The following is a 53673-nucleotide window of genomic DNA, read 5'->3' on the forward strand; positions in this document are numbered from 1 at the left end:
AAATAATTGAGAAGAAAAGGAATACGACAATGATCATTCTCGGCCTCATCCTCCTGGTCTTGGGTTGGCTGCTCGGAATCGGGCTGCTCACCACGGCGGGCATCATCGTGCTGATCATCGGGCTCGTGCTGCTGGTGGCCGGTTCGGTGGGCCGTCCGGTGGGTGGCCGCCGCTGGTACTACTAGGGATTCCGCATGAAGTTCGAAGATCGCCTCGCGCATCAAGTGCAAGCGACCAGGGGCAGCGTGAAGAAATTCGTCGGCCGTGCGACCGGCAACTCCCGGCTGGAGGCCGAGGGGCGGCGGGAGCAGGCCCGCGGCAATCTGAAACGCGCCGCGGACAAGGTGCGGGACGCGTTCAAGCGCTGACCGCGCACCGCTCGACCGGTGCCGGGCGAAGGCCGATGGCCTCCGCCCGGCATTGTCGTGTTCTCGCGAAGGAAAAGTTCGAATTCTCGCGTGCGCGTCAGACTCCGGCGATTCCGGCGAGTTGTCCGATGCCGTAGGTGACGGCCATCGCCAGCGCGCCGCCGAGCACCACCCGGACCACCGCCCGGCCACGGGCACTTCCCCCCAACCGGGCGCTGACCGACCCGGTGAGCGCGAGCGCGGCGAGCACGGCCGCGAACGTCACCGGAATACGCGCGTCGACCGGTGGCAGCAGGATGGCCAGCAACGGCAGCAGCGCGCCGAGGGTGAAGGCCACCGCCGAGGAGAACGCCGCCAGCCAGGGGTTGGTCAGCTCGGCGGGATTCAGGCCCAGTTCGGCCTCCGCGTGCGCGGTGAAGGCGTCGTGCGCGGTGAGTTCCTCGGCGACCTTGCGCGCCGTTTCGGGCGTCAGCCCTTTTGCCTGGTAGATCCCGGTGAGCTCGATCAGCTCGTAGTCCGGCTCGTCGCGCAGCTCCCTGCGCTCTTTCGCCAGCAGAGCCCGCTCGGAATCGCGCTGAGTGCTGACCGAGACGTATTCGCCCACCGCCATGGAGATCGCGCCAGCCGTCAGACCCGCGATGCCCGCGGTGAACAAGGCCGGTGTATCGGTGGTGGCCGCCGCGACGCCGACGACCAGACCCGCGGTGGACACGATGCCGTCGTTCGCGCCGAGCACACCGGCGCGCAGCCAGTTGAGTTTGGACGCGAAGCCGTTGCCGTGCGGTTCGTGCGGATGTGCGCCGGAGGCGTCGGTCGTGCGATCCATGAAACGCACCCTAATCACCACCGTGTGACGCGGGCGGGAATCGCGACAGCTCGAACGGTTAAGCGCGGGGTTGGCGGGGGACCGCCAACGGATGCGGCGGCATCGTGCGGTGGATGATCTGGAGAATCAGCAGGAACAGCACCGAGAGTCCGGCGGTGGTGAAATCCCCGACCAGAACCGCCAGTACGGCGAACGCGCCGAACACCGGAAACTCCAGCACGGCGCACCAGCGCAGGATCCGCAGCCGCCTGGCGTTGGCGGCCAGCCGTTGCACACCGTCGTCGATGATGGTCAGCGCCGTCTCGTAGCGCACCATGCCGTCGCCGACCTGGACGAACATGTGCACGGCCTGGTCGCGGCTGAGCTCGCCGAGCCAAGCCCGGTCGATCAGCCGCTTGCCCTCCTCGGCGACCTCCTTGATAACCGCGTCCATGCGGCCCCCTTCCCAGTCGTCCGGAGAGTCTAGCGGCCGAATCGCGCCTTCCCAGTGACGATTCAAGCGGGCGGGAAGACGTAGACGCGCTCCGGCACGATCCGCACGATCACCCGCCGCGCCTCCGGTTCCGGTGGCGGCGTCGCGCCGCCCATGTACTTGGCGTACATCGCGGTGAGCAGGGTCTTGTCCGGGTCGTCGGTGAGCTCCACCCGGCCGCGCACCTCCGCGTAGCGGCCGTCGGCGCGGCTGAGCACCAGCAGGCTCACCCGCGGATCGCGCCGCATGTTGCGGGTCTTCAGGCGTCCTTCGATCGTGCTGAACAGCAGGGTGTCGCCGTCGTGGTCGACGAAGATCACCGAGGACTGCGGACGGCCGTCCGCGTTCGCGGTGGCCAGTACGGCGGCGTGCGGGCCGTCGATCAGGGTGCGCACGATGTCGTCGAGTTGCATCGGAAGTCTCCTCGGTCGGTGCGGAATCACGGTGATTCCCGTAATGCTGACTTCCGCCGCGATCGGAAGGAACCGCCCAGAGCGATTCTTTTTCGGGTCCCGTCCGGTCCATATCTGCGACGGCTCACGCGTAGTGAACCGGGAAAGGACTCGCGGATGACCTCGACCAGTGCGCTACCGGACGCCGAATTCACTCGCAGTACTCAGCCGTATCGCCGGGAACTGCTCGCGCACTGCTATCGCATGCTCGGCTCGATCCACGACGCCGAAGACGTGGTGCAGGAGACCTATTTGCGGGCTTGGCGTTCGTTCGGCGCCTTCGAGGGCCGCTCCTCGGTGCGGACCTGGCTCTACCGGATCGCCACGAACGCGTGCCTGACCGCGCTCGAGCACCACGGTCGGCGCGTGCTGCCGTCCGGTCTCGGCGCTGCGGGCACGGACCCGTCGGCGCGGCCCGTGGCCGCGGCGGGCGTACGGTGGCTCGAGCCGCTGCCGGACACCCTGGTGACGCCGGACTCGGCGGACCCGGCGGGTGTCGCGGTGGCTCGCGACAGCCTGCGCCTGGCGCTGATCGCATGCCTGCAACACCTGAACGGCAGGCAGCGTGCGGTGCTGTTGCTGCGCGACGTGCTCGGTATGCCCGCGGCAGAAGTCGCCGGAGTGCTCGACACCAGCACCGCGGCGGTGAAGAGCACACTGCAGCGCGCGCGAGCCCGGTTGACGGAGGTATCGGCGGCGGCCGAGCAGGCGGTGCCGCCGAGCGAGCCGGGGCAGCGCGCGCTGCTCGAGGAGTATCTGACGGCCTTCCGACGCGCCGACCCGGCCGCCATCGAACGACTGCTGCACCGGGACGCCGTGCTGGAGATGCCGCCGTCGGCCACCTGGTTCTCGGGTAAGCGGACGTGCGTCGCCTACCTGGCCGAGCACGTCCTCGGCGCTCCCGGCGCGTGGTTGCTGTTCCCGGCCGCGGCGAACGGGCAGCTCGCCGCGGTCGCCTATCACCGGCAATCGGATTGCGTCTACCGCGCTTTCGGCGTCGCGGTGCTCACCACGACCACGGACTCGATCATCCGGATCACCGCGTTCGGCGACCCGGATCTGGTCACCGCGTTCGGATTCGCCCCGGTCCTCGGGTGAACGAAGGTCGCGATACTCGCACGTGCGCGGTACTTCTTGCCGGGAGTCGGATCGGTCGTGGAGAGCTATCGGCCGCGCTGGATCTCCGGCCGGTCGTCTCGAATTCCGATCCAGGCGTAATCCCGCGCCCTGGTGATCGCGACGAGCTTCTGCCGTTCGGCGAGTTCGGCTCGTTCGCGTCCCGCGCCGGTGCGTGAGTCCGCGCCCGCGGGCCAGGTCGGATGGAAGACCGCCGCGAAATCGAGCCCCTTGGCGCGATGCACCGTGCCGACCTTGACCGCCGCCCGCGGTGTTCCGTCGTAGTCCTCCAGGGGCAGTGTCGCGATGCCGACGGCCTCCAGCGCCCCGGCGAGCCGCCCGGCCTCGTGCCGCGTCCGGGTGAGTACTGCGATATCCGACAACGGCTTTCCGCATCCGCGAATACCGTCGACCAGCGCGGCCTCCAGGTACTGATCCGGTCCACGCCAGATCCGCACCACGCCGTCGGGCAGGGTGACGTCGGCATCGCGCAGCGGCACGCCGGGCGCGTCGTCGAAATCGCCGAGCTCGTTCACCGCATCGATGCCCGCGGCGTTCTCCCAGACGCGGCGGCGGTTGCGGTAGTTCACCCGCAGGATCTCGCCGCGGCCGCGCAGATCGATGCCCGCCTCGGCCATGCGCCAGCCTCCGGCGTACACCTGCTGCTGGCCGTCGCCGAGCAGCAGCAGCGGACTCGACCCGTTGCCGCCCGCGATGGCGTGGGCCAGCCGCAGCCCGGCCAGCGTGATGTCCTGCACCTCGTCGACGACGACCGCGTCATAGGGTTCCGGGAGCGGTTCGTTGCGGATCTCGGCCAGCGCGATGGCGATGACGTCGCTGTAGTCGGAGATGCCCCGCTCGCGCATCTCGCTGACGTACGGCACGTACAGCTTGTGCCACACGTCGGCGCGCCGGTCGTCGCCGAGACGAACACCGTTGCGCCCGTATCGGTCCGCGCGCTGGTAGACGTCCAGGTCGTCGATCTCGCGCCCCTTGATCACCCGGTCGATCTCCTCCCGCCAATAGCTCGCGCGCGGCTCGATGTCCTCGAAGTCGGCCCTCGCCCGTTCCCAGACGCGGCTGAACACGCGGTCGGCTCCGTGTGGGTCGAGTTTCGGCGCGGCGATCCGCTGTGCGAGGAAATCCAGGGCCCAGGCGTGCAGACCGGCGAACTGGACGCGGCTCTCGGTTCCCGGGGCGAGCCTGCGGAAGTAGGTCTCCTGGCAGTTCGCGAGCGTCTTCACGAACGTCGTGTACAGCTGACGGCCGGTGGATCGCCGCGCCTGCCTGGCCATTCGGTGCAGCGCCACGACGGTCTTCCCGGTGCCCGCAGGGCCGGTCAGCCGCGCGGGGCCGGTGTAGTTGCGCGCGACCAGGATCTCCTGTTCGGGATCCAGGAAGGTCATCCAGTGCTGGAACGGCCTCTGCAACGCCGTATTCCGCTGCGGCGCGAGCACCTCCGACCGATCGAGCAGAGCGGGATCCGCTGCGCCCTGCGCCGCTTCCTCGAACTCCAGCAAGTCGTATTCGCGGGCCGACTGGTGGGCGACGGTGTTCGCGATGGCCTGTACCCGGGTGGGTCGCAAGTGCCGCTGCCGTGCGCGGATCACCCGATCGAGCTCGCCCGGCCCGGCCACGGCGAACCGGCCGTCCACGCGCACCCCGATTCCGGCGGGTACGAGCAGGACGAGCTGCACGTCATGGGGGACCAGCTTCTCGCGCCCGAACTGCAATCGGCCGAATCGCGCCTCGACGTCGCGGTGGATCTCGTCGAGTTCGGCCGGGACGCCCTCGGCGAAGCGCAACGCGAAAAGTCCTGTCCCGCAGAACAGCAACGCATGGGCGTGCGTGGCGGGCAGGTCCACGGGGTCGCGATGGACGAGCAGGTATCGGCCCGGTTCGGCCAGCGCCTCGGCGAGAAATGTGCGCTGGTGCGATGTCAGGCCGGGAATGCGGGTCAGCGTGTCCGTGACACGCGAAAGCCAGGCGTTCATGGAGTCCCCCTTCCGGTGCACACCTACCCCGTCTTCGACGGTAAAGACACCGCGTCGAGGAGGGAATGCGCCGAGGGCTTTCCGGGACAACCGTTATCGAAACAGGCGGATCGGACACCGGACCGTTGTCGGCCTGTCACCCGAAAGTGTTGTGCTGCTGTGTTCTTCCGTCGGATTCCACGCGGCGCAGGGTGGTCGGCGTTGTGCCCCACCATCTTCGGGCACATCGGGTGAAGGTCGCTTGTTCCGACAGCCCGATCAGCGAGGCGACCTGACTCATCGGCATATCCGTCGTGGTCAGATAACGCCGGGCCGCGTCCCGGCGGACCTCGTCCAGGATCGCGGCGAACGAGGTGTGTTCGGCGGCGAGGCGTCGTTGCAAGGTGCGCGGGTGCACGGTGAGCAGCCGTGCCACCGCGCCTATCTCGGGCGCGGATGTACCCAGGAGCTGCTGTACGGCGGCGCGCACCTGCGGGGCGAGCGCCGCCGCCGCGTCACCGGACTGCTCCGCGAGGAAGGCCATCGCCAGCCGGTGCAGATTCTCGTCACCGCCGGTGAGCGGCGTGCCCGCCAGGCTGCGCGGCATACGTAGCGCCGCGAAGGGCCGCTCGACCCGCACCGGGGCGCTGAAGAATTCTTCGTAACCGGCGAGCGCGGCCTCGGGCCGATAGGGCAACTCGACCGAGCGCAACCCGTATCGGTCGCCCACCAAGCGCTGAATGGTGCGATGCACGAACGCCAAGCCCAGGTCGGTGCCCTGGACGGGGGTGGGAAGTCCCGGCCGCACGCTGTAGCGCAGCGCGATCACGCCGCGATCCCCGTAGGGGTCCGGTTCCAGCGTCAGGCTCAGCGACCGCGCGTGCAGGAACAGGTACCGCGCCGTGCACTCGAGCACGTCGGCCAGCGACGGCGAATTCCGGATGGCCAGCGCCAGCGGGCCGAGCATGTCCAGATCCTGCCGCTGGGAGATCCGCAGACCCAGATCGGGGCAGCGCAGCTGGTGCGCGGCCAGTTCCAGGACGGCCGCGACGCGCTCGTCCGGCACGAGCAGATCGTCGGCGTCCAAGGCGGCCACCGGCAGCCCGCACGCCGTGGCCAGCGCCTCCGCGTCGCCACCGAGTTCGGCCACGGTCGCGCGGAAACCGCGCAGCCCTGCGGATCGAATCACCGACATGTCGTCGAGGATCAAATAGTTGTCGCGCAAAGTCAAGATAGCGACCCCGTGAGGCTCGCACACTGGACACATGACGCAGACCGACACAGCACCGGAACACCTCGATGTCGTGATCGTCGGCGCGGGACTATCCGGTATCGGCGCTGCCTACCGCTTGCAGACCGAGTGCCGTGGCAAGACCTACGCCGTCCTCGAGGCCCGCGACACGCTGGGCGGCACCTGGGACCTGTTCCGCTACCCGGGCATCCGCTCGGACTCCGACATGTTCACCCTCGGCTACCCGTTCAAGCCGTGGCGGGACGCCAAGTCGATCGCGGACGGTCCGTCGATCCTGCGCTACATCACCGAGACCGCGACCGAGAACGGCATCGACCGGCACATCCGCTTCCGCACCAAGGTCCTCGCGGCCGATTGGGACAGCGGCGCCGCGCGCTGGACGCTGACGCTCGAGCAGCGCGACGCGACCGGCTCCACCGAGACGCGCATGCTGACCTGCGGCTTCCTCTACGCCTGCGCCGGGTACTACAACTACGACCAGCCGCACGCACCGGAATTCCCCGGCATCGCGTCGTTCGCCGGCGAGGTGGTGCACCCGCAGTTCTGGCCCGAGGACTTCGACTATCGCGGCAAGCGCGTCGTCGTGATCGGCAGCGGCGCGACCGCGGTCACCCTGGTCCCGGCGATGGCGGAGCAGGCGGAGCTGGTGACGATGCTGCAACGCTCGCCGACCTGGATCAGCGCCGTCCCGGGGCGGGACAAAGTGGCCGACAAGATCCGCGAGCTGCTACCGCCGCGGCCCGCGCATCGGCTGATCCGAACCAAGAACATCCTGTTCGGCATCGGCTTCTACCAGTACTGCCGTCGCAGGCCGGAGGCGGCGCGCAAGCTGCTCACCGGCCTCACCACGCGCATCCTGAAGGACGAACAGGCCGTCGCCGAGCACTTCACGCCCAGCTACAACCCCTGGGACCAGCGTCTGTGCGCGGTCCCGGACGCGGACTTCTTCAAAGCCATGAAGAAGGGCAAGGCCGAGGTCGTCACCGATCACATCGACAGCTTCGTGCCGGAGGGCATCCGGCTGAAGTCCGGTCGGGTGCTGGAGGCGGACGTCGTGATCACCGCGACCGGGCTGCGACTGCTCGCCTTCGGCGGCATCGCGCCCAGTGTCGACGGCGTGCGGGTCGACTTGTCCGAGCAGTTCGTCTGGCAGGGAGCCATGCTCACCGGCGTCCCCAACTTCGCCGTGTGCATCGGGTACACCAACGCGTCGTGGACGTTGCGCGCCGACCTCACCTCTCGGCTGGTCTGCAAGGTGCTCAACCACATGGACCGCAAGGGTTACGCCTCCGTGGTGCCAGAGCCACGGGGCACGCTCGAGGAGCACCCGCTGCTGGATCTGGCCTCCGGTTACGTCCAGCGCTCCATCGGCGACTTTCCCCGGCAAGGCGGCCGTCATCCGTGGAAGGTGCGCCAGAACTACCTGCTCGACTCGGCGACCACGCTGCGCACCGACTTGGACAAGACGCTCACCGCGACGCCGAAATCGGCCGTCCGGCGGCCGGTGCCCGTCGCCTGATCCGTCACGGAGGAGTGGGGTCAGCGCGCCCGGAGTACGACGATGCCCGGTGTCGACCGCACGTACTCCGCGAAGGGCGAGTCCACCACCTTGTCATTGCCCGCGAGCGAGGACGCGTTCCGGAAGACCGGACCGGCGTCGGTCATGACGAAGATGCCGACGTGGGTGACGTCCAGGCCCGGTTGGTCGGCATAGGCGCCGATGTAGTCGCCGGTGCGCAGCCCGCTCACGACGTCCTGGCCGACCGCGGCGCTGGGAATGTAGGTGATCGCGCGATCGACCACCGGCAGCCCCGGAAGATAGGTGCCGCCGTCGGCTTTCGCGTTGAGGTGTTCGGTGACGGTCACCGCAGCGGCGCTCAACGTCGCCGTGATGTCGGTGGCCGCGACGTCGGGGACGTTCGACCAGTCGGTGAAGAAGTGCTTGCGCTGCTGGAAGTCCACGCGGCCGCCCGCGTAGCGCGTGCGGATCAGGTTCGTCGTGAACTGCTCGCGGTCGGTGGAGCGGGTGAGCGCCTCGACGTAATCGAGGAAGGTGAAGCAGTCCACCCGGCGCAAGTCGATGACCAGCTGTTCGGGCTGGGTCGCCGATCCGACGAGCATGTTCGCGCCGTAGGGCGTGCCGAGGAACCGGCGCGACAGCAGCTCGATCAGTTCCGCCTTGCTCGCCGCCGCGGGCGCCTGAGCGCGCAGCGACAGCAATTCGTCGAGCTTTCTCGCGGTGACGTCGTCGAGGCGCACGGCCTCCGGAGCGCCGAGCGCCACGGTCGGTGTGGACACCGCGGCGCAGACAAGGGCCACGAGGACGAGCAGTACACGAGCGATGGTGCGCAAGACGCCTCCAGCGGAGTGGGCCGGCCGATCCGTACACGACAGCGACACCAACGGTAGGTGATGAGGGTCGGCAAGACCTAGCGCCGTCCAAACACCCCTTCTGGTGGACTGAACGCCGGGTCACGAGGTGGTGGCCCCACGTCCCCACCGAAAGGGTTATCCGACATGACGAGAATCGTTCGAGCCACCTTCGCTCTGGGCGGTCTGCTCGCCGCGGGCGCGCTGCTGGTTCCGGCGACCGCCTCCGCGCAGCCGCAGCCGGGCGGACTGCTGGAGACGACGTGCAGCTTCGCCCAGATCGATGCCGCCGTCCATGCCCAGTTCCCCGACGCCGCCGCCCGGCTCGACGCGCACCCGGACCGGAAGGCGAAACTCCAGGAACTCCTGAGTCTCCCGGTCGAGCAGCGCAAGCAGCGCGCCAAGGAATTCCTGGACAAGCACCCGGAGGCCAAGGCCAGGTTCGAGGAGCGCCGCAACTCGCCGGAGGCGCAGCAGCACCGCGAGAAGCTGCGCGTCATCGCCGACACCTGCCACAACTACTGAGCACGCTGCGGGCGAGGTGTCGGACTCGCCCGCACCTCGCTACGCCCGCGCGCGGGGGAGGTCGACGGTGACCGCCAGACCGCCCTCCGGGCGGGCCGTCGCGTGAACGACGCCGCCGTGGGCCTGTGCGACCGAGCGCACGATCGACAAGCCGAGCCCGGCGCCGCGGGTATCGGAATCGGCCGAGCGTTCGGCGGTGGCGAGTCTGCGGAACGGTTCGAAGAGACTGTCGACTTCGAACGCGGGCACCGGGGGACCGCTGTTCGCCACGGTGAGCACCGCGCGCTGGCCTGCCGTCCTGGTCCGGATGCTCACCCAGCCGTTCTCGGGCAGGTTGTAGCGCACGGCGTTGTCGAGCAGATTGTGGACGAGGCGTTCCAGCAAGAGCGGATCTCCCTGCACGGGCGCGGTTTCGAGATCGGCGGTGATCTCGGCCCCTGGCCGTTCGGCTCTGGTCCCGACCGCGTCGGCGGCGAGGTCGGCGAGGTCGGCGCTGCGGTGTTCGGTCAGCCGCTGTTCGCTGGTGGCCAGCACCAGGAGGCCGTCGATGAGCCGTTCGTGACGGCGGTTGACCTCGAGGAGCGTGGCGCCGAGCCTGCGGGTGGACTCGGGAACCTCGGGGTCTTCCAACGCCACCTCGATCAGGGTCCGGTTGATGGTCAGCGGTGTGCGCAGTTCGTGGGAGGCGTTCGCCACGAATCGGCGCTGTCCGTCGAAGGCCCGGTCCAGGCGCTCCAGCATCGCGTCGAAGGTGTCGGCCAGATCCTTGATCTCGTCCTGCGGACCGTCGAGGGCGATGCGCTCGTGCAGGTTGGTGTCGGCCACGCGCCGCGCGGTCGCGGTGATCCGCTGCAAGGGATGCAGGGCGCGTCCGGCCAGCAACCAGCCGAACCCACCTGCGGCGATCCCCACCGCGCCCAGAGATACCAGCGACCACACCAGCATGGCGCGCAAGGTGTCCCGCCGATTCCGCTGGGCTTGCTCGCCGAGCGCCTTGAACAGTTCCGCGGACACCGGAGCACGGTTGCGCTCCGCCCGCTCGAGGAGATACTCCCGCACCACTTGCTGCGCACCGCCGCCGGGCCGTCGCTCCAGCGACTGATTCAGGTAGAAGTACATCAACGCGATCAGTACCGCGCCGGCCAGGAAGAACGCCGTCGCGTACAGCAGCGTGAGCCGCAGCCGGATCGTGCGCCCGCTCATCGGATCCGGTATCCGACGCCGGGCTCGGTCTCGATCAGCCGCGGGTCGCCCAGCTTCCGCCGCACGTTCATGATCGTGTACCGCACCACGCCGGTGAACGGGTCGATGTGCTCGTCCCATGCCTTCTCCAGCAGCTGCTCGGCCGAGACGACGCCGCCGTCCGCGCGCAGCAGTTCGGCCAGCACCGCGAACTCCTTGCGCGACAGGGTGACCGGTTCACCGTTCCTGGTGACGGCGAACCGGTGCTGGTCGAGCCGGATACCGGACCGCTCCAGCACCGGGGGAGCGGCGCTGCGTGCCCGCCGCCCGAGCGCCTGGATCCGGGCGACCAGCTCGGCGAAGGCGAACGGCTTGGTCAGATAGTCGTCGGCGCCAAGCCCCAGACCGGCTACCCGCTCCGCCACCGCGCTCGCGGCCGTCAGCATCAGGATCCGGGCCGAGCCGCCGGACTCGATCAGCGTGCCGCACACCTCGTCGCCGGAGACGCCGGGCAGATCCCGGTCGAGTACCACCACGTCATAGTCGTGCACGCCGGTACGTTCCAGCGCCGCGGTGCCGTCGTACACCACGTCGACCGCCATGGCATGCCTGCGCAACCCGTCGGCGATCGCGTCGGCCAGCAATCTCTCGTCCTCGACAACAAGCACCCGCACCCCGCCATCGTGCCCTCTACCGCTGTTGGGTGGACGTTAGTCCGGCCCCGGCGGGCAGATCTGGGTAGGCTCGCGGACGAACCGGCGCACCCGACTCCCAGGAGAGGCAAGCCATGGCAGGCGACTGGAACACCCAGATCATCGAGGAATTTCGCGCCAACCAAGGCAAGGTCGGCGGCCCCTTCGCCGGTCGCGAATTGCTGTTGCTGACCAGCACCGGCGCGAAGTCGGGTCGCCCGCGCACCAATCCGCTCGCGTTCGTTCGCGACGGCGACGACATCGTGGTGATCGCTTCCAAAGCGGGCGCTCCGACCAATCCCGACTGGTTCCACAACGTGCGGGCGAACCCGGAGGTCACGCTCGAGATCGGCACCGAGACCCTGGCGGCGACCGCGACTCCGGTCACCGAAGGCGCGGAGCGCGACCGTCTCTACGCCGCGATGGTCGAGGTGATGCCCGGCTTCGCCGAATACCAGGAGAAGACCGACCGGGTGATTCCCGTCGTCAAGCTGACGCCGCACTGAGCGGAGCTGGGGCGGCGCCGTTCCCGGTCGTGGCCGAACGGAAGCGTCAGCCTGCCGTGATTCCGGTGATCAGCGTTTGATCCGTGCCGGTACGGGTCGTGATGAACTGCGTGAAGGTGTTCGCCTCCTCGCCGGGGAACTGCTGCGTCAAGCGGACTTCCCACCGTGCCTGGCCGTCGGGTCCGTCCCCGGCCCGGGAAATCTGCACGCAGTATCGGGTGCCCGCAGGCACCTGGTTGATGCCGCGCTGGATCTGATCGGCGGGCGATACCGCCGCGTCGGGGGCGACCACCGCGCGAGCCCGGTACCCGGATCGTTCGGCGTAGTAGGCGTACTCGAAGGCGAAGATGGCGTCGGGGCCGTTGCCGGTGCCGCCCGGATCGGTGCCGGAGACGACGTCGGCGGTGCGTTTCTGCTCGCATCCCGGCGTGGCGATGGCCCACGGCGGCCTGACCCGTGAGGTGGACGTCGAGGTGGTCGGCGCGGGTCCGGCCGCGCGCGGCGGTGATGTCGCCGCCGCTGTGCGCGAATTCGCCTCGGAGCCATAGATCATGGCCAGGCCGATCGAGACGGTGGCGATCACGATGGCGAGCACGATCAAGACCGTCAGCGAGCGGTTGCCGCGTTGCTGTTCGGTGCGCCGCGGGTGGCGCACCGGGGTGCCGGGATGAATGCCGGATCGGTTGACGATGGCGGGCGCCGTGACGTGGCCGTCCTCGGGCTCGGCCCGCACCGGCTCGGTGGGTGCGCCGCGCTGCTGCGGGGCAACGGGTTGCGGCGGTCGCACCGCGGCGGGCGCGGGTTCGAGCCATTGCTCCCACTCGCCGAGGCGCGGCCGGGTGTCTTGCCGCTCCGGCGGGCGCGGTGGCTCCGGCGCCTCGTACTGCGGCTCACGACGACGAACCTGCTTGCGCCGGCCGGGTGAACGACGTCGTTTGGACGGCTTGCCTGCCGGAATGCGCAGCATCGGCAGACCCGTGTCGAACGGATTGGCCTGGCTCGCGCCCTGACTGGGATGCTCCCGGTCAGGGGGCGTCATCGTCGAATTCGCCCAGCACCGGTACGACCGCTGCCACGGCGGACGGGATGGTCACGCCGAGTTGTCCGTCGCGCGGCTTGTGCTCCTGGTCTTCGCCGCCCGGCGGCGGAGCGGGCGGTACCACCATGCCGCCGGTCGGGCCGGGATGAGCGGGATGGTCCGGGCTGCTCGCGGGCGCGGGTGGCGCGGAGTCGACGGCGGGCGGCGCGACCGCGGGCGCGGGCCTGCTCTCCGGTTTCGGCGCATCCGCTCGCGCGGCGGGCGACGAATTGCCGGGCGGGATCAGCGAACCCGGGCCGCTGGTCGACGACTTGTGCTCCGGCGATCCACCGAAGTCGAACAACTTCGAGGAATTCTTCGAGTCGTCGCCGGTCGTGCCGGAGTTGGTGGTGGAGCCCGGGTTGATCAGCTCCGGGATCGCCTTGTCCGCGGCCGCGGCGACGGTGTCGATGCCGTGGATGCCGACTTCGGCGATCTTGTCGATGATGTGCGTGCCGATGTCGACGCCCGCGTTGATGGCCGTGGTGCCGAGGTCCACCCCCGCGGAGATGAGCTGCTGCTGCAATTGCAGTTGCGCGACCATGGCCGGGTCCATGGGCTGTGTGGTGGCGGGTGTCGTGGTGCCGGGCACGACTTGCCCGGTGCTACCGGGATAGACGGCTTGCCCCTGGCTGACGCCGGACGGCGTGGTGACCGTGAGCGGTCCCATCTCGTCGAGTTTCCTGGTGTGGTCGTCCATTTCGGTGCGCGCGGCCGTCACGGTGGTGAGCGCGTCGCGCAGCGCCTGGGTGGCGCGGGTGATGACGGCGTCGGTCTCCGGTGCGGAGGTCGCGTTGTCCAGGATCTCCCGCGCGTCGCGCCGGAAGTCGGCGATGATCTGGTCGACGCGCCGCGCCGCGCGCCCGGAGGTGGCGTGCGCGTCGGCGAGAACGGACAGGTAGGCCGGACCTCGGTCGGAGATGTCGCCGATCTGGGTCTGCGTGGTGCGCATCGCGGGCACCGCGCTGTCGGCGGCCTGGGAGGTCCAGGTCGATTCCAGGGCGTGCAGCCCTTCGCGGTGCGGGCCTTCGGTGTCGGCCGCCTGGGCGGATGCGGCCGAGAGCGCCCCGGTCGCGGCCGCGCTCGGCACGCCGACACCGGTGCCGAGTGCGGAGCGCAGCGTCAGCAGTGGCTTGACCAGCGCGGCGACGATCGGCGGATCGACGCCAGGTTCGGTGCTCACCGGCCTGGTGGTCTCGGCGGCGGGCTGGGTGGTGTGGGTGCGTTTGCGCAGTCCCATCAGGCTTCTCATGCCGGTGCCTCCCCGGACCGCGCGATCGCGCTCGCCGTCGCGGCGTCGACATCCTGCGCGTTCTCGCTGTAACCGCGCAGCACTCGGCCGTATGCGCTGACCAGCTGTCCGGCCGTCGACAACGCTTCGGCGTGTTCGGACACGGCCGCGGAGAAGCGCGCCGCGAATTCCGCGCCGACGACGCCGAGATCGGCGGCCAGCCGTTCCGGATCCACCGCGCCGGAGGCGACCGTGGCCGCCGACGCCAATTGTTCGGACACCGCGTCCGCGATCGCGGTGTAGGCGGCCACCGCCGCCGGGTCGAGCCTGAGCGTATCCACTGTTCCCCTCCCGGATCCCAGTCTGTCGCTACCGCGCCATGATTCACCGCCAAGGGTACTGTGCCGAAGCCCCGCCATGCGCCTGTTCCTCGGTGGTCGGTTTCGCGCGTAGGCCACGCTTTCGCGTGTCCGACCGTCCGCGCGGCGCGGGCGGCATCTCGAAGCGTCCGCGGGCGCGTCCTGGCGCGACGGCCGACCTCCCTGTTCACGAGCCCTCCTGTGTCCCTTGCCGATCCGGCCGGAGTGGCGTCCACCCGAGCGAACGCGTGCGTGTCGAGATTGTTATTCGGAACAACAAATTAGCTGTTGTGCGCTGCGTCACAGTCCAATATGTTGCTGTGAACAACATTTGTTCCACTCCGACCGGCCGGGGCATCGTCCCGGCCGGTGATGAAAGGCCCACTTATGCGTAAGGGCATCCTCAGCGCCGCCGCGCTGTCGTTCGCGCTCCTGGCCGCCACGCTCACCGCGTGCGGCGACTCCGGGGACTCCGGCGGCAAAACCCAGATCGGCGTGATCCTTCCGGACAGCAAGACCTCCGCCCGCTGGGAGACGGCGGACCGCAAGTACCTGCAACAGGCGTTCGAAGCCGCTGGCGTCAAGGCCGATATCCAGAACGCCCAGGGCGACAAGAACGCCTTCCAGACCATCGCCGACCAGATGATCACCAACGGCGTCTCGGTCCTGGTGATGACCAACCTGGACAGCGGCACCGGCAAAGCGGTGATCCAGAAGGCGAAGTCGCAGGGCGTCACCGTGATCGACTACGACCGGCTCACCTTGGGCGGCGGCGCGCAGTATTACGTCTCCTTCGACAATGTGAAGGTCGGCAGCTTGCTCGGTGCGGGCGTCGCGCAGTGCCTGACCGATCGCAACGCGGTGCGCCCGGTGGTCGCGTACCTGAACGGCGGACCGACCGACAACAACGCCGCCCTGCTGAAGACCGGCTACGACGGTGTGTTGAAGCCACGATTCGACGCGGGCCAGTACGTCAAGGGCCCCGATCAGGCTGTCCCGGAGTGGGACAACACGACAGCGGGCACCATCTTCGAGCAGATGCTCACCGGCAGGCCGGATATCGGAGGCGTCGTCGCGGCCAACGACGGATTGGCCAACGCCGCGATCGCGGTGCTGAAGAAGCAGAAGCTCAACGGTCAGGTGCCGGTCAGCGGGCAGGACGCCACGGTGCAGGGACTGCAGAACGTGCTGGCGGGCGACCAGTGCATGACCGTCTACAAGGCGATCCAGAAAGAGGCCGAAGCGACCGCGAAACTGGCGGTGGGCCTGGTGAAGGGGGAACCCGGCACGACCAACGGCACCGTGCGCGATCCGGAGTCGAACGCCGACGTGCCGTCGGTGCTGCTGGAACCGAAGGCCATCTACCCGCGCAACGTCAAGGACGTGGTGGCCGACGGTTATGTCACCAAGACCGAGTTGTGCACCGGCGAGTTCGCGAAACTCTGCGCGGACAACGGGATCTGATATCGCACGCCCCTTCCGCGGTTCGATGAGGGGATTGCGGAAGGGGCTCCATTCTTCGGAGGAGCCACCCCATGTCCGAACTGCCGGTCATCGAATTACGCGGATTAGAGAAAAGTTTCGGTCCGGTCCACGTCCTGCACGAGGTCACCTTCAGCGCCTTCCCCGGCGAAGTGACCGCACTTGTCGGCGACAACGGCGCGGGCAAGTCCACGCTGGTCAAATGCATCGGCGGTACCCATCCGATCGATGCGGGCGAGTTCCTCTTCGAGGGCGCGCCGGTGCAGGTGCACAGCCCGCGCGACGCGGCGGCGCTGGGCATCGAGATCGTCTACCAGGACCTCGCGCTCTGCGACAACCTCGACATCGTCCAGAACATGTTCCTGGGCCGGGAGCGCAAGCGCGGTCTCGTGCTCGACGAGTACGCGATGGAGGAACTGGCCGAGAAGACGTTGGCGAGCCTGTCGGTGCGCACCGTCAAGTCGGTCCGGCAGCAGGTCGCCAGCCTGTCCGGCGGCCAGCGCCAGACGGTGGCCATCGCGAAAGCCGTGCTGTGGAACAGCAAAGTGGTGATCCTGGACGAGCCGACGGCCGCGCTGGGCGTCGCGCAGACCCAGCAGGTGCTCGAACTGGTCCGCAAGCTCGCCGACCAGGGCCTGGCGGTGGTGCTGATCTCGCACAACATGAACGACGTCTTCGCGGTGTCCGACCGGATCGCCGCGCTCTATCTCGGCCGGATGGCCGCCCAGGTACGAACCTCCGACGTGACGCACGCGCAGGTCGTCGAATTGATCACGGCAGGCCGTAGCGGCGCGCTCGGCCTCGAGGCGAGCGGAGCGACCCGATGACCGCGGTGACCACCGAGCGGCGACCGGTGGCGGCGCCGGTGACCGACCTGATGAGCGACTACGTCGGCCGCGTGCGCGGCGGCGACATGGGGGCGTTGCCCTCGGTGATCGCGCTCGTCGTCCTGTCGGCCGTCTTCTGGGCGGCGCGCCCGGTCTTCATGTCCGAGGCCAATTTCGCCAATCTGTTCACCCAGGGCGCGGCGATCGCGGTGATCGCGATGGGGTTGATCTTCGTGCTGCTGCTGGGGGAGATCGACCTGTCGGCCGGGTTCACCAGCGGGGTCTGCGCCGCCGTGCTCGCGGTGCTGCTCACCGACGAAGGGTGGCCGTGGTATTCGGCGGTGCTGGTCTCGTTGCTCACCGGGATGGTGATCGGACTGGTGATCGGCACGGTCGTGGTGAAGATCGGGATCCCGTCGTTCGTGGTGACGCTGGCGGCATTCCTCGCGTTGCAGGGTGTGGCGCTGAAGATCATGGACAACGGCCGCAACATCTCCATCCGCGACGAGACGATCGTCGCCATCGCGAACAAGAACGTGCCGCCCTTGCTCGGCTGGGCGCTGTACGCGGCACTGGTCACGGGTTTCGCCCTCGTGCAATACCGGAAGTGGCGGGCGCGCACGAAACTCGGGCTCACCGGCACGACGGCGCGGGTGGTCGTGGTGCGAGTCGTGCTGCTGGCGCTCGTGGCCGGCGCGGCGGTGCTGGTGCTCAACGGCGAGCGCAGCCGCAATCCCGCGGTGCACTCGCTGACGGGGATGCCCATCGTGGTGCCGATGATCGCCGCGCTGTTGCTGCTGTGGACGTTCGTGCTGGACCGCACCGCGTTCGGCCGGCACGTCTACGCCGTCGGCGGCAACGCGGAGGCCGCCCGGCGCGCGGGCATCGCGGTGGATCGAGTGAAGATCACCGCCTTCGTGCTGTGCTCGACGATGGCGGCGGTGGGCGGACTGATCGCGGCCTCGCGCGCCAACTCCGTCGACCCGAACACCGGCGGCAGCGACGTGCTGCTCACCGCGGTCGGCGCGGCGGTGATCGGCGGCACCAGCCTCTTCGGCGGCCGCGGGCGGATGCTGGACGCGGTGCTCGGCGCCGCGGTGGTCGCCGTGATCAACAACGGCATGGGGCTGATGGGCTACAGCGCGGGCACGAAATTCGTTGTGACAGGATTTGTGCTGCTCTTGGCGGCCGGAGTGGACGCCCTCTCCCGTAAGCGTGCGCTCCCGCGGCGATGAATCCCAGCCCTGTGACGAAAGCCCGGTGAATGCGAGCAGCACCTTCGCCCGATGAGATCCGCACGCGCAACCTCGCCGCGCTGCTGCGGCACGTCCACCGTGACGGGGCGGTGTCGCGTGCCGCGCTCGCCGAGCGAATGGGATTGAATCGCAGCACGATTCTCGCGCTCACCACGGATCTGGCGGCGGCAGGCCTGGTCAGCGAGGAATTGCCGGGCCAGACCGGACGGGCGGGCAGGCCGTCGCTGGTGGTGCGTCCGCAGGCCGAGCGGGTCTACGTCGTCGCGCTGGACGTCGGCGCGGACCGGCTCGCCGCCGCACGCGTCGGGCTGGGCGGGTCGGTGCTCGAGCGCACCGCGACCGCCCGTCCCGGCGGCGCGTTCGACCCGGACGACGTGATCGCCGCGCTCGCGGCGATGGCGCGGGAGATGATCGCGGCGGCCGCGCCGGACGCTCGGTGCGTCGGCGTCGGAGTCGCGTTCTGCGGCATGGTCCGCGAGGCGGACGGCGTCGTGCGGTACGGGCCGAATCTCGGCTGGGTGGACGTCGCGTTCGGCGCCGAGCTGACGCGAGAACTCGCACTCGGCCTCCGCGTCGCGGTCGGCAACAACGCCAACCTCGGCGCGCTGGCCGAACGCGAACGCGGTGTGGGCGAAGGCTTGGCGAACCTGATCTATCTGCACGGTGATGTCGGCATCGGCGGCGGCATCATCATGAATGGCGAATTGCTCGGCGGGGAAGGCGGTTACGGCGGGGAAGTCGGGCACATGATCGTGAATCCCGGTGGGCGGCCGTGCGCCTGCGGTTCCCGCGGCTGCCTCGAGGCCGAAGCGGGTGAACTCGGGTTGATCGCCGCGGCGGGACGGACCGATCCGGCGGGACAGGCGGCGGTCGACGCGATCGTCGAGTCCGCCGCCCGCGGCGACGCGGTGGCCCGCGACGCGCTGCACCAGGTCGGTGAATGGCTCGGCTACGGCGTCGCCAATCTGGTGAACATCTTCAATCCGTCGATGGTGGTGTTCGGTGGCGTGCTGCGGGAGATCTATCTGGCCTCGGCGGCCCAGGTGCGCAGCCGCGTCGCGGTGAACGGCCTGCAAGCCGTCCGCGAGCGGGTCAGGTTGCGCACCAGCGCGCTGGCGGGCGACGCGACCTTGATCGGAGCCGCGGAACTGGCCTTCACCGACGTGCTCACCGATCCGTTGCAGACCTTGTCCCGCAAGCAGGCCGCGCGCGCTTGACGGGTTCAGGCGGCGCCCGCCGCGCTGAACTCCGACAGGTGGGTGGTGAGCAGTCGTACCCGCACCCGCTGTTCCTCGGTGGTTTCCTCGGGGTGGTGGATCTCTATGCTCAGCCGGTCGTCGAAGGTGCTGATGATGATGGTGCCGCTCGGCTGCTGGAGCCGGTGCCCGGTCTTGTCGGGCTTGCCGAGCATGATCGAGCGGAAGTCGGTGATCCGCAACTCGTCCGGCACCTTAGGCCTGCGCACTCGTCCCCAATTGGTGGCCAGCACGATTCCCGGTGCGCGCGGCGGGGGACCGGCGGCGATCTCGGGTATGTGCAGTGGGGTCTGCTGCACGATGCCGGTGTCCAGGCCGGCGCGCAGCGTGTCGCTGATGCCGCGGGCCAGTTCGACCAGTGTCGTGCCGGTCCGCGGCGCGGGGATGAAATTCGCGAAGCCGAGCACGTTGGTGCCTTCGGTCATCCCGATCGGCGGGGACACCCGGGTACGCAGGTCGACCGAGTAGGTGTAGGCCAGCTCGGTCAGCGGCAATCCGCGCAGCTCGGCCTCGGTGAGCAGGATCGCGGCCGAGGCGAGGCCGTTGATCGTGGTGTGCTCCCGGTGCCCGAGTTCGATCAGCGCGGTGGTCTGCTGTCGGGTCAGTCTGCAGCGCGCGGTGCGCGGGACGAGGTAATCGGGATCGTCCGGGCCGGAGTAGCTCCGAGCGACGCCCACCCGGCGGTGCGGCATGACCGGTGTGTCGATCTTCCGCACGCCGCGCTCGCGCAGCAGGTCCTCCACCGACCGCGGGAAGCCGTGCGGCGGCAGTTCGGCGGATCGCCTCTCGGTGCGGTCGGTGTAGCACGACCACAGCTCGCCGAACACGGCCAGCGAATGATAGGCATCCGCGACGCTGTGGTGGGTCACCAACGTGATTCCGGCGGTATCGCCGTCCCGCACCACGCACAGCGAGGAGAGCGCCCTGCGCTGGTCCAGCCTGGCTCCGGTGAGCAACCGCTCGGGATCGCCCGCGGCGACCGTCAGCTCCGGTGTGGCGCCGTGGGATTCGAGCAGCAGGTGGCCGCCGCGGCCGTCCGGCTCGAGGTGGGCGCCGAGGATGGGGCGGGAGCGAACCACGGCTTCGAACGCCGCCGACAGCGCGGCGAGATCCAACCGACCCGCGACCCGAATCGAGTAGCCGACGAGTACTTCGCTGTTGGCGAAGATCGCCTCGCTCGGCGCCAGCGGGCGGATGACGGTTGCTGCGGTCATGTCGCTTCCTTCACCTGAGCCTGTCCAGAGGCTAGCCCGAAGCCCGGACGCGCCAGGCTTTTTCGGCAGCATCGTGTGTTTCCTGTATCGGGCGACCGTTGGCCGCTGTTTCGCGTCGTTGTCACAACGACACCTTGTTCGGGTCCGGTCGTCCGACCCCGCAGCTCGCGGTTAGCCAGCAGCCCCTAGAGTGATACTCTAGAGTCCTGCTCTAGAGGAGGCTGCCATGACCGAACTCGTCACCTACCGGCTGGACGGCGGCGTCGCCACGATCACGCTGGACGACGGCAAGGCGAATGTGATGTCCGAGAACATGCTCGGCGCCATCGGCGCCGCCCTGGACCGGGCCGAGGCGGACCGGGCGGTCGTCCTGTTGACCGGCCGCGCGCGCGTTTTCTCCGCCGGCTACGACCTGGCGACGTTCTCCCGATCCGCCGACGACATCCGCCGCACCTTGCGTGCCGGCGGCAACCTGGTGCACCGGCTGCTCGGCTTCCCGTATCCCGTCGTGGCGGCATGCCCTGGGCATGCCATCGCCCAAGGCGCGTTCACGCTGCTGGCCACGGACGTACGGTTCGGCGTAGCGGGGGATTTCAAGCTGGGTCTCAACGAGGTCGCGATCGGGCTGACCATTCCGCACTACGGTGTGGAGCTGGCGCGGCACCGGCTCACCGCGCCTGGCTTCGACCGGGCGGCGAACACCGGGATCCTGGTCGCGCCCGAAGAAGCCAGAGAACTGGGCTTTCTCGACGTGCTCAGCACCGATGCCGACGACCTGCGCACGCGCGCGACGGCCGAAGCGCACCGGTTGACCGGAATCGACTCCGCGGCGCACACGGGTACGAAGCTGCGTGTGCGCGCTCAGGTGCTCGCCGCGGTCCGTTCCGGCATCGATGCCGAGTTCGGCGGGTAGCTCGCCGTGCGCACCCGCGAGCGCATTCTGGCCGAAGCCACGGAACAGCTCCTGGCCAAGGGGTATGCGTCGTTCACGGTGGCCGGTGTGCGGGATCGGCTCGGTTTGTCCAGCGGCAGCATGTTCCACGCGTTCGGTTCGAAAGCCGAATTGGCCGCCGCGGTCTATGTCTCCGGGATGCTCGACTACCAGCGGACCATGCTGGCGTGCCTCGATGCGCCGGATGTCGGCGCCGAGCAAGCGATCCGCGCGATGCTCGCGGCCCATCTCGGCTGGGTGGAAGACCATCGCGACCTGGCCCGGTTCCTGTTCGCCACCTTGCCGGACGAGGTGACCGGATTCGCGGAACCCGAACTCGCCCAGCACAATCGGGTCTTCTTCGATGCGCTGGCACGCCGGTATCGAGAGTTGCTCGGAACCGCGGAACCGGGTGGCGGCGGCTATCCGGTGGCCCATGCGATCTGCGCCGGACCGGCGCAGGAGTACTGCAGGCAATGGGTGCGCGGACGTGTCACGGCGCGGCCGCGCACGCTGACGGCGATCTTTCAAGAGGCCGCCATCGCCGCCCTCGCCACGCTGACTCGCTAGGCGGCGGCCGCCGTAGGCCAACCGGCGCAGCGGGTTCGGGTGGCGATGCGGCGAATACCGCGATTCCCACGGCTTCGGCCGAGTGGCGCGTCGGCGAGCCCGAGATGTCAGCCGTCGATGACACCGAACCGCCGGTCGGTCTCGCGTGCAGTCGGACCGCGCCCGGCGGCGGGGAGTCGGGCGCATCAGCGCCCGATCGATGCGCGGCGAATCGGTTGCGGAACGGCGACGGGTGATCAACAGTGGTTGTCGAGTTTCGGTGCTGCGACGGGAGGCCACCATGGACCGTACGGACGTCGTTGTCGTCGGTGCGGGATATGCCGGGCTGTGCGCGGCGCGGGCGTTGCGAGCGGTAGGCCGGGATGTCGTCGTCCTGGAGGCGAGCGATCGCGTCGGCGGTCGCACCCGGACCGCGCGGGTCGGCGCCGGATGGGCCGTCGACCTCGGCGGCCAGTGGATCTCGGGCGCGCACACGCGATTCGCCGCGCTGGCCGAAGAGTACGGGGCCGCGACGTACCCACCGCCGGAAGGAGTCGACCTGCTGGTCGAGGGCGTGGTCCGGCGGCGCTTCACCGGAGCCCGCCCACCGCTTCCGACGTTCGTCCTCGTCGTGCTCGCCCAGGCGATGTGGCGGCTGGAACGGATGGCCGCACGGGTGGATCTCACGCGGCCATGGGCCGCGCCGGGCGCCGATCGGCTGGACGCGATGACGGCGGCCACCTGGTTGCGCCGGAATCTGCCGGAGCGGCGGGCGCGGAACCTGGCCGAGGTGATGATCGGCGAGGAGTTGTGCGTTGACGTCGGCAGCATCTCGATGCTCGGTCTGCTCACCACGATCCGTTCGGCGGGCGGCGTCGAGGCCGGGGTCGCCGCCGAGACGGTGAACCGCCTGTTCGTCGACGGCGCCGACGGGCCCGCGCTGGCCGTCGCCGCCGAACTGGGGGACGCGGTGCGTCTCGGTGTGCCGGTGACGGGTATCCGCAGGCGAGCGGATGGCGTTGTGGTGAGTGCCGACTCCGGTGACGTGCACGCCGAGCACGTGATCGTGGCGGTGCCGCCCACCCTCGCCGGACGTATCGCCTACGATCCGCCGCTGCCCGCCGCGCGCGACCAATTGACCCAGCGCATGCCGATGGGCTCGGTGCTGAAAGCGTTCGCCGTCTACGAGCGGCCGTTCTGGCGGGACGACCTGCTCACCGGCCAATCGCTGAACCTGCACGATCCGGTGCCGGTCACCTTCGACGCGACCCGGCCCGGCGGTCCTGGCGTACTCGGCGCGCTGGTGCCCGGCCGGGCCGCTCAGCGGCTCGCCGCCCTGCCCCCGGCCGAGCGTCGCGCCATGATCATCGGTTCGCTCGTCCGAGCCTTCGGGCACGCCGCCCGCGAGCCGATCGAGTGGCACGAGAAGGTATGGGCGGACGATCCGTACACGCGCGGCGGCTACGGGGCCTTCTTCCCCCCGGGTGTCCTGACCACCGCGGGCTCCGCGCTGCGCGACCCGGTCGGTGCGATCCACTGGGCCGGAAGCGAAACCGCGACGGAGTGGTCGGGCTACATCGAGGGAGCGATCCGCTCGGGCGAGCGCGCGGCCGCCGAAGTGCTCGCGTCCGATCGCTCCACGGCCCCGACGTGATTGCCGCGGTGTTGCTGGAACGCTGGCTCTGACCCAGCCGAGGGCTCACAATGGAGAGGTGTTCCAGCGGATCGTGGTGGGTTACGACGATTCACCCGGCGCCAGGGCCGCCTTGACGATGGCGCTCGAGTTGGCGACGGTGCGCCACGCCACGCTCACGGTCGTCGCGGTCGAGGAGTACCTGCCGCACTACGGACCGGTGGTCGGCGAGATCGAGGACGAACGCTCGATCGGCGAGGTCACCTGCCGCCGCTGGCTCACCACGGCGGCCGAGACCGCCGAACAGCACGGCATAGCGGTGCGGGCCGAGGTGCGGGCGGGTCAGGCCGCGCGCGAACTGGCCACGGCCGCCGCCGATCACGATGCCGACCTGCTGGTGCTTGGGCGCACCGGGCACTCGGGCATCTGGGGACGGTTCATGGGCAGCACTGCGGAGAAGGCCGCCCGGCACGTCGGTTGCTCGGTTCTCGTCGCGCACGACGGCGACGCAGGGGCCGAGCGCCGGTGAGTGCGGCGGCAGTGGTGCCCGGCGGTGGCGCCGCCGCGGACGGTCGGGTAGAAGTTCTGCGTGGCGGGTGAACTGACCGAGGAACCGACCGGCATCGCCGATCGCGCGGCCGGCCGCGCTCGCCGGTGGGAATTCTGGCGTACCCACGGCCCGGTATCGGTCGTCGTCGCCTTCGGCGGGGCGCTCGGCGCGCTCGCCCGCTACGGCCTGGCGCAGGGGTTGCCCGCTCGCCCCGGGCACTTTCCGCTGGCCACCTTCATCACGAATGTCGCGGGCTGTTTCGCGATCGGAGTGCTCATGGTCGCGGTAACCGAGATCTGGGCTGCTCATCGGTTGCTGCGTCCCTTTCTCGGAGTGGGTGTGCTGGGCGGGTTCACCACCTTCTCCACCTACGTCAACGAGATCCGCGCCCTACTGCGGCCCGGCACGATCGTCGTCGCGGCCGGTTACCTCGCGGGCACGCTGATCTGCGCCCTGTCGGCGACCCTCGCCGCCATGTGGCTCACCAGGGCGGGATACGAACGCCTGCGACGCGCGCGAAAGGCGGCTCGATGACGGTGGTGCTGGTCCTGGTGGGCGGCGCGATCGGCGCACCGCTGCGGTATCTCATCGATCGCGTGGTGCAGGATCGCCGCGACAGCCTGTTCCCGTGGGGCACCTTCATGGTGAACCTGATCGGGTGTCTCGTCCTCGGCGCCCTCAGCGGAGCGGGATCGGCGCTGTCCTCGCCGCTTTTCCTGCTGCTCGGCACCGGGTTCTGCGGAGCGCTGACCACGTACAGCACGTTCAGCTACGAAACCGTGCGACTGGCCGAGCGGGCCGCGTATTTCTACGCGGCGATGAACGTGGTCGTCAGCGTCTCCGCGGGGTTGATCGCCACTGTGTCGACTTATGCGTTGGTGCACGCCCTGTTCGGGTGAGGCGTTCCGTCGATTACCTCTGCGACGTGATCCAGCTCACTAGGCTGCTCTGTCGCCCGCCGCTGGTGGTGGGTTAAGCTGACGGAACAGATGCAGATATGCGCATACATCAGATGTGGGAAGGGCTGGGTCGATGGGACACGAACACGGTCACGCGCACGGGCACGCGCTCTCCGGTCAGGCCGATCGCCGGTGGCTGACCATCGCGCTCGCCCTCATCGTCGGCTTCATGTCGGTCGAGGTCGTGATCGGTCTGCTGGCCAACTCGCTGGCCCTGCTGTCCGACGCGGCGCACATGCTCACCGACGCCGCGTCCATTGTCCTCGCGCTCGTCGCGATCCGGCTCGCGGCGCGTCCGGCGAACGGCAAGTACACCTATGGCTACAAACGCGCCGAGATCCTCTCGGCGCAGGCCAACGGCGTCACGCTGCTCGTGCTGGCGGGCTGGCTCACCTACGAGGCCGTGCGCCGCCTGCTGGAGCCGCCCGAGGTGACCGGCGGGCTCGTGCTGGCGACCGCGCTGGCCGGTGTGGTGGTCAACATCGCGGCCACCTGGGCGATCAGCAAGGCCAACCGCGCCAGCCTCAACGTGGAAGGCGCCTTCCAGCATGTGCTCAACGACCTGTACGGGTTCATCGCCACCGCCGTGGCCGGCCTCGTCGTGCTGACCACCGGCTTCGCCGGGGCGGACGCTATCGCCACGCTCATCGTCGTCGCGCTGATGGTCAAGGCGGGGCTCGGGCTGGTACGCGAATCCGGCCGGATCTTCCTGGAGGCCGCTCCCGCGGGCGTCGATCCGGACGCGTTGGGGCGCGGGCTGGTGGGCATCGACGGCGTCGACGAGGTGCACGATCTGCACGTCTGGCAGATCACCTCCGGTGACATCGCGCTGTCGGCGCATGTGCTGGTCCGGCCGGGCGCCGACTGCCACGGCCTGCGCCAGCGGATCGAGCACCTGCTCGACCACGACTACGGCATCACCCACACCACGTTGCAGGTCGACCACTCCCATGCCGTCGCCTCCTCGCCCGCGGTGGACGCGCAGCGCCTGCTGCCGGTGCTGGAGGACCACTGCGACGACGCCCACGGCCCGGTGCACCGCGACCGTCCGTCGTCCGCGGCGAATGTCGTCTGACCCACCGACCGCCACGCGCACGGACGACGCGAACATCGGATGGCTCAGCGATCCAGGCGGGGGAACGGTCGTTCGGCCTCGATCAGGTAGGCCAGCTCCAGCAGGGTGCGCTCGTTGCCGCGGGTGGCGGCGAACTGTACGCCGATCGGCAGTCCCGCGTCGGTCAGGCCCGCCGGAACCGTGATCGCCGGTGTTCCCGTGATGTTGTTGATCGGCGTGAAGCAGACGTAGGCGCGCAACCGCTCGATGAGTTCGTCGAATGGCACGGTCGGGCTGAGATAGCCGAGCTCCGGCGTGGTGTGACCGAGCGTGGGGAGCAGCACCGCGTCGTAGGGGTCCGAGCGCCCGCTCGTAGGTGGCCGCCGCCGCGCGGAGCCGGTAGAGCGTGAGCGGGGCGTGCAGTGCCCGGCGCAGGAACAAGGCGCGCAGGCCCACGGTCAGGTCGTCCACGCGGCGCGCGTCGAACCGGCGGTCGAGGAACCGGCCCGTCGTGGTGATCGCGGCCGCGAGCAGGCCCCAATAGTGCAGGAAGGCGCTCTCGATCGCGGCGTCGAACGGCAGCGGCACCGGCTCGACCGAATGGCCGGCTGATTCGAGTGTGCGCGCGACATTTTCGACGGCCGCCCGGGTGGGCCCGGCGGCCAGCGGCCCCGCGAGATTGTCGAGCACCAGCGCTACCCGCATGCGCCGGGTCGGGGGACCGTCGACGCGGCCGATCGGCCGGAGCGCGGGATTGCGCCAATACTGTTCGGCCGCAGCGGCGTACGCGGCCGTATCGCGCACCGTCCTGGTCAGCACACCTTCGCTGACGATGTCGACCGGCAGCGTGCGGGCCAGCCCGGACACCACGTGCCGCCCCCGCGTCGGCTTCAAGCCGACCAGCCCCGCGCACGCCGCCGGAATCCGGATCGAACCGCCGCCGTCGTTGCCGTGCGCGATCGGGACGACACCCGCCGCCACCAGCGCGGCCGCCCCGCCCGACGAGCCGCCCACGGAATGGCCGGTGTGCCACGGGTTGCGCGTGGGCGCGAGATGCGGGGTCTCGCTGCTGGCGTTGAAGCCGAATTCGGGCATGGCGCTCTTGCCGAGCACGGTGAGGCCGGTGCTGAGGAACTGCCGGGTGTAGCCGCTGTGCGCGCGGGCGGGCCGCGCGCGGAACGCGGCTGTGCCCTGATTGGTCGGCATGCCCGCGACGTCCGTGTTGTCCTTGACGAAACTGGGCACGCCGTAGAAGGCGCCGGTCCGCTCGGCGGGCAGCAGCGGCTCCGCGTAGCTCCGGTAGGCGACGGCCGCCAGCTGTTCCACCCGCTCGGCGCGCGCCACCGCGGCGGCGGCGAGTTCGCGCGGCGACACCGCACCGTCGCGCACCAGCGTGGCCAGGGCGACGGCGTCGTGATCACCGAGTGCGTCGTCGGCGAAGGCGTGGACGCGCGAGGGTAGCGGAAGATGAGCGTCGGCGGTCATGACCCGAATCTAATGTGTCCAGCAGGTAGATCGTCCAGAACAGAAAGGACAGCAGGTGGCCGCGACATACCCGGATCCGGTGCCACCGAAGGGCCGAGTCGGCTCGCTGTTGTTCGCTTTGCCGCCCGCGGGCCGACGGTGGAGCGTGGCGTTGCGTGCCGCGCTCGCGTTCGCCGCTCCCGCCACGATCATCACCGGTCTCGGCCATCCGGATGCGGCGGTGTTCGTCATGTTCGGCGCCTTCGCCGTGCTCTACGGCGAAGGGCGGCCGTTCCGGGTGCGCGGCCGGGTGGTCCTCGCCGCGGGCTCGGCGCTGCTGGCCGCCTGCGGTGTCGGTGCGGTGGTCGGCAGTCTGCTGGACACCGGGTTCGGGTCATCGCTGCTCATGGTCGTCGTGGTGTCGGCGATCGCGGTCGTGGCCGTGTTCGTCATCGATGCGCTGCGGCTCGGTCCGCCCGGTGCGCTGTTCTTCGCGCTCGTCTGCGCGGGCGCGATGAGAGCCGCCGAGGTCGGGACCTCAGTGTTGACGTTGTTGTTCTGCACGGCCTGCGGTGTCGTCGCGTCGATCGTCGTCTCGATGGCCGGGGTGCTGCGAGATCGTCGCAAGCCCGAACGGGTGGCGGTCGGCGCTGCGGTTCGGGCGGTCGACGCCTATGTCGTGGCGCGGGAGGCCGGAACGCCCGCTATCGACCTGCGCCACCGGGCGGGAGCCGCGATGGCGGACGCGTGGGCCGCGGTCTACGACGCGGGCCTGCCCTCGGACCCAGGGGAAGCCGAGCTGCTGGCGACCTTGCAGGAGGCGCGGCGCAACCTCGCCGGGCACGCCCCCGACGACGACACCGACGATCTGCTGGTCGATCCGTTGGTCTCGTTCGCCCGCCCGGGCATCGGGTTCCGGCTGGAGCGTTCCCTGTCGTTCTCCTCGCACGCGGCGATCAGCGCGATGCGCGTCGCCGTGGGCTGCCTTGGCGCGGGTGCGCTCAGCGCGCTGCTCGGTCTGGAGCGGCCGCACTGGGCGGTGCTCAGCGCCCTGATCGTCTTGCAGACCGGACCGGATCGAGTGCGCGGACAGGTGCGGGCCATCCACAGGTTCGTCGGCACCATCGCGGGCCTCGGTCTGTTCGCGCTCATCTACCAGCTGGGGCCGACCGGTTACGCGCTGATCGCGCTGGTCGCCGCGCTGCAGTTCTGCATCGAACTGTTCGTGCCGCGCAATTACGCGCTGGCCGTCGTCTTCATCACGCCGGTCGCCCTGATCGCGGGTGGAGTCGCCACGACAGGCGGGCCGATCGCACCCGTGATCCGTGATCGGTTGTGGGAGACACTGCTCGGTGTCGCCGTCGCCGTGCTCGCGCTGCACGGCGTCGCACCCCACGGCCACCGGCGCACCTTTCGCCGGCTGGAACACCGGGTGCGCACCACCGCGCGCACCCTGCTCGACCGGCTGCGCCGTAAGCCGATGGACGCCGAAGCGTGGGTGCTGGTCCAGCATCTGCAATTCGAGTTGGTCGGCGTGGTGCGCAGCGGCATCGACTCGGCGACCGACGATCCGGAGTGGACCCGCGAATACTGGCCGGAGCACACGGCACTGGCGCACTTCGGTCATGACCTGCTCGCCGCCTGCTGGGTGCTGCGGCCGGGCCAGCGGCTGGCGGACGTGGACGGCTGGGCGGCCCGCTTGGCCGCGGCCCGGTCGGAGCCGGGAGCGGCGTCCGGACCGCCTGCTAGCGTTCGGCGCATGCACGACAGCGTCACGGTCCGGATGGCCGCCCCGGCCGACAAGATCTGGGAACTGGTCAGCGACATCGAGAACACCGGGCGATTCAGTCCGGAGACGTTCGCCGCCGAGTGGCTCGGCGGCGCGACAGGGCCCGCGGTCGGCGTGAAGTTCCGCGGCCATGTCAACCGCAACGGCTGGGGACTGAAATACGCGACGGTGTGCCGCATCGTCGCCTGCGAGCCGGGTCGCGAGTTCGCCTTCACCGTGCTGGGACCACAGGGCATGCCGATCAACACGTGGCGCTATGTTTTCCGGCCGGTGGACGGCGGCACCGAGGTCACCGAGTCGTTTCAGCTGCACAGCAATCCGGTGCTGCGGCTGTATTGGTTGCTGGCCGGGTGGGCGCGCGGCAAGACGAACGTCGAGGGAATGCGCGAGACCCTCAACCGGATCAAGGCCGTCGTCGAATGATCGGGACGCACGAGACCCGAGGCGGGAAAGCATGACCGCTCCCGTGCTCCTCGTGCTCGGCGCCGGTCCCGGCGTCGGGCTGTCGGTCGCCCGCCTGTTCGCAGCCGACGGCTTCACCGCCGTGCTGGCCTGCCGGTTGCCCGAAGAGGCCGAGCCTCTGGCCCAACAGTTGCGGGAGCAGGGGTTCGACGCGGAGGGCATCGGCGTGGATCTGCGTGATCCCGCCGACGTGGCCCGAGTCGTCGCGGGGGTGGGTGAGCGGCACGGCCGCATCGACGTGCTGCACTTCAATCCCAGCGTCTTCCGTGAGGCCGATCCGTTGCGGCTGTCGGTCGCCGAGTTGCTCGAGGACCTCACCGTGGGCGCCGGGGCGCTGCTGCCCGCCGTGCAAGCGGCGCGTCCCTTCCTGTCCGAGGGCGCCCGCGTGCTGGTCACCGGCAGCGCGGCAGCGGACAAGCCCTGGCATCGGGCCGCTTCGCTCGGTGTCCAGAAGGCGGCGGTGCGCAACCTGGTGACCAGTGTGGACGCCACCCTCGCGCCCGAGGGCATCCGAGCGGTCGCGGTGCAGATCAACGGCGTTCTCGGCGAGGGAGCGTTCACCAGGGACCGGGTCGCCGGGGCGCTGTACGCGGCGGCCACCCGCCCCGCCGAGGGATGGACGCCACACGTCTCCTACGACGGCTGACCTACCTGGGCCGGATCGCCGTGAACTCGATGGGCAGGTGCGCGGGCCCGCGCAGATTGACGTGCTCCCGATACGGTGGCGGGTCGACCGTCAGCCTCGGTGACTCGACTCGTTGCGCGAACCGGGTCAACGCCACCCGCGCCTCCAGGCGGGCCAGGGGAGCGCCGACGCAGAAATGAGCCCCGAGGCCGAAGGCCAGATGGCGGTTTTCGCGCGCCGGGTCGAATCCGTCGGGGTCGCCGAACATCGCGGGGTCGCGGTGCGCGGCGGCGATCAGCAGCACAACCAGATCGCCGCGCTGAATGTCCGTGCCTCCTATGGTCAGATCGTCGGCGGCGATGCGCGGGATCAACTGGACCGGCGGGTCGAAGCGCAGCGTCTCCTCGACGACGCCGGCCGCGCGGTCCGGTTCCGCGCGGAGGGCGGCGAGTTCGTCCGGCCTGCGCAGCAGGGCGAGGGTCGCGTTGGCGATCAGGTTGACCGTCGTCTCGTGCCCGGCGACCAGCAGCAGCGCGCAGGTCGAGATCAGTTCCGCATGGGTGAGCACGTCTCCGGCGTCTTCGGCGGCGATGAGTTCGGACAGCAGATCGGGGCCGGGAGTGTGGCGGCGGCGGTCGGTGAGTTCTTCGAAGTAGGCGTACAACTCGGTCCCGGCGCGCTGGATCTCCGCCGGGTCGGCGCGGAATTGGGCGGCCGCGCGAGAAGTCGGGTCGAGCGTGCGGGACAGCAGGGCGGACCAGGTGCTGAGCTTGGCTTCGTCCGCCAGCGGGACGCCGAGTAGTTCGCAGATCACGGTCACCGGCAGGGGATAGGCGAAGTGATCGACGGCGTCGAAGCTCCCCGCGCGGGCGCGCTGGTCGAGCAGGTCGTCGACGATCTCGATGATCCGAGGCTCCAGTTGCCGCACGACGCGCGGGGTGAACGCCTTGGACACCAGGCGGCGCAGGCGAGTGTGATCGGGCGGATCCAGGAACAAGAACGAGGGTTTCGCTTGGGCCGCACCGTCTTCCCGCGTGCCGTCGTGGATCGGCATCGAGCCCAGCTGCAGCCGGGCCAGCGACCGGTCGACGCTCGCGCGCGGATCGCGCAGCACGGCGGCGCAGTCGGCGTAGCGGGTGAGCACGACGACCGGAGCGGTGCCGATCCGGAACGCGCCGGAGTCACGCAGCCGCGCGAAGACGGGGTACGGGTCCGGCCGCACGGCGGGGTCGAGCAGGCGCACGTAGTCGTCGGTCGGGTGGTTCGTGGTCGTCATCGACACTCCCAGCTGTCCGGCCCGGAGCGGGCACCGGTCTTGCTCGGTATTATTCCGATACCATCGGTAGGAAAGCAATACCGATGCGGGATGCGAAAATGTCGCCATGACACTGCGGCGCCCGGTCGACGATTCGGTCACCCGCGTCGTCGAACTACTCGGCGACCGGTGGACCATCCTGCTCATCGCCGAGGCGTTCTTCGGGGTGCACCGCTTCAGCGATTTCGCGCGCAATATCGGCATCACCAACCGCAACCTGCTCACCAGCCGCCTGCGCATGCTGATCGACGCGGGCATCTTCACCCGCACCGACCACGGCGGCGGCCGGGTCGACTATCACCTCACCGCAGCGGGCCGCGAACTGTATCCGATCGTCACCGCGATGATGGTGTGGGGCGACAACCACCTGACCGGGCCGGAGGGCAGGCCGATCGTCCTGGAACATCGCACCTGCGGACACGAGACCTCGCCCATGCTGGTCTGCGACCACTGCCGCGAACCGATCGATCCGCGCGATGTGGAACCCAAGGCCGGGCCCGGGTTCCACCAGCCACCCGGGGCCGAACAAGCAGGTTGAGGGATGCGTGAACCCGGACTTGCTCCGCGCTCAATCCAGCTGGTTGACGAACGCCTCGGCCAAGTACAGCGGTAGGAGTAGGTAGTACAGCAGCATCGCCATCGAGCCGGCTCCGATCGTCAACGCGGGTCCCACGCGGTGCCGTCGCGGGAACGTCGCGCAGGGATGGGAGACCGGGTGGTCTCGCGAGTGCAGGAATGTAGTGCAGCTTCCCACCATCGGCAACACCGGGCAGCGTGTCGGCTCTAGTGGAGCGCGCTGCCCTGCACCCACTGCTCCCAGGGCACACCCCAGTCACCGTTCTGCCAGACCTCCAGCGGGGCGCCGCCCGTGTTGCGGATCTCCACCACGTCACCGGGGACGGCGAAATTGAAGAACCACTGGGCGTTCTCGCCGCTGAGGTTGAGGCAGCCGTGCGAGACGTCGGTGTTGCCCTGAGCCCAGACGGTGGAGTCGAGCTGGTGCAGATAGATGCCGTCGGTGCTGATCCGGGTGGCCCAGCCGATGGCCTCCTTGTAGCCGAGCCGGGAGTTGATCGGCAGTCCGTAGGTGGAGGAGTCCATGATCACCGGATTGGCCTTGTCCATCACCGTGTAGATCCCGGGTTGGGTCCAGAACGTGATCGTCTTGCCTCCGACGACCTCGCTGCCGCCCCTGCCCATCGAGGTCGGCATGGTGCGGATCAGCCTGCCGTTCTCGAAGACCTGGACCTGTTTGGTGTTGTCATCGGCGATCGATACGTGCGCCGCGCCGATGGTGAACGTGGTCTTGGTGTCCTCCTGGCCGTAGAGCCCGCGGCCGAGTTCCTGGCCGTAGACGTTCGCCGCCACGCTGACCTTGGTGCCCGGCGCGTAGTACTCCCTCGGACGCCAGTGCGCGTTGCGGTCGTCCAGCCAGTACCAGGAGCCCTCCACCGGCGGATCGGTGGTGACCGCGAGGTGCTTCTCGGCGGCGGCGTGGTCGGGAATGTTCTCGTCGAAGTGCGCCACCACCACGGTGCCCACGCCGAACGTGCCGCCGTCGGACAGTGGCGTGCCGCCCGTGGTGGTCAGTGACACCTTCGTCTGGTTGTTGGGGGTCAGCGTGGAGAAGGTCGAGGTGGTCGGGCCGGTTCTGCCGGTGATGCTCAAACCCTCCGCGGTCACCGTGTAGGTGCGGCCGTAGCCGAGCGGCTCGGTGGGTTTCCACGCCGTCTTGTCCGGCGTCATGATCCCGTCGACCGTCTTGCCCTGCTCGTTGGTCATGGTGACCCGGGCCAGCTGGCCGTCGGCCGTGCTCACCTGCACCGGCGCCAGCGGATCGACATTGCCCGCGCCCGAGGAGGGCGTGATCGTGATCGGCGCGGGCGCTGGGCCCGCCGCACCCGGTGTCTTCCCCGGCCCCGACGAGGACGAGCACGCCGCCACGAGCACCGCCATGATCAGGGCGAACCCCGCGACGATTCCGGATCGGACGCGACTGGTCGCCATGAAATCTCCTGTATCCGCCCAGCGCAACGAATGGCGCACCCGCGCCTGTCTATCCCCCTCGCAGTTTACCGACCCGTTTCGCGCGCGAACCCGTGCGGAGCGGGCCCACGGCAGACTCCCAGCCACTACACAGGAAGGGCCTCGGCGGAAAACCGCTGGCTCCCGGGCGGTCGACCTTTCTACCGTCGCTGGGTATGGAGATCGACTACCGATGGCGAGGCGCTCTGAGCGACAGCGAACTGGCCGACTTGACGAGATCGCACGGCGGCGACGCGGACCCGGGATGGTGGGACCGCGCGGCGCGGCACAGCCTCGGCTGGGTCACCGCCCGGACCGGCGCTGACGCGCTCGCCGGTTTCGTCAACGTGGCGTGGGACGGCGGCGACCACGCGTTCCTGCTCGACCCGAAGGTGCGGTCCGAATGGCAGCACCGAGGCATCGGCACCGAACTCGTCGCCAGGGCCGCGCACGGCGCCAGGACGGCGGGCTGCACCTGGTTGCACGTCGATTTCGAGGATCGCCTCGCGCCGTTCTACTTCGATGCCTGCGGTTTCCGCGCCACGACAGCCGGACTTCTGCGACTGCGCGGCCACGGCTGACGGCCGAAAGTACCGATCGGGACCGCGCCGGCGCGTGCCATGCTGAGGGCCGGAGTCGACCGAGGGGAACGAATGCAGAATCGCCCATCGGCAGCGGAGTTGCTGGATTCGCTCGCCGAGCTGCTCGAGGAGACGCTGCTACCCGCCCTGCCCGCGGAGTTGCGGCACAGGGCGCGGGTGGGGGCCAACCTCGCCAGGATCGTGCGCAGGGAGATCGAATCGGGCCCCGGCGCAGCCGAGCGGGAGCGCGAGCTGCTCGCCGCGGTGGCCGAGGGCGATGACGAGCGACTCTGGGCGGCCCTGGTCTCCGTCGTGCGGGCGGATCTGGCGATCGCCAAGCCGGGCTACGACGCCTGGGCGGCCGAGTGAGCGTCGATCCGGCGCGCGGCTTGGCCGAATTCCTCGGGTCGGGAACCCGCGAGGTGACGGTGTCGAACCTCGAATACCTCTCCGCGGGCGCCCGCCGCCGCAACGTCGCTTTCGAGGCCGATCTGGGCGGCGGGACGCGTCGCCTGGTCGCGACCATCGTGCCGAGCGCGATCGAGCTGGTTCCGGTGGACGTGGAGGCCGCCGTCCGGGAACTGGCGCGCACGCACGGTGTTCCGGTGCCGCCCGTGGTGGCGATCTGCACCGACGCCGCCTTTGTCGGGGGCCCGTTCGTGATCTCCGAGCGCGTCGATGGGGAAACCGTGCCGCGCAAGGTGTTACGGCTGGTCGAGGCGTCGGGCATCGGCGAACGGGTCGCCGAGCAATTGGGCGAGGCCATGGGGCGCTTGCACGCGATCGACCCGGCGGACGCGCCCGCACGGCTGCCCGTCGCGGCGGCCGATCCCGAGCGCCAGCTGATCGAGGCCGACGGGCAGGTGCGCGCGCTCCTGCCGGACCGTCCGGTGTTCGCCCTCGCGCTGCGCTGGCTGGAACGCCACTGCCCGCCCGCGCCGCCCCGCACCGCGCTGCTGCACACCGACCTGCGCAACGGCAACATCGTCGTCGGTCCCGACGGCCTGCGCGCCGTGCTCGACTGGGAAGGCGCGCAGCGTCAGGGTGATCCGATGCGCGACGTGGCTTGGCCCGCGCTGCGCATGTGGCGCTTCCGCGCGGACGACCGCGAATTCGGCGGCCTGGCGGGCCGCGAGGCGTTCGTGCGCGGCTACCACCGCGGTGGCGGGAGCTTCGACGAAGACCGGTTCCGCTGGTGGAAGGTGCTGTGCACGCTCGGCTGGGGCGTCGGACTGGCCGGGCAGGCCGCGGCCCATCTGGACGGCAGCGTGCGCGACATCGTGATGGCGGCCAGCGGACGCCGCGTGTCGGAAATCGAATGGGACCTGCTGATGCAGATCCGACCCACTGCGAAAGGCTGAATGCCCGATGGATTTCGAGCTACCTGCGGAACTGGTCGATTACCTCGCCGAACTCGACGCGTTCATCGATCGGGAGATCACCCCGCTCGAGCAGGCCGACGACAACATCCGCTTCTTCGACCACCGCCGTGAGGACGCCCGCACCGACTGGGAGCGCGGCGGCCTGCCGAACGGGGAGTGGGAGGAACTGCTGGCCGAGGTCCGCAGGCGCGCCGACGCCGCCGGTCACCTGCGCTACGCGTTCCCAGCGCACTACGGCGGGCGGGACGGCACGAACCTCGGCATGGCGGTGATCCGCGAGCACCTGGCCCGGCGTGGCCTCGGATTGCACTGCGATCTGCAGAACGAGCACGCCATCGTGGCCAACAATGTCGGCCTGTTGCTCATGCTCGAGTACGGCACGCCCGAGCAGCAGGCGGAGTGGGTGGACGGACTGGCCTCGGGAACGAAGTTCTTCGCCTTCGGCATCACCGAGCCCGAGCACGGCTCGGACGCGACGCACATGGAGACCTCGGCGGTCCGCGACGGCGACGGCTGGGTGATCACCGGGCGCAAGACCTGGAACACCGGTGTGCACATCGCCGACGCCGACCTGATCTTCGCGCGCACCTCGGGCGGCCCCGGCGACGCGACGGGCATCACGGCGTTCCTGGTGCCCACCGACGCACCCGGGTTCATCGTCGAGGAGTACCTCTGGACCTTCAACATGCCCACCGACCACGCCCGGGTCGCGCTGGACGGCGTCCGGCTCCCGGGCTCCGCCGTCTTCGGCGGCGAGGGACGCGGCTTGGCGGTGGTCCAGCACTTCTTCAATGAGAACCGTATCCGCCAGGCCGCGTCCAGTCTGGGCGCGGCGCAGTACTGCATCGACCAGTCGGTGGCCTACGCCAAACAGCGCAAGCCCTTCGGCAAGCCGCTGGCCACCAACCAGGCGATCCAGTTCCCCTTGGTGGAACTGCACACCCAGTGCGAGATGTTGCGCGCCCTCATTCACAAGACCGCGTGGTCGATGGACACCTACGGCACGTTCGCCGTCTCCGAGCAGGTCTCGATGTGCAACTACTGGGCCAACCGGTTGTGCTGCGAGGCCGCCGACCGCGCGATGCAGGTGCACGGCGGCCTCGGCTACTCCCGGCACAAGCCGTTCGAGCACATCTACCGCCACCACCGGCGCTACCGGATCACCGAGGGCGCCGAGGAGATCCAGATGCGCCGCGTCGCGGGCTACCTGTTCGGCTTCATGGGCAGCAAAGCGCCGAAGGGCGTATGAGCCGGGTCAGAGGCGGCGGATCCGGGCCAGCCACGCGGCGGCGTCGACCTGGCCGGACTCGGAGATCTCCAGGTCCGTCGCTTCTTGCGCGACCAAATCGGTGACCCGTCCGCGGTACTGGGTCGCTCGTAGGTCCTCCACCGACCAGCCGTCGCGGAACGACTCCCGGATCAACGTGTCGCTGATCCGCGGCCCGAACCCCGGCTCGACATCCGAGAGCGCGAGAACGTAGAGCGTTCCGCCCGGCTTGCAGACGGCGTGCAGGCTGCGGACGTACGCGGCGCGCGCCTCGTCCTCGGTCCCGAAGACGTGGAACAGCGCGCTGTCGACGACGGTGTCGAACGCGGGCGCGGAGCCGGGCGGGTCACCGGAGAAGTCCGGCCGGTCGCCGAGGGCCAGCGCGTCGGCCACCTCGAACACGGCCGACGGCACACCCTGTTCGGCCGCGTTGGCGCGCGCGTACGCCACCGCGCTCGGCGACATGTCGATGCCCCGCACGTCGTATCCCAGGCGGGTCAGCAGGATCGTGTGCTCACCCGCGCCGGAGCCCGGGTCGAGCACGCGTCCGGTGATGCCGCCGTCCCGCTCGAGCGCGACGATTGCCGGTTGCGGCTCGCCGATCACCCAGGGTGCGGAGTCGTTGTCATAGACGGTGTTCCAGAAATCAGCTGGACGAGTCATGCCACCATGCTTCATCCTCAACCGCCGTTGAGGTCAACCCGACGCGGCCGGGATTGTGCGAGGTCCGGACCACGTACGCTGCGTCGACGCGGCGGTCGCGGGTACGCGCCGGGTATGAGCACACCGAATATCGATCCCGAAACGGCGGAGTCGATGCAGCAGGACGCGGATTTCGCCGAGGAGCACACCAAACCGACGCACGCCGACGAGCACCCGGCCGGTGAGCAGCTCGAGACCGACGAATCGACTCCGCGCGGCCACGGCGGAATGGATCGGTGAGCACGGCGTGGCACGGTTCCACGCGGAAACCGTGCCACGCGACCGCGCTCAGGCGACGGCGACCATCCGAGCCGCGTTGGCGGACTCGTCGTCGGCCGCCTGGTTGGCGGCCAGTTCGGCGCGCACCCGCTCGCGGTACCGGGTGATCTCCCGCTCGGTGGCGGCGGCGTCCCAGCCGAGGTGCGCGCCGATCAGCCAGGCCACCTCGGGCGCGGCGGCCAGACCGCGGTCGGCGGCCTCGATGGAGACGCGGGTGCGGCGGGTGAGCACGTCGTCCAGGTGCAGCGCGCCTTCGTGCGTCACCGCGTACACGGCCTCCGCGCCGAGGTACTCCGGCGCGCCGGTGAGCGGACGGCCCAGGTCCGGTTCGCGGGCGATCAGGTCGAACAGGTCGGTGATCGCCGAGCCGTAGCGGCCGAGCAGGCGCTCGACCGTCGCCCGCGGCAGGCCCGCGCGTTGCGCCAGGCTGTCGAGGTCGGCCGCGAGTTCCTGGTAACCCACCGCGCCGAGGATCGGCAGGTGCTCGGTCACCGACGGCGCGACCGCGCGGCCGAGTCCCGCCACCGCCGCGTCCACGACGTCGGCGGCCATCACCCGGTAGGTGGTGTACTTGCCTCCCGCGATCACGAACAGACCGGGAGCCGGTTCGGCGACCGCGTGCTCCCGCGAGAGCGTCGCGGTGTCGGCCGACGCGCCGGACAGCAACGGACGCAGCCCCGCGTACGTGCCGACGATGTCGTCGCGGGTGAGCGGCTCGCGCAGCACCTGGTTGACGTGGTCGAGCAGGTATTGCACGTCGGCGTCGCTGGCGGCCGGATGGTCCTTGCTCAGCGACCAGTCCGTGTCGGTGGTGCCGATGATCCAGTGGCCGTGCCACGGGATGACGAACAGCACGCTCTTCTCGGTGCGCATGATCAGGCCGGTGTCCAGATGCAGGCGATGACGCGGCACCAGGATGTGCACGCCTTTCGACATGCGGACGTGGAACGGGAACTCGACGCCGGTCATCCGGTTCATCTCGTCGGTCCACACGCCGGTGGCGCTGATCACCCGGCGCGCGCGCACCGTGTGCACCCGGCCGGTTTCCAGGTCGGTGACCTCCGCGCCGACGACGCGCTCACCGTCGCGCAGCAGCCCCGTCACCTTGGTGCGGGTGAGCACGGTCGCGCCGTGCTGGGCGGCGGTCCGCGCGATCATCATCGTGTGCCTGGCGTCGTCGACCTGCGCGTCGAAGTACCGGATCGCTCCGGTCAGCGCGTCCTCGCGCAGCGCGGGCGCCAGCTCCAGCGCGCGGGTGTGCGACAGGTGCCGATGCATCGGCAAGGCGCGAGCACCGCCGATCGTGTCGTACAGGGCGACGCCCGCGCCGATGTAGGCGCGTTCCCAGACGCGATGGCGTAGCGGCAGCAAAAACGACACCGGCCGCACCAGGTGCGGGGCCAGCCGGCGCAACAGCAGGCCGCGTTCCTTCAGCGCCTCCCGCACCAGCCAGAAGTCCAGCTGCTCCAGGTAGCGCAGCCCGCCGTGGATGAGCTTGCTGGAGCGGCTCGAGGTGCCTGCCGCGAAGTCCCTGGCCTCCACCAGGGTCACGGCGAGGCCGCGGGCGGCGGCGTCGAGGGCGGCGCCCGCGCCGACCACGCCGCCGCCGATGACGAGTACATCGATCTCGGTGTCGCCGAGTGCGTTCACCGCGCGGGCGCGGTACTGGGCGTCCAATCGTGCGGACACAGCGGTATCTCTCCTTGTTTCGGGGTTATTCGGGTAGGACGGCGTCGCCCCTCATTCGTCGACGTCGATCCAGTCGAGGGTGCGGGCGACGGCCTTCTTCCAGCGCGCGTAGCCACGCTCGCGCTGTTCCTCCGACCAGGTCGGATGCCAGCGCTTGGCTTCGTTCCAGTTCCGTTCCAGCTCGTCGGTGTCGTTCCAGAAGCCGACCGCGAGCCCTGCCGCGTAGGCCGCGCCGAGCGCGGTGGTCTCGGCGACCACCGGACGCGACACCGGCACACCGAGGAAGTCGGCCTGCAGCTGCATGCACAGCTCGTTGGCGGTGACGCCGCCGTCCACCCGCAGCACGTCCAGCCGCACTCCGGAGTCGGCCTGCATCGCCTCGACCACGTCGCGGGTCTGGTAGCAGATAGATTCCAGCGTCGCCCGCGCGAGATGGGCGTTGGTGCTGTAGCGGGACAGACCGACGATCGCGCCGCGCGCGTCCGAGCGCCAGTACGGCGCGAACAGGCCGGAGAACGCGGGCACGAAATACACCCCGCCGTTGTCCTCGGCCTGCCGGGCGAGCGATTCGCTTTGCGCCGCGCCGGAGATGATGCCCAGCTGGTCGCGCAGCCACTGCACCGCCGAGCCGGTCACCGCGATGGAACCTTCCAGCGCGTACACCGGCTTCTCCCCGCCCAACTGGTAGGCCACCGTGGTCAGCAGGCCGTGCTGCGAGCGCACGATCTCGGTTCCGGTGTTGAGCAGCAGGAAGTTGCCGGTGCCGTAGGTGTTCTTCGCCTCGCCGGGACGGAAGCAGACCTGTCCGACGGTGGCGGCCTGCTGATCGCCGAGCACGCCCGCCAGCGGCACCGCGCCGCCGAACGGTCCGTCGGCGCGGGTGGTGCCGAACAGTTCCGGGTTGGCCGAGGGAGCGATCCGGGGCAGCATCGCGCGCGGCACCCCGAACAGGGACAGCAGTTCGTCGTCCCAGTCCAGAGTCTCCAGATTCATCAGCATGGTGCGGCTGGCGTTGGTCGGGTCGGTGACGTGCACGCCGCCGTCGACACCGCCGGTCAGCTGCCACAGCAGCCAAGTGTCGGTGGTGCCGAACAGCGCGTCGCCGCGTTCGGCGTCCTCCGCCACCCCGGGAACGTTGTCCAGGATCCAGCGCAGCTTGCCGCCGGAGAAGTAGGTGGCGGGCGGCAGGCCCGCCTTACGCCGGATGATGTCGCCGTGCCCGGCTCGTTCCAGTTCGGCGGCGATCCGGTCGGTGCGGGTGTCCTGCCAGACGATCGCGTTGCAGTACGGCCGCCCGGTCTTGCGGTTCCACACCACCGTGGTCTCGCGCTGGTTGGTGACGCCGACCGCGGCCAGGTCGCTCGCGACCAGATCGGCCTTGGTCAAGGTGGTCTGGATGACCGCGCGGGTGCGCTCCCAGATCTCGGTCGGATTGTGCTCCACCCAGCCCGGGCGCGGCAGGATCTGCTCGTGCTCGAGCTGGTGGCGGGCGACCTCGTTGCCACCGTGATCGAACACCATGAAGCGGGTGCTCGTGGTGCCCTGGTCGATGGCGCCGACGTACTGGCTCATCGCGGTCCTTTCGGGAAAATACTGGGAAAGAGCAGGATTCAGAACAGGAACTGCGCGGCGAGTCCGGCCAGCGCGCCGCCGAGCAGCGGGCCGAGCACCGGCACCCAGGCGTAACCCCAGTCGGAGTCCTTGCCGTGCGGTGCGGCGTCGGGCGATTCGGCCGGAGCGGGCGCACCCGCGCCCACGGGGACCAGGACCGCGTCGGCGGGGGCGGGCTTGCTCACCGGCAGCAGCGCGTGCGCGATGCGCGGACCGAGATCGCGAGCGGGGTTGATGGCGTATCCGGTCGGCCCGCCCAGGGAGGCGCCGATGCCGACGACCAGGAGCGCGGCGGCGGCCGGGCCGAGCCCGCTCGGGGTGTGGCCGAAGGTGAGGATCACCAGGACGAGGATGAAGGTGCCGATCACTTCGGTGACGAAGTTCCAGCGCAGGGCGCGAATCGCGGGGCCGGTGGCGAACACCGCGAGCTTCTTCTCCTCGTCGATCTCGGCGTCGAAGTGGCGCTTGTAGGCGACGTAGGCCACGGTCGCGCCGAGGAAGGCGCCGGCGAATTGGCCGCTCAGGTACGCGAGTGTCGTCGAGCCGGAGATCGCGATGCCGGGGGCGAACTCGTCGGCCCCGCTGAACAGGATGCCGACGGTGACCGCGGGGTTGAGATGGCCGCCGGTCTTGTAGGCGACGTAGACGCCCGCCAGGACCGCGAACCCCCATCCCATGTTGATCAGCAGCCAGCCGCCGTCCAATCCTTTGGACTTCGCCAGCAGTACGTTCGCGACCACACCGACCCCGAGCAGCACCAGCACGCCTGTGCCGAGTGCTTCACTGAGGAAGATCGAGCCGAAGTTCATCGTTGAGCCTCCGTTCGCCCCGCAGGTCGCGGACGCGACCGTGCGTGAAACGGAAACTACGGCGGGATACGGAACCCGGATACAGCTGCCGTTCGACAATGTCGAACGCCTCGACTGGTTGCCGGAAGGCGGCGACGCTACCGTCCGACGCGCGAGGAGGATGTATGGCGCAGCTCACACTGGGTTTCAATGATGTTGCTCAGGTATCACCAGCCGTTCGACATTGTCGAATCACGACACGGGTAGGTTCCCCGATATGCCAGGTGCGATCCAATCGATCGAGCGGGCGGCGGCCGTTCTGCGGCTGCTGGCCCGCGGCTCAGGGCGGCTCGGCGTCGGCGACATCGCGAGCGCGCTCGACCTGCCCAAGCCGACCGCGCACGGCATCCTGCGCACGCTGCAAGGCGTCGGCTTCGTCGAACAGGATCCGGCCACCGGCAAGTACCAACTCGGCGCGGCGCTGCTGCACCTGGGCACCAGCTACCTCGACGCGAACGAGTTGCGCTCCCGCGCGATCAACTGGGCCGACGCGCTGGCGGCGCGCACCGGCGAATCGGTGCGGATCGGCGCGCCGATGGACGGCGCGGTGGTCGTGGTGCATCACGTGTTCCGGCCGGACAATACCCAGCAGGCGCTCGAACTCGGCGAACTGCTGCCGCCGCACGCCACCGCGCTGGGCAAGGTCCTGCTCGCCTACGACGCCGAGCTGGCCGCCACGACGCGCCGCGCCGAGCTGGCCCCGCTCACACACCGCACCCTGGTCGACCGCACCGGGCTCGCCAGGGCGCTGGGCGGCGTCCGGCAGGCCGGATGGGCGGGCGACACCGAGGAATTCCGGACGGGCGAGGCGGGTATCGCGGCGCCGATCCGGGCGCCCGGTGGCCTCGTGGTCGGCGCCATCGGCATCACCGGCGCGGTGGACCGGCTCTGTGACGCCCAGTTGCGGCACCGGCCCGCGCTGGTCGGTCAGGTGCTCGACGCCGCACGGGCGGTGTCGCGCGATCTCGGTACGAGTCACTGACTTTCGTCCCCGCGGTGACCGTCCGATGTCGATCAGGAGCAGCCGAGCATGAAGCAGCGTTACGTGCTGGCCATCGACCAGGGCACCACCTCCACGCGGTGCATCCTGTTCGACCAGCGTGCCCGGCTCGTCGGCGTCGCGCAGCGCCCGCACCGGCAGCACTATCCGCGGCCGGGCTGGGCGGAGCAGGACGCGCTGGAGATCTGGCGCAATGTCGAGCGGATCGTGCCGCAGGCCCTGCGGGATTCCGGTGTGACGGCCGACCGGATCGCCGCGCTGGGCATCGCCAACCAGCGCGAGACCACCGTGGTGTGGGACCGCCGCACCGGCACGCCGATCGGACGCGCCATCGTCTGGCAGGACGTGCGCACCGAGGAACTGGTCCGCGAGCTCGGGGACAAGCCGGGCGCCGACCGGATCCGAGAGCTGTGCGGCCTGCCGCTGGCCAGCTACTTCGCCGCGCCGCGCCTGCGCTGGATGCTGGACTCGGTGCCAGGTCTGCGCGAGCGCGCGGAACGGGGCGAGGTGCTGTTCGGCACCATGGAGACCTGGCTGATCTGGAACCTCACCGGAGGCCCCGACGGCGGGCTGCATTGCACCGACGTCACCAACGCCAGCCGCACCCTTCTGATGAACCTGCGCACCCTCGCCTGGGACGACGAACTGCTGGAGTTCTTCGGCATCCCCGCCCGCATGCTGCCGCGCATCCAGCCCTCGATCGCGTCCTACGGCAACACGCGCCGGGTCGTGCCCGGCATCCCGATCGCCGCCGCCCTCGGCGACCAGCATGCCGCGTTGTTCGGCCAAACCTGTTTCGCGCGTGGGGAGACCAAGTGCACCTACGGCACCGGCGGCTTCCTCATGATGAACACCGGACGCGACCTGGTGCGTTCCGAGCACGGCCTGCTCACCACGATCGGCTACCAGATCGGCCCCGAGCCGGTCTACGCGCTGGAGGGGCCGATCGCGGTCACGGGATCGCTCGTGCAATGGGTGCGCGACAACATCGGACTGGTCACCAGTGCGCCGGAGATCGAAACCCTCGCGCGCACCGTCGAAGACAACGGCGGCTGCTACGTCGTGCCCGCGTTCTCCGGGCTGTACGCGCCGCATTGGCGCAGCGACGCGCGCGGTCTCATCGCCGGGCTGACCTCCTACATCACCAAGGGCCACATCGCGCGCGCCGTGCTGGAGGCGACCGCTTGGCAGACCCGGGACGTGGTGGAGGCGATGAACGCCGACTCCGGCCTGCAAGCCGCGGCACTGCGCGTGGACGGCGGGATGACCTCGAACAACCTGCTCATGCAGATCGTGTCCGATGTGCTGGATGTTCCGGTGCTGCGTCCGTTCGTCGCCGAGACGGTCTCACTGGGCGCGGCGTACGCCGCGGGTCTCGCCGTGGGGTATTGGCCCGACCTCGAGGGATTGCGCAACAATTGGCGCCTTGCCGCCCAATGGGTTCCGCGCATGGACGCGGAGCTGCGGGAGGACGAGTACGAGAACTGGAAACGCGCGGTCGAGTTGACCTTCGGCTGGGTGCGGTCGAAGAAGCGGGCGCGGCGGTGAGTCCGGGGCCCGGAGCTCGTGTCGGGAGCGTGGGTTAGCGTCGAGAGCATGCGGCTTCACGTGGGATGTGCGATGTGGACGCACGCGGCCTGGCAGGAACGTCAGCTCTCCCCGGGGGAGCGGTTGCGCTGGTACGCCACGTGGTGCAACGCGGTCGAAGGCAATACGACGTTCTACGCGACGCCGTCGCTGCGCACAGTCGAATCATGGGCGGCGCAATGCGATCCCGCGTTCCGCTTCGTGCTCAAGTTGCCGAAGCCGATCACCCACGAACGCAGACTGACCGGCGTCGAGCAGGAGCTGCGGTCCTTCCTCGCCGCGATGGAGCCGCTCGGCGAACGCATCCACGCCCTGTGGATCCAGCTGCCGGGTTCGTTCGGACCCACCGATCTCGGTGTGCTGGCCGGTTTCCTGCGCGACTTCCCGCGCTCGTACCGGGTCGCCGTCGAGGTGCGTCACCCCGCGTTCTTCGAGGACGAGCAGGCGGCGCGCAGGCTGGAATACGTACTGTCCAGGGTCGGCGCCGAATGGGTGCCGTTCGACACCACCGTGCTTTTCGACGGTCCGCCCGCCAGCGCGGCGGAACAGGAGGCGGCCGCGAAGAAGCCGCGGGTGCGGCGCAGGATGCGCGCGCTGACCGAATACCCGATCGTGCGCTATCACGGCCGCGACGACGTCCAGCGCACCGTCGACGGCTGGCGGCCGTGGGTCGGCACGGTCGCCGAATGGCTGCGTGAAGGCCGCTCGCCCACCGTGTTCCTGCACACGCCGGACAATGCGGGCTCGCTGGAGCTGGCCCGCCGTTTCCATGACGCGGTCAGGGCCCGGCTGCCCGAGCTCGAGCCGCTGCCCGAGCCCGCCGCCGCCGAGCCCATGACGCTGTTCTGACGGAAAACGCCTCCCGCGGCATCGAGCCGCGGGACCGCGCGGCTCAGGCCTGCAGGCCGACCTCGACCTCGAGGGTGAGCGTGATCTTGTCGCCGATCACCGCGCCGCCGTCGGGCAGCGGCATGTCGATGGTGATGCCGAAGTCGCGGCGGTTGATCACGGTCTTGGCCTCGAAGCCCGCGACCGGCCCCTGGCCCATGCCGGGGTTGACGCCGAGGAACTCCACCTCGAGCGATACCGGCTTGGTGACACCGCGAATGGTGAATTCGCCGTCCACCACGAAATCGTCACCCTTCACCCGGAAACCGGTGGACTTGAATGTGGCCACCGGGAACTGCTCGGCCTGGAAGAAGTCCGCGGTGCGCAGGTGGGCGTCGCGCTGTTCGTTGTCGGTGGTGACCGAGTCGACCCGGATCTCGGCCTCGGCCGAGGCGCTGCCGTCCTCGCCGATCACCAGCTTGCCGGAGAAGTCGGTGAAGCGGCCGCGCACCTTGCTGACCATCAGGTGGCGCACCGAGAAGCCGAGCGTGGAGTGGGCGGGGTCGATGGCCCAGGTGCCCGCGGTGAGAGCGTTGGTGGTTCCGGTCGACATGGCGTTCTCCTTGATAGTTGAGATTTGAATTAGTTGGGTGTGAACGGGGGTGGGATCGGTCGGGGGAAGATCAGTGAGTGCCGAGCAGCTGTGCGAACGGTACCGGGTCGTCGTACGGATCGGTGCCACGCGCTCGCGGCGTGTTGGTCAGCGCGGCGGCGAATTCCGCTGCGGCGCGGTCGATCCGAGCGCTCAACCCCTCGGTCGCCGCAGACGCCCAGTCTTCCGACGCCGCGTACACCGCGGTGGGCGCGACCACCGCGTGCAGGTAGCTGAACATCGGTCGCAGCGCGTGTTCCAACGCGAGGGAGTGGCGCGCCGAGCCGCCGGTCGCGCCGAGCAGCACCGGCATCCCTGCCAGCGCGTCCGGTTCCAGTACGTCGAAGAACGTCTTGAACAGGCCGCTGTAGGAGGCGTTGAAGATCGGCGTGACGGCGATCAGGCCGTCGGCGCCTGCCACGCTGTCGAGCGTCGCGCGCAACCCGGTCGGCGCGAATCCGGTCAGCAGGTTGTCGGCCAGATCCCGCGCGTGCTCGCGCACCTCGACCACGTCGACGGTCACGTCCGCGCCGGACGCGGACAGCGCCGCCGCGGTGGCCGCGGTGAGCCGGTCGGCGAGCAGCCGGGTCGACGAGGGCTGCGACAGGCCGGCGGAGACGACGGCGATGCGGGTCATCCGGTCGCCTCCACGGCGGCGTCGCGGGCGGCGACCAGGCTCGCGTGCGTCGGGGCGTCCGGCACGTGCGCCGGGCGCAGGTCCGCGAACTCTTTGCGCAGCACCGGCACCACTTCCTCGCCGAGCAGGTCCAGCTGCTCCAGCACGGTCTTCAGCGGAAGGCCCGCGTGGTCCATCAGGAACAGTTGGCGCTGGTAGTCGCCGAACGTTTGGCGGAAGGTGAGCGTCTTGTCGATGACCTGCTGCGGGCTGCCCACGGTGAGCGGGGTCTGCTCGGTGAATTCCTCCAGCGACGGGCCGTGTCCGTACACCGGCGCGTTGTCGAAGTAGGGGCGGAACTCGCGCACCGCGTCCTGGGAGTTCTTGCGCATGAACACCTGTCCGCCCAGGCCGACGATCGCCTGGTCGGCGGAGCCGTGGCCGTAGTGCTCGTAGCGCTGCCGGTACAGCCGGATCAGTCGCTGGAAGTGCTCTTTCGGCCAGAAGATGTTGTTGGCGAAGAAGCCGTCGCCGTAGTAGGCCGCCTGCTCGGCGATCTCGGGGCTGCGGATCGAGCCGTGCCAGACGAACGGCGGAACGTCGTCCAGCGGGCGCGGCGTGGCGGTGAACGACTGCAACGGCGTCCGGAATTTGCCTTCCCAGTCGACCACGTCTTCGCGCCAGAGCCGGTGCAGCAGGTGGTAGTTCTCGATGGCCAGCGGGATGCCGTCGCGGATGTCCTTGCCGAACCACGGGTAGACCGGGCCGGTGTTGCCGCGGCCGAGCATGAGGTCGACGCGCCCCTCGGCCAGGTGCTGCAACATCGCGAAGTCCTCGGCGATCTTCACCGGATCGTTCGTGGTGATCAGGGTCGTCGCGGTGGAGAGCTGGAGCCGCTCGGTCCGCGCCGCGATGTAGCCGAGCATCGTCGTCGGCGACGACGGCACGAACGGCCGGTTGTGGTGCTCGCCGGTGGCGAACACGTCCAGACCGACCTCCTCGGCCTTGCGCGCGATCGTCACCATGGCGGTGATGCGTTCGTGCTCACTCGGCGTCCGGCCGGTCGTGGGGTCGGTCGTCACATCACCGACCGTGAAGATTCCGAACTGCACGACGCCTCCTTCGTTCTCAGTCTGACTCAATTTGGTGGATATGGCAACCAAAGGAACCGGCTGGGGTGCCCGAGTATTCCCCGCGCGGCGGTGTGACGCCGGTTACGGCAGGTATTCCGCCAGCCAGGTCCTGGTGAGTTCGCGGGTGACCCGCGCGCCCGTGTCGAGTTCGGTGGTGCCGAAGGCGTGTTCCACGTAAGGCAGCTCGACGTAGCGCTGCGGGACGCCCGCGGTCTCGAGCGCGGCGGCGTAGGCCGCGGTGTGCTCGGCGCGCACCAGGTGATCGCTGGACCCCTGGATCAACAGGGTGGGTGGGGAGGCTGCGCTGACGTGCGGAGCGGAGCTCGTCGCGGTGTAGCGCTCGGGATACTGTTCGGGCGTACCGCCGAGATACTGCCGGGCCGCGTCGACGCCGAGCGCGGTCTCGGTGCCGGAAGCGGTGAGATCGACCGCCGGGTACAGCGCGACCGCGGCGCGCACCTCGGGCAGCTCCTCCGCGCTGCCACAGCTGGGCCGCAAGGCGCTCGCGTTGATCTTGTTCGCGACGTTGACGGCCAGATTGCCGCCCGCCGACTCGCCGAACGTGGCGATCCGCCGCAGGTCCCAGTTGTACCGCTGCGCGTTCGCGGCGGCCCAGGTCAGCGCGCAGGCGACGTCGGCGTCCGCGGTGTCCCAGCGGTGCTCGGTCGCGCCGGAGAGGCGGTAGTCGACGTCGAGGACGGCGTATCCGTTGTCGGCCAGCCAGGTCGTATAGGCGTCGGTGCCGCGGCTGCCCGCGACGAACGCGCCGCCGTGGATGCTCACCACCAGTGGGGCCGGGGCCGGTCCCGGGGCGGGCAGATACAGATCCGCCTGGATCGGCTGCCCGTCGACGGTCGCGTAGGTGACGGTCTCGTCCGGCGCGTCACCGACGGTGCTGAACGGGACGGCCGGGGCGAACGGAACCCAGACGCCCGCCGCGTCGTGCGCCGCGAACACCAGCGTCGCGCTCGTGACTACGGACAGCACCAGGCCGACGACGGCCACGCCGGTCACCGCGGCCGCCGGGCGCCGTCCCCGCTCGCCGGAGCGAAGCGCGGTGAGCGCGAGCCCGGTCGCGGCCACCGCCAGCACCATGTTCCACGAGCCGAGCGCGTCACGGACCGAGCCGAGCAAGAGCACCGCCGACTGCACGATCGCGTTGCCCAGCAGCGGCATCATCCAGGAAACCGGCAGGATCGCGATCAATTGGCCGAGCGCGAGATACCCGGCGAGGACTCCGGCGGATACCAGCAGCGCGAGGCGGGCCAGGCGAGGCGGGGTCGCGGATTCTCCGGGCACGGTCACATCCGCTCCTGGCTCGTCGGTCATCCAAGGTCTCCGTTTCCGGTCGGGGCTGCCCTCCAACCTAGGTCGGTCTTCGCGCGTGCCGGATGCGGGTGCTGGTGAGTCGGGGCGGAATCGGGTAGCCGACTACGCGCGTTTTCCCGTGTCTCGTCCGCAGAATCGGTCGTCACAGGGTTTCGACATCGGGGTTTCGAAGGGATTTGCATGGCTGGTTATCACGATTGGTTGGCGCCTGCTCCGAATCCGGAGCCGCCCTTGGACAGCCGCGGGCGCGCCGAAGTTCGCGATCCCGCGCCGGCACGGGCGCTACCTTGCCGCACGCGGACGCGCGCTGTGTCCGGCCGGTCGAGTGCCGGGATCCGTAGCGCGGTGCGGCGCAGTCATGCGTCCGCCGCGCAGGCGGGGGACGAAACCCGCTCGGCGGCACGCCGGTTCGCCGAGTCGGCGGTGCGCATCGTCCTCGAGGTACTCGACCGTAGGAGACCCGTACCGCAACTGGCCGCGGTCGCCGACGCCACGGTCGTCGCCGCGGTGCGCACATTGCTCGCCGCCGGTCTGGTGCCCGGTCACGCACTCGGCGTCGCGGTGCCGATCCGGGTGAGCGTGGCGCTCGTGGATGCCAGGACCGCCGAGGTCTTCGCCGCATATGCCCGTGGCGGTCGCCGTTTCGCCGTGGCGGCGAGGATCGTCCGGACGCGCTCGGCGGGCTGGCGGCTGACGGCGCTGCGCATCCGATGACGTGGTGCGTCAGCCGAGCTGGACGGATCGGCGCGCCATGCCGAACCAGTAGCCGTCGATGACGGTGCGCAGCGCGCCGAGGTCGTCTTCGCCCGCGCCGAGTGCGACGAACAGCGGTGCGAAGTGCTCGGCGCGGGGGTGGGCCAGGCGCGCGGCGGGAGCTTTCCGCTCGAAATCGAGCAGTGCGTCCAGGTCGTGTGCGGCCAGCGCGTCGCGGCCCCACTCGTCGAATTCGGCGGTGAAGGAGTGCACGTGTTCGTCGTCGGCCGTCAGGGCGCGCAGGTTGTGGGTGAAGAAACCGCTGCCGACGATCAGCACGCCCTCGTCGCGCAGGGGCGCCAACTTCCGTCCGATGTCCAGCAGCGCCCCAGGGTCCAGCGTCGGCATGGACAGTTGCAACACCGGGACGTCGGCGTCCGGGTACATCTCCTTCAGCGGCACGTAGGCGCCGTGGTCGAGCCCGCGCTCCGGGACGTCGGCCACGGCGACGCCGGGTCCGCGCAACAGGTTTCGCACCTTCTCGGCCAGCTCCGGCGCGCCCGGCGCGGGATAGCGCACCTGGTAGTACCGCTCGGGGAAGCCCCAGAAGTCGTAGACCAGCGGCACCGTCTCGGTGGCGCCGAGCGCGATCGGCGCGGCCTCCCAGTGCGCGGAGACGATCAGGATCGCCCGGGGGCGCGGCAATGCGCCCGACCACGCCGCCAGTTCGGTGGGCCAGCTCGCGTGATCGGCCAGTGGCGGAGCGCCGTGGGAGAGATAGAGCACCGGCATTCTTCCGGTGTTCACGCTGGTCATGGCGCTCCTCCTTGTTCGGCCGCAGGTAGTTCGAATTCGAACTAAACGGTAGCTGATTGTTCAAATTTGAACAATATGGTTAGGGTGGAGCTGTGGAGACCAGGTGGCTGAACGCGCGCGAGATGCAGGTGTGGCACAGCTTCCTCGCGGCGGGCGCGCTGGTGGACCGTGAGGTGGAACGGCAGCTCAAGCGGGAAGGGCTGTCGCACACGCAGTACGAGGTGCTGGTGCGGCTCGCGGACGCGCCGGAGGGCCGCCTGCGGATGACCGAACTCGCCGACGCGCTCTACACCTCCAAAAGCGGGCTGACCTACCAGGTGACGCAATTGGAGAAGGCCGGACTGCTGGTGCGCGAGGCCTGCCCGACCGACGTGCGCGGGGTCATCGCCGTGCTCACCGGCGCGGGCCGGGAACGGCTGGCGCAGATCGCGCCGGACCATGTCGCGACCGTCCGCCGCGTCCTCGTCGACGTGCTCAGCGCCGCTCAGCAGAGCGCCGTCGCGGAGGGCCTGGGCGAGGTCGCGCGGCGGCTCGCGCCCTGACTCAGGCCAGCGACGCCAGCCAGTCGTGCATCCACGACAGCGCGGTCGCGCCGCCGCCGACGCGGTAGCTGCCGTAGGCGGTGTGCGCCTCGGAGCGGTAGAACTGGTCCAGCAACCGGGCCCGTTCCTGGTTCGCCGACTCCGACAACTGGCTCTGCAGCAACGGGATTCCGCCGTTGGACATCAGATCGCCGACGATGGCGCCCATTTCCATCTGGTAGCGCCAGAGATCGGCCGGGTCGGGATGGGAGGTCTGGGCCAGGAAGCCGGCGAACCGGGTCACGAAATCGTCCGACGCCGTGGTGCAGTACAGATCGCCGACCGCGCAGATGGTGCGGGTCTGCGGGCTGACGAAGCCGAAGCCGCCGATGCGGGGACCGCCCGCGCCCGCGCCGCCCACCGGCGGACCGACCAGCGCGTCGGTGGGGGAGCGGCGCGGATCGGAGATGAGTCCGACCGCCGCGATCCGGTACGGCGGCACGACGCCGATCCCGGTGCCGATCTCGGCGGCCAGATCGCCCGCGGCGTCCGCGCCCTGGCTGTAGCCGAGCAATGCGATCTTGGTCGCGCCGCACGCCCTGGCCATCGCTCCGATCATGCCGCGCGCGTTGTCGACGGCCTCGCGTTTGGACGCGCCGTAAACCTCGGTCTCCCAAGGGAAGGCGGTCGCGGCGTAGCTGACGTAGTCGACCCGCACCGAGGACGGCAGGCCGTTGGTGACTCCGGCCAGCATCCCGGGGCCGGGGCGCTCGCCATCGGTGGTGGTTTCCCAGGTGCCCGGGATGGCCACCACGTACATGCTCGGGCACTCGGGCTCGGCGACGGCGGGCCCGCTGCCCGGCCCTACGCACGACAGCGCCATCGCCGTGAAACCGATAGCCGCCGAGATCCACTTCGATCGCATGGCGTTTGCTCCTGGTAGTACAGGCGCCGCAGGCGCTCCCCGGCAGGAAAGGCCTTCGCCGGCGCCGCGCGGTGGTCGAACCCGGCCCCGTCGAAGGCTGCATTGAGACTCGGTGGTCTCAAAGTGCAGCCAGGATAGCGAGAGTGTGTGAGACGGCACAATCCGGGGCGCAAGTGACGCGTATCACAGCGAGTTCGGTCGCCTCGACGCTCCCTGATTGCTAAATGCCTGGTGCGAGCAGAACTGCGATGGCCTGTGCCCATCGGTCGATGGTTGCCGTGGCGGCGCGCTCCGAAGTGCGCAGCGGACGGGACATCGCGGTGCCGCGCAGGATCGCGACGGTGAGATCGCGGACGGCCGGATAGCCGGGATGGGCGACGAGGCTCGGGCCGAACAGCGCGTCCACCACGCGCCGCAAGTCGCGCCCGGCTTCTCGTTCGGCCACGCGCAACGCCTCGGCAAGCGCCGGATCGGTCCGCGCGGCCGTCCACAGTTCGAACTCGGCTTGCGCCGCCGGTCGCGCCATCGATTCGTAGAGGGCGGTCAAGGCGCGCAGCACGGGATCGGCTCCGTCGCCGAGTCCGGCCGCGATCTCTCGTACCGCCGCTTCGTTGCGCGCGACCAGATGGCCGACCAGGTCGGTGATCAACGCGCCGAGGGTCGGGAAGTGATGCAGCAGCGCTCCGCGGCTGACCTGCGCGGCACGCTGAACGGAGAGGGTGGACAGTGCCCGGTAGCCCTGTTCGGCCAGCAGGTCGGCGGCGGCGTCGAGGATGCGGGCGCGGGTCGCCCGTTTCTGTTCCTCGCGTAGTCCGGCCATTCCGGCTCCCTCCGTCGGCGCGACATTTTCACAGTCAATGTTGACTGTCAATCGGCGTTTGCGCCAGACTGCGGAGACGGGTTCGGGACCAGCGTCGAAGGGAAAGCGATGACCGACAGTGACATCAGGGCCGATGGCGACGCGGGCGCGTGGTATCGCGGGTGGACCGAGCAGCCGGACTCACCGTGGGCCGGACGCCCGGACCCGGACGACGCACGCGAGTACCGGACGCTGACTTACGAGCGGGACGGCCGCATCGCGCGCATCACCTTCAACCGGCCGGAGAAGGGCAACGCGATCACGCCCGACACACCGAACGACCTGGCGCACGCGGTGGAACGCGCGGATCTGGACCCGCGGGTGCACGTGATCCTGTTGTCCGGGCGCGGCAAGGGATTCTGCGGCGGATACGACCTGAGCATGTTCGCCGAGCAGAGTTTCGCGGTGGCAGGCGGTCCCGGCGACGCGGCGGGGACGGTCGTCGACCCGGTGGTGCAGGGCCGCAATCACGATCCGGCGCGGACCTGGGACCCGATGATCGACTACGCGATGATGAGTCGGTTCAACCGCGGTTTCGCCAGCCTGATGCACGCGAACAAGC

The 53673-nt window shown here is 69.8% G+C and carries 57 protein-coding genes and 2 pseudogenes (2 of these 59 cut by a window edge); 33 read left to right on the forward strand and 26 right to left on the reverse strand.

Annotated features, from left to right (window positions below; translation table 11 throughout):
• The 3 genes in view from ACIHAX_RS21070 to ACIHAX_RS21080 are tightly spaced (at most 23 nt apart) and all read left to right on the forward strand, a layout consistent with a single transcriptional unit that may run on beyond the window.
• Nucleotides 1-6, forward strand: partial view of a hypothetical protein gene (locus ACIHAX_RS21070; RefSeq protein ID WP_356966932.1) — the 3' end only. It extends 432 nt beyond the left edge of the window; only the last 6 of its 438 coding nucleotides appear in the window; its start codon lies off the left edge, out of view; its stop codon occupies nucleotides 4-6.
• Between the two features lie 23 nt (nucleotides 7-29).
• Complete coding sequence (locus ACIHAX_RS21075; RefSeq protein ID WP_086006372.1) at nucleotides 30-185, forward strand: DUF6131 family protein; 156 nt, start codon at nucleotides 30-32, stop codon at nucleotides 183-185.
• 9 nt (nucleotides 186-194) lie between these two features.
• Nucleotides 195-368, forward strand: coding sequence for a CsbD family protein (locus ACIHAX_RS21080; protein WP_355075646.1), 174 nt, complete (start codon nucleotides 195-197; stop codon nucleotides 366-368).
• Between the two features lie 97 nt (nucleotides 369-465).
• On the opposite strand, the gene ACIHAX_RS21085 is transcribed toward ACIHAX_RS21080, so the two are convergent.
• The 3 genes from ACIHAX_RS21085 to ACIHAX_RS21095 form a co-directional block, all read right to left on the reverse strand.
• Nucleotides 466-1194, reverse strand: coding sequence for a VIT family protein (locus ACIHAX_RS21085; protein ID WP_355075648.1), 729 nt, complete (start codon nucleotides 1192-1194; stop codon nucleotides 466-468).
• Nucleotides 1195-1252: 58 nt separating this feature from the next.
• A complete protein-coding gene (locus tag ACIHAX_RS21090; protein WP_379254129.1) occupies nucleotides 1253-1627 on the reverse strand; it encodes a hypothetical protein in 375 nt (124 codons plus the stop codon).
• 62 nt (nucleotides 1628-1689) lie between these two features.
• The gene (locus tag ACIHAX_RS21095) at nucleotides 1690-2079 is read right to left on the reverse strand and encodes a PPOX class F420-dependent oxidoreductase (RefSeq protein WP_355075652.1); all 390 of its coding nucleotides are present in this window, start codon (nucleotides 2077-2079) and stop codon (nucleotides 1690-1692) included.
• Nucleotides 2080-2235: 156 nt separating this feature from the next.
• Here ACIHAX_RS21095 and ACIHAX_RS21100 point away from each other — a divergent pair, with 156 nt between their 5' ends.
• Nucleotides 2236-3216, forward strand: a complete 981-nt coding sequence (locus ACIHAX_RS21100) for a sigma-70 family RNA polymerase sigma factor (protein WP_397279152.1) — start codon at nucleotides 2236-2238, stop codon at nucleotides 3214-3216.
• Between the two features lie 65 nt (nucleotides 3217-3281).
• Here ACIHAX_RS21100 and ACIHAX_RS21105 read toward each other — a convergent pair whose 3' ends face one another.
• Nucleotides 3282-5228 (reverse strand): UvrD-helicase domain-containing protein, encoded by a 1947-nt coding sequence (locus tag ACIHAX_RS21105; RefSeq protein WP_355075656.1) that lies wholly within the window; start codon nucleotides 5226-5228, stop codon nucleotides 3282-3284.
• 136 nt (nucleotides 5229-5364) lie between these two features.
• Entirely contained in the window at nucleotides 5365-6438 is a 1074-nt protein-coding gene (locus ACIHAX_RS21110; protein WP_364430070.1) for an AraC family transcriptional regulator, read from the reverse strand.
• Nucleotides 6439-6472: 34 nt separating this feature from the next.
• On the opposite strand from ACIHAX_RS21110, the gene ACIHAX_RS21115 reads away from it, so the two are divergent.
• Nucleotides 6473-7978: a flavin-containing monooxygenase gene (locus ACIHAX_RS21115; RefSeq protein ID WP_397279154.1), complete on the forward strand. Its 1506-nt coding sequence runs from the start codon at nucleotides 6473-6475 to the stop codon at nucleotides 7976-7978.
• A gap of 20 nt (nucleotides 7979-7998) precedes the next feature.
• Here the strand turns inward: ACIHAX_RS21115 and ACIHAX_RS21120 are convergent, their stop codons facing one another.
• The gene (locus ACIHAX_RS21120) at nucleotides 7999-8811 is read right to left on the reverse strand and encodes a DUF1460 domain-containing protein (protein WP_364430064.1); all 813 of its coding nucleotides are present in this window, start codon (nucleotides 8809-8811) and stop codon (nucleotides 7999-8001) included.
• Nucleotides 8812-8976: 165 nt separating this feature from the next.
• Between ACIHAX_RS21120 and ACIHAX_RS21125 the strand changes: the two genes are divergently transcribed.
• Nucleotides 8977-9354: a hemophore-related protein gene (locus tag ACIHAX_RS21125; protein WP_364430061.1), complete on the forward strand. Its 378-nt coding sequence runs from the start codon at nucleotides 8977-8979 to the stop codon at nucleotides 9352-9354.
• 39 nt (nucleotides 9355-9393) lie between these two features.
• Here the strand turns inward: ACIHAX_RS21125 and ACIHAX_RS21130 are convergent, their stop codons facing one another.
• Entirely contained in the window at nucleotides 9394-10557 is a 1164-nt protein-coding gene (locus ACIHAX_RS21130) for a sensor histidine kinase (protein ID WP_397279157.1), read from the reverse strand.
• Nucleotides 10554-11210 carry a response regulator transcription factor gene (locus ACIHAX_RS21135; protein WP_355075668.1) on the reverse strand — a complete coding sequence of 219 codons (657 nt, stop codon included), beginning with the start codon at nucleotides 11208-11210 and terminating at the stop codon, nucleotides 10554-10556. The genes ACIHAX_RS21130 and ACIHAX_RS21135 overlap by 4 nt, the downstream gene beginning before the upstream one ends.
• A gap of 113 nt (nucleotides 11211-11323) precedes the next feature.
• Between ACIHAX_RS21135 and ACIHAX_RS21140 the strand changes: the two genes are divergently transcribed.
• Complete coding sequence (locus ACIHAX_RS21140) at nucleotides 11324-11734, forward strand: nitroreductase family deazaflavin-dependent oxidoreductase (RefSeq protein WP_355075669.1); 411 nt, start codon at nucleotides 11324-11326, stop codon at nucleotides 11732-11734.
• Nucleotides 11735-11780: 46 nt separating this feature from the next.
• Here ACIHAX_RS21140 and ACIHAX_RS21145 read toward each other — a convergent pair whose 3' ends face one another.
• Genes ACIHAX_RS21145 through ACIHAX_RS21155 form a run of 3 tightly spaced genes read right to left on the reverse strand, consistent with a single transcriptional unit; the run spans nucleotide 11781 to nucleotide 14384 of the window.
• On the reverse strand, nucleotides 11781-12773 hold the full coding sequence (locus tag ACIHAX_RS21145; protein WP_364430051.1) for a hypothetical protein: 993 nt from the start codon (nucleotides 12771-12773) through the stop codon (nucleotides 11781-11783).
• Nucleotides 12760-14064 carry a hypothetical protein gene (locus tag ACIHAX_RS21150; protein ID WP_397279160.1) on the reverse strand — a complete coding sequence of 435 codons (1305 nt, stop codon included), beginning with the start codon at nucleotides 14062-14064 and terminating at the stop codon, nucleotides 12760-12762. Before ACIHAX_RS21150 ends, ACIHAX_RS21145 begins: the two co-directional genes overlap by 14 nt.
• Nucleotides 14061-14384 (reverse strand): hypothetical protein, encoded by a 324-nt coding sequence (locus tag ACIHAX_RS21155; protein ID WP_364430045.1) that lies wholly within the window; start codon nucleotides 14382-14384, stop codon nucleotides 14061-14063. The genes ACIHAX_RS21150 and ACIHAX_RS21155 overlap by 4 nt, the downstream gene beginning before the upstream one ends.
• A 405-nt stretch (nucleotides 14385-14789) precedes the next feature.
• On the opposite strand from ACIHAX_RS21155, the gene ACIHAX_RS21160 reads away from it, so the two are divergent.
• The 4 genes from ACIHAX_RS21160 to ACIHAX_RS21175 all read left to right on the forward strand — a co-directional run bounded on the left by ACIHAX_RS21160 (nucleotide 14790) and on the right by ACIHAX_RS21175 (nucleotide 19184).
• Nucleotides 14790-15866, forward strand: a complete 1077-nt coding sequence (locus ACIHAX_RS21160) for a substrate-binding domain-containing protein (RefSeq protein WP_355075677.1) — start codon at nucleotides 14790-14792, stop codon at nucleotides 15864-15866.
• Nucleotides 15867-15937: 71 nt separating this feature from the next.
• The gene (locus ACIHAX_RS21165; protein ID WP_355075679.1) at nucleotides 15938-16711 is read left to right on the forward strand and encodes an ATP-binding cassette domain-containing protein; all 774 of its coding nucleotides are present in this window, start codon (nucleotides 15938-15940) and stop codon (nucleotides 16709-16711) included.
• Complete coding sequence (locus ACIHAX_RS21170) at nucleotides 16708-17946, forward strand: ABC transporter permease (RefSeq protein ID WP_364430040.1); 1239 nt, start codon at nucleotides 16708-16710, stop codon at nucleotides 17944-17946. The genes ACIHAX_RS21165 and ACIHAX_RS21170 overlap by 4 nt, the downstream gene beginning before the upstream one ends.
• Nucleotides 17947-17975: 29 nt before the next feature.
• On the forward strand, nucleotides 17976-19184 hold the full coding sequence (locus tag ACIHAX_RS21175; RefSeq protein ID WP_356966961.1) for an ROK family transcriptional regulator: 1209 nt from the start codon (nucleotides 17976-17978) through the stop codon (nucleotides 19182-19184).
• A gap of 5 nt (nucleotides 19185-19189) precedes the next feature.
• On the opposite strand, the gene ACIHAX_RS21180 is transcribed toward ACIHAX_RS21175, so the two are convergent.
• Nucleotides 19190-20437 (reverse strand): hypothetical protein, encoded by a 1248-nt coding sequence (locus ACIHAX_RS21180; RefSeq protein ID WP_397279163.1) that lies wholly within the window; start codon nucleotides 20435-20437, stop codon nucleotides 19190-19192.
• A 226-nt stretch (nucleotides 20438-20663) separates the two neighbouring features.
• Here ACIHAX_RS21180 and ACIHAX_RS21185 point away from each other — a divergent pair, with 226 nt between their 5' ends.
• The 7 genes from ACIHAX_RS21185 (at nucleotide 20664) to ACIHAX_RS21215 (ending at nucleotide 26134) form a co-directional block, all read left to right on the forward strand.
• Nucleotides 20664-21350 (forward strand): crotonase/enoyl-CoA hydratase family protein, encoded by a 687-nt coding sequence (locus ACIHAX_RS21185; RefSeq protein WP_397279165.1) that lies wholly within the window; start codon nucleotides 20664-20666, stop codon nucleotides 21348-21350.
• A 6-nt stretch (nucleotides 21351-21356) separates the two neighbouring features.
• Nucleotides 21357-21938, forward strand: a complete 582-nt coding sequence (locus ACIHAX_RS21190; protein WP_364430029.1) for a TetR/AcrR family transcriptional regulator — start codon at nucleotides 21357-21359, stop codon at nucleotides 21936-21938.
• A gap of 280 nt (nucleotides 21939-22218) precedes the next feature.
• Nucleotides 22219-23571 carry a flavin monoamine oxidase family protein gene (locus ACIHAX_RS21195; RefSeq protein WP_397279167.1) on the forward strand — a complete coding sequence of 451 codons (1353 nt, stop codon included), beginning with the start codon at nucleotides 22219-22221 and terminating at the stop codon, nucleotides 23569-23571.
• Between the two features lie 58 nt (nucleotides 23572-23629).
• Nucleotides 23630-24079: a universal stress protein gene (locus ACIHAX_RS21200; protein WP_397279169.1), complete on the forward strand. Its 450-nt coding sequence runs from the start codon at nucleotides 23630-23632 to the stop codon at nucleotides 24077-24079.
• 60 nt (nucleotides 24080-24139) lie between these two features.
• Nucleotides 24140-24634 (forward strand): CrcB family protein, encoded by a 495-nt coding sequence (locus tag ACIHAX_RS21205; protein WP_355075695.1) that lies wholly within the window; start codon nucleotides 24140-24142, stop codon nucleotides 24632-24634.
• Entirely contained in the window at nucleotides 24631-24999 is a 369-nt protein-coding gene (gene crcB / locus ACIHAX_RS21210) for a fluoride efflux transporter CrcB (RefSeq protein ID WP_397279171.1), read from the forward strand. Before ACIHAX_RS21205 ends, crcB begins: the two co-directional genes overlap by 4 nt.
• A gap of 133 nt (nucleotides 25000-25132) precedes the next feature.
• Nucleotides 25133-26134, forward strand: coding sequence for a cation diffusion facilitator family transporter (locus ACIHAX_RS21215; RefSeq protein WP_397279173.1), 1002 nt, complete (start codon nucleotides 25133-25135; stop codon nucleotides 26132-26134).
• A gap of 44 nt (nucleotides 26135-26178) precedes the next feature.
• Here the strand turns inward: ACIHAX_RS21215 and ACIHAX_RS21220 are convergent.
• Nucleotides 26179-27598 (reverse strand): annotated as a pseudogene (locus tag ACIHAX_RS21220) (amidase).
• A gap of 943 nt (nucleotides 27599-28541) precedes the next feature.
• Here ACIHAX_RS21220 and ACIHAX_RS21225 point away from each other — a divergent pair.
• The 3 genes and pseudogenes from ACIHAX_RS21225 to ACIHAX_RS21235 all read left to right on the forward strand — a co-directional run.
• Nucleotides 28542-28937 (forward strand): annotated as a pseudogene (locus ACIHAX_RS21225) (FUSC family protein); the annotation flags it as partial.
• Nucleotides 28938-29336: 399 nt separating this feature from the next.
• A complete protein-coding gene (locus ACIHAX_RS21230) occupies nucleotides 29337-29789 on the forward strand; it encodes an SRPBCC family protein (RefSeq protein ID WP_355075977.1) in 453 nt (150 codons plus the stop codon).
• A 31-nt stretch (nucleotides 29790-29820) separates the two neighbouring features.
• Nucleotides 29821-30474: an SDR family oxidoreductase gene (locus ACIHAX_RS21235; protein ID WP_397279175.1), complete on the forward strand. Its 654-nt coding sequence runs from the start codon at nucleotides 29821-29823 to the stop codon at nucleotides 30472-30474.
• Between the two features lies 1 nt (nucleotide 30475).
• Here ACIHAX_RS21235 and ACIHAX_RS21240 read toward each other — a convergent pair whose 3' ends face one another.
• Entirely contained in the window at nucleotides 30476-31729 is a 1254-nt protein-coding gene (locus ACIHAX_RS21240) for a cytochrome P450 (RefSeq protein ID WP_397279177.1), read from the reverse strand.
• A 106-nt stretch (nucleotides 31730-31835) separates the two neighbouring features.
• Between ACIHAX_RS21240 and ACIHAX_RS21245 the strand changes: the two genes are divergently transcribed.
• Nucleotides 31836-32306, forward strand: a complete 471-nt coding sequence (locus ACIHAX_RS21245; protein WP_356966983.1) for a helix-turn-helix domain-containing protein — start codon at nucleotides 31836-31838, stop codon at nucleotides 32304-32306.
• Between the two features lie 245 nt (nucleotides 32307-32551).
• On the opposite strand, the gene ACIHAX_RS21250 is transcribed toward ACIHAX_RS21245, so the two are convergent.
• Nucleotides 32552-33775, reverse strand: a complete 1224-nt coding sequence (locus tag ACIHAX_RS21250) for an Ig-like domain-containing protein (protein WP_364430005.1) — start codon at nucleotides 33773-33775, stop codon at nucleotides 32552-32554.
• A gap of 194 nt (nucleotides 33776-33969) precedes the next feature.
• On the opposite strand from ACIHAX_RS21250, the gene ACIHAX_RS21255 reads away from it, so the two are divergent.
• The 4 genes from ACIHAX_RS21255 to ACIHAX_RS21270 all read left to right on the forward strand — a co-directional run bounded on the left by ACIHAX_RS21255 (nucleotide 33970) and on the right by ACIHAX_RS21270 (nucleotide 37005).
• Nucleotides 33970-34374: a GNAT family N-acetyltransferase gene (locus tag ACIHAX_RS21255; RefSeq protein ID WP_364430002.1), complete on the forward strand. Its 405-nt coding sequence runs from the start codon at nucleotides 33970-33972 to the stop codon at nucleotides 34372-34374.
• Nucleotides 34375-34446: 72 nt separating this feature from the next.
• Complete coding sequence (locus tag ACIHAX_RS21260; RefSeq protein ID WP_355075713.1) at nucleotides 34447-34743, forward strand: DUF6285 domain-containing protein; 297 nt, start codon at nucleotides 34447-34449, stop codon at nucleotides 34741-34743.
• Nucleotides 34740-35735 (forward strand): phosphotransferase family protein, encoded by a 996-nt coding sequence (locus tag ACIHAX_RS21265; RefSeq protein WP_397279180.1) that lies wholly within the window; start codon nucleotides 34740-34742, stop codon nucleotides 35733-35735. The genes ACIHAX_RS21260 and ACIHAX_RS21265 overlap by 4 nt, the downstream gene beginning before the upstream one ends.
• A gap of 7 nt (nucleotides 35736-35742) precedes the next feature.
• The gene (locus tag ACIHAX_RS21270) at nucleotides 35743-37005 is read left to right on the forward strand and encodes an acyl-CoA dehydrogenase family protein (RefSeq protein WP_355075717.1); all 1263 of its coding nucleotides are present in this window, start codon (nucleotides 35743-35745) and stop codon (nucleotides 37003-37005) included.
• A 6-nt stretch (nucleotides 37006-37011) separates the two neighbouring features.
• On the opposite strand, the gene ACIHAX_RS21275 is transcribed toward ACIHAX_RS21270, so the two are convergent.
• Nucleotides 37012-37686, reverse strand: a complete 675-nt coding sequence (locus tag ACIHAX_RS21275) for a class I SAM-dependent methyltransferase (protein WP_364429995.1) — start codon at nucleotides 37684-37686, stop codon at nucleotides 37012-37014.
• Nucleotides 37687-37800: 114 nt separating this feature from the next.
• Between ACIHAX_RS21275 and ACIHAX_RS21280 the strand changes: the two genes are divergently transcribed.
• The gene (locus ACIHAX_RS21280; protein ID WP_355075720.1) at nucleotides 37801-37965 is read left to right on the forward strand and encodes a hypothetical protein; all 165 of its coding nucleotides are present in this window, start codon (nucleotides 37801-37803) and stop codon (nucleotides 37963-37965) included.
• A gap of 48 nt (nucleotides 37966-38013) precedes the next feature.
• Here the strand turns inward: ACIHAX_RS21280 and glpD are convergent, their stop codons facing one another.
• Genes glpD through ACIHAX_RS21295 form a run of 3 tightly spaced genes read right to left on the reverse strand, consistent with a single transcriptional unit; the run spans nucleotide 38014 to nucleotide 42113 of the window.
• Complete coding sequence (glpD, locus tag ACIHAX_RS21285; RefSeq protein ID WP_364429991.1) at nucleotides 38014-39693, reverse strand: glycerol-3-phosphate dehydrogenase; 1680 nt, start codon at nucleotides 39691-39693, stop codon at nucleotides 38014-38016.
• A 51-nt stretch (nucleotides 39694-39744) separates the two neighbouring features.
• Nucleotides 39745-41265, reverse strand: coding sequence for a glycerol kinase GlpK (gene glpK / locus ACIHAX_RS21290; RefSeq protein ID WP_355075724.1), 1521 nt, complete (start codon nucleotides 41263-41265; stop codon nucleotides 39745-39747).
• A 38-nt stretch (nucleotides 41266-41303) separates the two neighbouring features.
• Entirely contained in the window at nucleotides 41304-42113 is an 810-nt protein-coding gene (locus ACIHAX_RS21295) for an MIP/aquaporin family protein (RefSeq protein WP_397279184.1), read from the reverse strand.
• Between the two features lie 256 nt (nucleotides 42114-42369).
• Here ACIHAX_RS21295 and ACIHAX_RS21300 point away from each other — a divergent pair, with 256 nt between their 5' ends.
• The 3 genes from ACIHAX_RS21300 to ACIHAX_RS21310 are packed head-to-tail and all read left to right on the forward strand — an operon-like array spanning nucleotide 42370 to nucleotide 45588.
• A complete protein-coding gene (locus ACIHAX_RS21300) occupies nucleotides 42370-43134 on the forward strand; it encodes an IclR family transcriptional regulator (RefSeq protein WP_397279186.1) in 765 nt (254 codons plus the stop codon).
• Between the two features lie 48 nt (nucleotides 43135-43182).
• A complete protein-coding gene (gene glpK / locus ACIHAX_RS21305; RefSeq protein ID WP_356967001.1) occupies nucleotides 43183-44700 on the forward strand; it encodes a glycerol kinase GlpK in 1518 nt (505 codons plus the stop codon).
• A 48-nt stretch (nucleotides 44701-44748) separates the two neighbouring features.
• Nucleotides 44749-45588 (forward strand): DUF72 domain-containing protein, encoded by an 840-nt coding sequence (locus tag ACIHAX_RS21310; RefSeq protein ID WP_355075732.1) that lies wholly within the window; start codon nucleotides 44749-44751, stop codon nucleotides 45586-45588.
• Nucleotides 45589-45631: 43 nt separating this feature from the next.
• Here the strand turns inward: ACIHAX_RS21310 and ACIHAX_RS21315 are convergent, their stop codons facing one another.
• The 4 genes from ACIHAX_RS21315 to ACIHAX_RS21330 all read right to left on the reverse strand — a co-directional run bounded on the left by ACIHAX_RS21315 (nucleotide 45632) and on the right by ACIHAX_RS21330 (nucleotide 49297).
• A complete protein-coding gene (locus ACIHAX_RS21315) occupies nucleotides 45632-46180 on the reverse strand; it encodes a YceI family protein (protein ID WP_364429979.1) in 549 nt (182 codons plus the stop codon).
• 70 nt (nucleotides 46181-46250) lie between these two features.
• The gene (locus ACIHAX_RS21320; RefSeq protein ID WP_397279189.1) at nucleotides 46251-46856 is read right to left on the reverse strand and encodes an FMN reductase; all 606 of its coding nucleotides are present in this window, start codon (nucleotides 46854-46856) and stop codon (nucleotides 46251-46253) included.
• Nucleotides 46853-47947, reverse strand: a complete 1095-nt coding sequence (locus ACIHAX_RS21325) for an LLM class flavin-dependent oxidoreductase (RefSeq protein WP_397279191.1) — start codon at nucleotides 47945-47947, stop codon at nucleotides 46853-46855. Before ACIHAX_RS21325 ends, ACIHAX_RS21320 begins: the two co-directional genes overlap by 4 nt.
• A 102-nt stretch (nucleotides 47948-48049) precedes the next feature.
• Complete coding sequence (locus ACIHAX_RS21330; protein WP_364429970.1) at nucleotides 48050-49297, reverse strand: alpha/beta hydrolase; 1248 nt, start codon at nucleotides 49295-49297, stop codon at nucleotides 48050-48052.
• A gap of 345 nt (nucleotides 49298-49642) precedes the next feature.
• On the opposite strand from ACIHAX_RS21330, the gene ACIHAX_RS21335 reads away from it, so the two are divergent.
• Nucleotides 49643-50011 carry an Rv3235 family protein gene (locus tag ACIHAX_RS21335; protein WP_364429967.1) on the forward strand — a complete coding sequence of 123 codons (369 nt, stop codon included), beginning with the start codon at nucleotides 49643-49645 and terminating at the stop codon, nucleotides 50009-50011.
• A 9-nt stretch (nucleotides 50012-50020) separates the two neighbouring features.
• Here the strand turns inward: ACIHAX_RS21335 and ACIHAX_RS21340 are convergent, their stop codons facing one another.
• Complete coding sequence (locus ACIHAX_RS21340; protein WP_355075743.1) at nucleotides 50021-50806, reverse strand: class III extradiol ring-cleavage dioxygenase; 786 nt, start codon at nucleotides 50804-50806, stop codon at nucleotides 50021-50023.
• A gap of 92 nt (nucleotides 50807-50898) precedes the next feature.
• On the opposite strand from ACIHAX_RS21340, the gene ACIHAX_RS21345 reads away from it, so the two are divergent.
• A complete protein-coding gene (locus ACIHAX_RS21345; protein ID WP_364429962.1) occupies nucleotides 50899-51348 on the forward strand; it encodes a MarR family transcriptional regulator in 450 nt (149 codons plus the stop codon).
• A 1-nt stretch (nucleotide 51349) separates the two neighbouring features.
• On the opposite strand, the gene ACIHAX_RS21350 is transcribed toward ACIHAX_RS21345, so the two are convergent.
• Both ACIHAX_RS21350 and ACIHAX_RS21355 read right to left on the reverse strand, forming a co-directional pair.
• Complete coding sequence (locus tag ACIHAX_RS21350; RefSeq protein ID WP_356967173.1) at nucleotides 51350-52210, reverse strand: cutinase family protein; 861 nt, start codon at nucleotides 52208-52210, stop codon at nucleotides 51350-51352.
• Nucleotides 52211-52472: 262 nt separating this feature from the next.
• Nucleotides 52473-53072: a TetR/AcrR family transcriptional regulator gene (locus tag ACIHAX_RS21355; protein WP_364429959.1), complete on the reverse strand. Its 600-nt coding sequence runs from the start codon at nucleotides 53070-53072 to the stop codon at nucleotides 52473-52475.
• A gap of 108 nt (nucleotides 53073-53180) precedes the next feature.
• Here ACIHAX_RS21355 and ACIHAX_RS21360 point away from each other — a divergent pair, with 108 nt between their 5' ends.
• A protein-coding gene (locus tag ACIHAX_RS21360; protein WP_355075750.1) for a crotonase/enoyl-CoA hydratase family protein crosses the window boundary here: on the forward strand, nucleotides 53181-53673 show its start. 527 nt of this gene lie beyond the right edge of the window; the window shows 493 of its 1020 coding nt (coding positions 1-493); the start codon lies at nucleotides 53181-53183; its stop codon lies off the right edge, out of view.

It is taken from the genome of Nocardia sp. NPDC051929 (genome assembly GCF_044548645.1).
In the GTDB taxonomy this organism is placed as follows: domain Bacteria; phylum Actinomycetota; class Actinomycetes; order Mycobacteriales; family Mycobacteriaceae; genus Nocardia; species Nocardia sichangensis.

Bases quoted from the DNA above. Each gene is read 5' to 3' on its own strand.
- ACIHAX_RS21075 (WP_086006372.1), top strand. From the start codon at position 30: ATGATCATTCTCGGCCTCATCCTCCTGGTCTTGGGTTGGCTGCTCGGA.
- ACIHAX_RS21080 (WP_355075646.1), top strand. From the start codon at position 195: ATGAAGTTCGAAGATCGCCTCGCGCATCAAGTGCAAGCGACCAGGGGC.
- ACIHAX_RS21085 (WP_355075648.1), bottom strand. From the start codon at position 1,194: ATGGATCGCACGACCGACGCCTCCGGCGCACATCCGCACGAACCGCAC.
- ACIHAX_RS21090 (WP_379254129.1), bottom strand. From the start codon at position 1,627: ATGGACGCGGTTATCAAGGAGGTCGCCGAGGAGGGCAAGCGGCTGATC.
- ACIHAX_RS21095 (WP_355075652.1), bottom strand. From the start codon at position 2,079: ATGCAACTCGACGACATCGTGCGCACCCTGATCGACGGCCCGCACGCC.
- ACIHAX_RS21100 (WP_397279152.1), top strand. From the start codon at position 2,236: ATGACCTCGACCAGTGCGCTACCGGACGCCGAATTCACTCGCAGTACT.
- ACIHAX_RS21105 (WP_355075656.1), bottom strand. From the start codon at position 5,228: ATGAACGCCTGGCTTTCGCGTGTCACGGACACGCTGACCCGCATTCCC.
- ACIHAX_RS21115 (WP_397279154.1), top strand. From the start codon at position 6,473: ATGACGCAGACCGACACAGCACCGGAACACCTCGATGTCGTGATCGTC.
- ACIHAX_RS21125 (WP_364430061.1), top strand. From the start codon at position 8,977: ATGACGAGAATCGTTCGAGCCACCTTCGCTCTGGGCGGTCTGCTCGCC.
- ACIHAX_RS21130 (WP_397279157.1), bottom strand. From the start codon at position 10,557: ATGAGCGGGCGCACGATCCGGCTGCGGCTCACGCTGCTGTACGCGACG.
- ACIHAX_RS21140 (WP_355075669.1), top strand. From the start codon at position 11,324: ATGGCAGGCGACTGGAACACCCAGATCATCGAGGAATTTCGCGCCAAC.
- ACIHAX_RS21145 (WP_364430051.1), bottom strand. From the start codon at position 12,773: ATGACGCCCCCTGACCGGGAGCATCCCAGTCAGGGCGCGAGCCAGGCC.
- ACIHAX_RS21150 (WP_397279160.1), bottom strand. From the start codon at position 14,064: ATGAGAAGCCTGATGGGACTGCGCAAACGCACCCACACCACCCAGCCC.
- ACIHAX_RS21160 (WP_355075677.1), top strand. From the start codon at position 14,790: ATGCGTAAGGGCATCCTCAGCGCCGCCGCGCTGTCGTTCGCGCTCCTG.
- ACIHAX_RS21165 (WP_355075679.1), top strand. From the start codon at position 15,938: ATGTCCGAACTGCCGGTCATCGAATTACGCGGATTAGAGAAAAGTTTC.
- ACIHAX_RS21170 (WP_364430040.1), top strand. From the start codon at position 16,708: ATGACCGCGGTGACCACCGAGCGGCGACCGGTGGCGGCGCCGGTGACC.
- ACIHAX_RS21175 (WP_356966961.1), top strand. From the start codon at position 17,976: ATGCGAGCAGCACCTTCGCCCGATGAGATCCGCACGCGCAACCTCGCC.
- ACIHAX_RS21180 (WP_397279163.1), bottom strand. From the start codon at position 20,437: ATGACCGCAGCAACCGTCATCCGCCCGCTGGCGCCGAGCGAGGCGATC.
- ACIHAX_RS21185 (WP_397279165.1), top strand. From the start codon at position 20,664: ATGACCGAACTCGTCACCTACCGGCTGGACGGCGGCGTCGCCACGATC.
- ACIHAX_RS21195 (WP_397279167.1), top strand. From the start codon at position 22,219: ATGGACCGTACGGACGTCGTTGTCGTCGGTGCGGGATATGCCGGGCTG.
- crcB (WP_397279171.1), top strand. From the start codon at position 24,631: ATGACGGTGGTGCTGGTCCTGGTGGGCGGCGCGATCGGCGCACCGCTG.
- ACIHAX_RS21215 (WP_397279173.1), top strand. From the start codon at position 25,133: ATGGGACACGAACACGGTCACGCGCACGGGCACGCGCTCTCCGGTCAG.
- ACIHAX_RS21230 (WP_355075977.1), top strand. From the start codon at position 29,337: ATGCACGACAGCGTCACGGTCCGGATGGCCGCCCCGGCCGACAAGATC.
- ACIHAX_RS21235 (WP_397279175.1), top strand. From the start codon at position 29,821: ATGACCGCTCCCGTGCTCCTCGTGCTCGGCGCCGGTCCCGGCGTCGGG.
- ACIHAX_RS21240 (WP_397279177.1), bottom strand. From the start codon at position 31,729: ATGACGACCACGAACCACCCGACCGACGACTACGTGCGCCTGCTCGAC.
- ACIHAX_RS21245 (WP_356966983.1), top strand. From the start codon at position 31,836: ATGACACTGCGGCGCCCGGTCGACGATTCGGTCACCCGCGTCGTCGAA.
- ACIHAX_RS21250 (WP_364430005.1), bottom strand. From the start codon at position 33,775: ATGGCGACCAGTCGCGTCCGATCCGGAATCGTCGCGGGGTTCGCCCTG.
- ACIHAX_RS21255 (WP_364430002.1), top strand. From the start codon at position 33,970: ATGGAGATCGACTACCGATGGCGAGGCGCTCTGAGCGACAGCGAACTG.
- ACIHAX_RS21260 (WP_355075713.1), top strand. From the start codon at position 34,447: ATGCAGAATCGCCCATCGGCAGCGGAGTTGCTGGATTCGCTCGCCGAG.
- ACIHAX_RS21270 (WP_355075717.1), top strand. From the start codon at position 35,743: ATGGATTTCGAGCTACCTGCGGAACTGGTCGATTACCTCGCCGAACTC.
- ACIHAX_RS21275 (WP_364429995.1), bottom strand. From the start codon at position 37,686: ATGACTCGTCCAGCTGATTTCTGGAACACCGTCTATGACAACGACTCC.
- ACIHAX_RS21280 (WP_355075720.1), top strand. From the start codon at position 37,801: ATGAGCACACCGAATATCGATCCCGAAACGGCGGAGTCGATGCAGCAG.
- glpK (WP_355075724.1), bottom strand. From the start codon at position 41,265: ATGAGCCAGTACGTCGGCGCCATCGACCAGGGCACCACGAGCACCCGC.
- ACIHAX_RS21295 (WP_397279184.1), bottom strand. From the start codon at position 42,113: ATGAACTTCGGCTCGATCTTCCTCAGTGAAGCACTCGGCACAGGCGTG.
- ACIHAX_RS21300 (WP_397279186.1), top strand. From the start codon at position 42,370: ATGCCAGGTGCGATCCAATCGATCGAGCGGGCGGCGGCCGTTCTGCGG.
- glpK (WP_356967001.1), top strand. From the start codon at position 43,183: ATGAAGCAGCGTTACGTGCTGGCCATCGACCAGGGCACCACCTCCACG.
- ACIHAX_RS21310 (WP_355075732.1), top strand. From the start codon at position 44,749: ATGCGGCTTCACGTGGGATGTGCGATGTGGACGCACGCGGCCTGGCAG.
- ACIHAX_RS21315 (WP_364429979.1), bottom strand. From the start codon at position 46,180: ATGTCGACCGGAACCACCAACGCTCTCACCGCGGGCACCTGGGCCATC.
- ACIHAX_RS21320 (WP_397279189.1), bottom strand. From the start codon at position 46,856: ATGACCCGCATCGCCGTCGTCTCCGCCGGCCTGTCGCAGCCCTCGTCG.
- ACIHAX_RS21330 (WP_364429970.1), bottom strand. From the start codon at position 49,297: ATGACCGACGAGCCAGGAGCGGATGTGACCGTGCCCGGAGAATCCGCG.
- ACIHAX_RS21340 (WP_355075743.1), bottom strand. From the start codon at position 50,806: ATGACCAGCGTGAACACCGGAAGAATGCCGGTGCTCTATCTCTCCCAC.
- ACIHAX_RS21350 (WP_356967173.1), bottom strand. From the start codon at position 52,210: ATGGCGCTGTCGTGCGTAGGGCCGGGCAGCGGGCCCGCCGTCGCCGAG.
- ACIHAX_RS21355 (WP_364429959.1), bottom strand. From the start codon at position 53,072: ATGGCCGGACTACGCGAGGAACAGAAACGGGCGACCCGCGCCCGCATC.